Here is a 45,707-nt window from a genome sequence, read left to right as displayed (position 1 = left end):
GTTTTTATAACAACCTCATTACCCAAAGTTTACATAAAGGAAAAAGGATAGCGATTGTAGCAGCATCCTTATACAACTTTAATATAGGGTTGTATAAGATATCGCGAAAAGCGCGGTTGAGACCTGTTCAAGGTATCAAATCCCTATTATTCCAAAGAAAATTTAGCTTTATTTAATTAATACATTAAATATATACTATTGTGTTGTATGGGTTTTATTATCGTATTATCTTTGCGTCTTTAATTTAGAAAAAAATGATCAAGATTACATTACCCGATAGTTCGGTGAGAGAGTACAATAGCGGTGTGACTGCTATGGATGTTGCCAAAGATATAAGTGAAGGTTTTGCCAGAAATGTGATTTCTGCAAAATTTAATGGTACAACCATAGAAACAGCGACCCCATTAACCACCGATGGTAATCTTGTATTATTTACTTGGAAGGATGATGAAGGAAAAACAGCTTTTAGACATTCTTCTTCTCACGTTTTAGCACAAGCTCTAGAACAATTATATCCTGGAGTTAAATTATCTATTGGTCCTGCAATTGAAAATGGTTTTTATTATGATGTTGATTTAGGAGACCAAACTATTTCTGAAAAAGATTTCAAGAAAATTGAAGATAAAATGCTGGAAATAGCCAGAGGAAAGCATGATTTTAAAATGCGTTCTGTGTCTAAGGCTGATGCATTACATAAATATAAGGAAGAAGGAAACGAATATAAACTAGAGTTAATCGAAAATCTGGAAGACGGAACGATTACATTTTGCGATCATGATACATTTACTGATTTATGTCGCGGAGGACACATCCCTAACACAGGGATTATAAAAGCGGTTAAAATCATGAGTGTTGCTGGGGCCTATTGGCGAGGTGACGAAAACAACAAACAACTTACTAGAGTATATGGAACTTCTTTTCCTAAACAGAAAGAATTAAAAGAATACCTAGAATTACTTGAAGAAGCTAAAAAGAGAGATCACCGTAAACTAGGAAAAGAATTAGGTCTTTTCACATTCTCTCAAAGAGTAGGACAGGGATTACCATTATGGCTTCCTAAAGGCGCTGCTTTACGCGAACGTCTGGAACAATTCCTTAAAAAAGCACAGAAAAAAGCAGGTTACGAGATGGTTGCCTCTCCACATATTGGACAAAAAGAGCTTTACGTTACTTCTGGACATTATGCTAAATATGGAGAAGACAGTTTTCAACCTATTAACACCCCGGCAGAAGGAGAAGAATTCTTATTGAAACCTATGAACTGCCCTCATCATTGTGAGATTTATAACAGTAGTCCTTGGTCTTATAAAGATTTACCTATACGATATGCAGAGTTTGGAACAGTATACAGATATGAGCAGAGTGGTGAGCTGCATGGACTAACTCGTGTTAGAGGTTTTACTCAAGATGACGCTCATATTTTTTGTACTCCTGATCAATTGGATGAGGAATTCAAAAATGTAATAGATTTAGTATTATATGTTTTTGGATCTCTTGGTTTTGAAAATTTCACAGCTCAAGTTTCACTTCGTGATCCTGAAAACCCTGATAAATATATTGGAAAAGAAGAAAATTGGGAAAAAGCTGAAAATGCTATTTTAAATGCCACTAAAGAAAAAGGTCTTAATTATGTCGTAGAAACAGGGGAAGCTGCTTTTTATGGTCCTAAATTAGACTTTATGGTTAAGGACGCCCTAGGCAGAAGTTGGCAATTAGGAACTATACAGGTTGACTATAATTTACCCGAGCGTTTTGACCTTACCTACAAAGGAAGCGACAATGAACTTCATCAACCTATTATGATTCATAGAGCACCTTTTGGAAGTATGGAAAGATTTATCGCTATATTGCTGGAACATACTGGAGGAAACTTCCCTATTTGGTTAATGCCAGAGCAAGCTATCGTACTCTCTATCAGCGAGAAATATGAAAAATACTCTGAAAAAGTTTTAAATTTGTTAGAAAATGTCGAAATTCGCGCCCTTGCAGATGATAGAAATGAAACGATTGGAAAAAAGATTAGAGAGGCTGAAATAAATAAATTTCCTTATATTATTATTGTAGGGGAACAGGAAGAAAAAGATCAGACCATATCTGTTCGAAAGCATGGAGGTGAAGATTTAGGCGCCATAACAATTGAAGAGTTTTCTAAGATTGTGAACAAAGAAATAGAAAATACACTAAAACCGTTTAACGGATAACAATAGAGAAAAACTAAGTTTAATTTAAAATTTTTAAGTCATAGCAATAAGAAGAAGAAGGTCTCAAAAACCAGCAAGAATAATTAAAGAAGATGCTCACAGAATCAACAATAAGATTCGTGTTGATGAAGTGCGTCTCGTAGGTGACAATGTCGAAGTAGGGGTCTACCCTACTCGCAAAGCGTTAGCAATTGCCGAAGAACAAGGATTAGATCTCGTTGAGATATCTCCTAAAGCCGTTCCTCCTGTTTGTAAGGTAATGGATTACAAGAAATTTCTTTATGAACAAAAGAAAAGAGATAAAGCCTTAAAAGCAAAGGCCACTAAAGTTGTTATTAAAGAAATTCGATTTGGACCGAATACTGATGAACACGATTATGAGTTTAAGAAAAAACACGCAATTAAGTTCTTAAGTGAAGGTGCAAAACTAAAAGCTTATGTTTTCTTCAAAGGGCGTTCGATAATATATAAAGATCAAGGGCAAATCTTACTTCTTAGATTGGCACAGGAACTTGAGGAGTATGGTAAAGTTGAACAAATGCCAAAACTTGAAGGTAAACGTATGATTATGTTTATTGCTCCTAAAAAATAAAAAACGACTTCTCTATTGGAAGTATTACGATAATAAGTGAGATTATAAAAACGAGGATACAATGCCTAAAATGAAAACAAAATCCAGTGCTAAAAAGCGTTTTAAGCTTACCGGTACTGGTAAAATCAAAAGAAAGCACGCTTTTAAGAGTCATATATTGACAAAAAAATCTAAAAAGCGTAAGCTTGCTTTAACGCACTCTACTTTGGTGCACAAAAGCGATGAAAATAGTATTAAAGAGCAGTTACGTTTAAAGTAATCACTTTTTAATAAGGTTAAAATTAGTATAAACCCAGGAGTTAGGCCATTATAAAGTATTCAAAAAATTAAGAGTTGAATCGCCTGCTACTAAAAAATTTAAAATTATGCCAAGATCAGTAAATTCTGTTGCTAAAAGAGCTAGAAGAAAAAAGGTTCTTAAGCAAGCAAAAGGTTACTTCGGACGTCGTAAAAACGTTTGGACAGTTGCAAAAAACGCGGTTGATAAAGCGATGCAATACTCGTACAGAGACCGTAGAAATAAAAAGAGAACTTTCCGTGCTTTATGGATCACACGTATTAATGCGGGTGCACGTTTACACGGTATGTCTTATTCTCAATTTATGGGAAAAGTTAAAGCTAATGACATCGAGCTTAACCGTAAGGTTCTTGCCGATTTAGCTATGAATCACCCAGAAGCTTTTAAAGCTATTGTAGAAAAAGTAAAGTAATCTTTTATTAAAAACAAAACAATCTCACTTATATAAGAAAAGCTCACCTAATGGTGGGCTTTTTTATTTTCAATTTCAAGAACAAATACACTTTATCGATAAAAAATGCATTTTATCTATAAAAAATACATTTTTTTCATTATTTTTAGCAAAACCCTTCTAACTATGAAAATATATTACTTCTTATCTACACTAGGTATATTTTTGTTACCCCAAAGCGCTTTTGCACAAGATCACAATACACATTCTACCGCCGGATTGAATGCCGAACAAATTTTTGGATTATTGGAAATGCCTTTTCTAGCGATAGCCTTAATTTTTAGTTTTCTTACCGCCACTAAACTCAAAGGAGGAAAATTTGGTTCTGGAATGACTTTATTAGCATGGGGGTTCGTGGTAATGGCCCTAGGTCACTTACATATGCAAATTGCTCATATTTTTAATTACAACATATTCAAAAACCTTTTTGGTGAAACTCCAGGCAATTACATTTGGTTTGTTGCTTTAATTCTCACTTGGGGATTATCTGCATTAGGCTTTTATAAAATTTATAAAGCAAGTAAAATATAGCCATTAATGATTAATTGGCTTAAAAACATATTATCTAAAAGAAAAAGTGATCTACCTGCAAAACCAGAAGAGCAAGAAATAGTAAATCTTGTACTATTTTTTGAAAAAAAGATTGCTCCACCAACTATTGGATCAAATCTGGAAACCAAAATCAAAATTTTCAAAGAATCTAATCTAAAAAGGAAAATCATATCGTTACCTGAGGTTTATCTTTTACTGGAAGAATACTACTTAGATCACAATAAACAAGCTACAAAAGAAAAGCTTCGGAAGAAAATTGAAGAAAAATTCCCGCTATTACAACAACACAAGGGTTTCAGATTAATATTTTATCCCTTGGAGAAACAGGAATTGATATTATGTAAAGATTTTCTTTTAGAAGTATTGAAAAAATCTTCAGAGCTTACCGGAAGTTCCAGTGACTCAAAAATTCGCAGTATTAAAACTGCTCTTGCACTCGAATATGATTTCGCTTCAATTGATATCATCAAAGAACAAAAAAGGTTATTAGAATTTTCTAATGAAATTTTTTTCAGAATAAAAAAAAGTTTGGGGATCAATGCCATCACCAATATTTATCTATTTATCTATAAAAAGCACTTTGAATCATATCATCTATTAGATTCTTTTACTGCTATCCTTAATGTTATCCCGGGAGAAATTTTAGCCAAAGACCTGATTAACTTCCCGACCAAGCAGCAAATGCTAAAAATGCTGCAAAAGCAGCTATATAGTCTTGAAAAAATCAATGAGCGTTTAACTCAAGAGATCATTGACAAAAAAAAGATCGAAGAAGACCTAAAATACAGTGAATACCTAAAATCAATCATTCTTGAAACCGCTATGGACGGAGTTATTCTTACCAATAGCAAAGGCACTGTATTGAACTGGAATAAACAAGCAGAACATATCCTCGAACTAAAAAGAGAGGAAACTATTGGAAAAAGTGTTTACCATCTTGTACCGTATAAATTAAGAAAACAACTTAAAGCGAGTTTTGCTAATTATATTAAAACGGGTGATGATGATCTTATTAATAAAAGAGTAGAAACCTCGGTAAACCGAAGAAATGGAACGGTGGTATATATCGAACTTACTATTGTTGCCATCGAAATAAAAGATGATTACTTATTCAATGCTTTTTTTAGGGATATTACCAATAGAAAAATCATCGATAACGAAATACGTGAAGCAAAAGTTTTGGCAGAAAAATCGGCTAAGGCTAAGTCTGTTTTTTTATCCAATATGAGTCATGAAATTCGTACCCCACTAAATGTAATATTGGGACTTACCGGAATTTTGCAAAAAAGTAATTTTAGCAATCCTACAGTTGACAAAAAAAACCTTGATGGGATTCAATTTTCTGCAGAAAACTTATTAGTACTCATTAATGATATTCTGGATTTTTCTAAAATCGAAGCGGGAAAACTTACATTACACAAAGAGGATTTTAATCTTCATGAACTTCTAAACAACTTATCTCGAGGTTTTAAAATTAAAGCCGACGAAAAAGGATTGACCTACAAAGTCTTTATAGACACCACCGTTCCAAAATTTATTGTTGGTGATCAATTGCGATTGAATCAAATATTGATTAATTTATTAGGAAACGCTATAAAATTCACCCAAAAAGGAGAAGTTATTATTCAAGTTACTACCCACGAGATCCTCGATGATCATATAACGTTGAACTTTTTGGTGAAAGATACAGGAGTGGGAATACCAGAAGACAAACTAAAAAACATATTTGAAAGCTTTTATCAAGTTCACAAACCTGGAAAAAATAAAATTGAAGGAACCGGCTTAGGGCTTTCTATTTCAAAACAACTTATCGAATTACAAGGAGGTATACTAAACGCAAAAAGCACACCCCAAGTTGGATCTTCATTCGATTTCTCTATACAATTTGACAAGAGTAACTTTAAGACCTCTGACCATCATAATGCTAATTCAGAAATTATAGATAATCTCGGAGAATTATCAGGAATGAAGGTGCTCGTGGTTGAAGACAACAAAATGAATCAATTTTTTATCAAACAATTATTATCCAATTGGAGTGTAGAAGTGGTAATTGCCGAAAATGGAAAAATAGCTATTGAAACTTTAGAAAAAGAAACCTTCGATCTCATTCTAATGGATATGCATATGCCTGTAATGGACGGGTCTGAAGCCACCCAAATTATTCGAAAATCAACCAATCCAAAAATCAATCAAATCCCTATAGTAGCTTGTTCTGCTGATGTTTTTCCAGAATCTAAAATGAAGGCTATGAGTTCGGGGATGAACTTTTATCTTACAAAACCATTGAGTGAAAAGGCTTTAGAGGAAATATTATATAGTCTAAAACCTAATGTAGAACATCTTAAGGAAGAGAAAAACGAGTCTACCAAAACTATTGGTAATTCTTCAGCCCAAAACAAAACACAATACTGCGATCTATCTTTTTTGAAAAAAACATTTGATCACGATAATGAAACAATAAAGAGTGTACTACAAATATTCTTAGAAGAAACTCCAAATGATTACAAAGCTTTAACCGAAGTTATCAAGAACAAAGACAGTTCTAAAGCCAAAGAGATTGCCCATAAATTAAAGTCTAGCTTTAAAACCATTGGTTTAGAAAAAGAAGCAACAATTCTAGAAAAAATCGAAAAACTTTCAGCCAATGACGATGATTTCGGCAAAATACATGAAGAATTTGAATTACTTCGTCTATCTTTCCCATTAATTCTTAAAGAAATCGAAGACACTATGCGTGACTTATCCTCTTCAAATTCATAAAAAACTACTCTCTTTTTTACATCCTATTTCTATATTTGTGATTATGCAAAAAAATCAAATCACCAGTGCTCAAAATTCGAGAATCAAACTTCTAAATCAGTTGAAGGAAAAATCTCGAGTAAGAAAAAAAGAGAAAAGTTTTTTGATCGAAGGCCAACGTGAAATTCACCTGGCTATACAAGGTGGTTATAGTATTACACAGCTATACTATTGTACTTCTATCATTTCACATGAGGAGATAGTGAACATCCTTACAGACAATGATAGCGCTACAGAACTGTTTGAAATTACTATTGAAATCTATCAAAAGTTAGCGTACAGAACTACCACTGAAGGTGTATTGGCTGTGGCAAAATCTAAGGATCTGGGTATTCACAATTTGAAATTATCATCAAAAACACCATTAATTTTGGTTGCCGAAGCACCAGAAAAACCGGGTAATATTGGAGCATTACTTAGAACGGCTGACGCCGCCCAATTGGATGCGGTATTAATAGCTAACCCAAAAACCGACATCTACAACCCGAATATTATAAGATCAAGTGTCGGTTGCTTATTTACCAATAATGTTGGTATAGGGTCGACAAAAGAAATCATCTCCTTTTTAAAGAATGAAAATATAACAATTTATGGAGCCGCGTTAGACCAATCTGAAGATTACCATATACAAGATTACACAAAATCTACAGCCATAGTCGTAGGTACAGAAGCAACTGGCCTGAGTACTGATTTTTTGAATAACGCATCCCAAAATATCAAAATACCTATGAGCGGTGTTATAGACTCTATGAATGTTTCAGTTGCAGCGGGAATTCTAATTTTTGAAGCCAAAAGACAACGAGACTTCAGAAAATAAAAGTTTAAAAAAATTGTAATATAAATAGATTTAAATCATTATCTTACCACTTCCTACAAACCCCAAAGGAAAGAACTTAATTGCTATAACCAATGACCCCAATTTCCCTGTTTTATTTATTGATTGCCATTATTGTTATTGTGTTTTTAATAGATTCACTGTTAGATATATTAAATGCAAGACATTATAATGATGATATTCCAGAGGAACTTACTGACGTTTATCCTAAAGATGAATACGAAAAATCCATCGCCTACAAGCGGGCAAATTACAGGTTTAAGTTAGTTTCTTCGGCTATTTCACTAGGTATTATGCTTGTTTTTTTCTTTTTAGACGGCTTCGCCTGGGTAGACAACATGGCAAGGAGTTATACCCATAACCCTATTGGAGTTGGTCTTATTTTTTTCGGAATTATTATGATCGGTAGTGATATACTTTCTACTCCTACCATGTACTATAAAGTTTTTGTGATAGAAGAAAAGTTTGGTTTTAACAAAATGACCAAAAAGACATTTTTTATTGATAAAATTAAAAGTATCATTATGATGATCATTGTTGGTGGTGGGCTTATAGCTTTGATCATGTGGTTTTATGAACTTACAGGCTCTTCGTTTTGGATCTATGCTTGGATCTTAGTATCTATATTTACTGTAGCGATGAACATGTTTTACGCTCGTTTAATTGTACCTATTTTTAATAAACAATCCCCACTAGAACCTGGAGACTTAAGAAATACCATAGAGGAGTACTCAAAAAAAGTTGGTTTCCAGTTAAAAGACATTTTTGTTATTGATGGCTCTAAACGAAGTACCAAAGCCAATGCCTATTTTTCTGGATTCGGAAGTGAAAAAAGAATTACCCTTTATGACACTCTAATTAAAGACCTAAGCAATGAAGAAATAGTTGCTGTTCTTGCTCATGAAGTTGGACACTACAAGAAAAGACATGTTATTATTAATCTGATCTTATCTGTTGCTCTAACCGGAATAACCTTATGGTTTTTATCATTGTTTATAGCCAACCCATTACTGTCTGAAGCGCTTAATGTTGATGTACCCTCTTTTCATATTGGTTTAATTACATTCGGAATATTATACAGTCCAATTTCTGAGGTCACCGGTCTGATCATGAACATAGTATCTCGAGCTTTTGAATATCAAGCGGATGATTATGCCAAAGACACCTACAACAGCGAAGCTCTTATCAATAGTTTAAAAAAATTATCTAAAAATAACTTTAGTAACCTCACACCTCATCCGGCAATGGTATTTATACATTACTCCCACCCTACTCTTCTACAAAGAATAAAAAACTTAAGAAAATAAATCCTTGGTAGAAGTGCTTGGTGTTTACAATTCTTAATTGTACATTTAATTATTATATGACAAAATTTTATGACCAATTGTCCCTAAAAATATGAGGCATAATTTTTGTCATTATTTTATTACTTAGGGACAGAGCACACAAGACATTAAATAGGGCTTTCTAAGAAAACTTTTAGTTATGACCGAAGCTGCTATAGAAGAAGAAAACAAACAAATTGCAAAGCAATACAAGGAGCTATTGCGTATTAGCTATCGAGATCTTTCTAAAGAAGATAAAAAGTTAATACGACAAGCTTTCGATGTTGCTGTAGACGCACACAAAGATCAGCGTCGTAAAAGTGGTGAAGCTTATATTTTTCACCCAATTGCTGTTGCCAAAATTGTTGCTAGCGAAATTGGGTTGGATGCCACTTCTATAGCGGCAGCATTACTTCATGATGTTGTAGAGGACACAGAATATACTTTGGTAGATATTGAACAAATGTTTGGTGACACTGTCGCCAGAATTGTCGATGGGTTAACCAAAATTTCATCCCTAAAGAAAGATAAGGATATATCGCTGCAAGCAGAAAATTTTAGAAAAATGCTACTCACTCTTAATGATGATGTAAGGGTGATTATTATTAAGATTGCAGATCGATTACACAATATGCAAACAATGGATGCTATGCGTCCAGACAAACAAGTTAAAATAGCCTCTGAAACTCTATATATATACGCTCCTCTAGCACATCGAATTGGGTTGTACAATATTAAAACAGAACTCGAAGACCTTGGACTTAAATATACCGAACCCGAAGTATACAAGGATATTTTTGAAAAAATTAAGGAAAGTAAGGAAGAGCAAGATGCATATATCAAAAGATTTTCAGATAAAATTCGAGAAGGTTTAGATAGAGAACGGTTGAATTATGAAATAAAAGGAAGACCAAAATCTATTTTCTCTATACGTCGTAAAATGGTAAAACAAAATGTATCATTTGACGAGGTATACGATAAATTCGCCATAAGGATCATTTACAAATCTGATCTTGAAAATGAGAAATTCATTGCCTGGAAAATTTACTCTGTAGTAACAGATTATTATAGACCCAATCCAATTAGACTAAGAGATTGGATTAATCATCCTAAAACAACTGGTTACGAGGCCCTACATATTACGGTAATTGGTCCCGACAGTAGATGGGTAGAGGTTCAAATACGTAGTGAACGTATGCACGAAATAGCCGAAAAAGGGTATGCCGCTCATTATAAATATAAGAATACCGAAGAAAATCAAGATCAGGGTCTAGAAGGATGGTTAAATCGATTACAAGAAGCTCTAGAAAATTCTGAGACAAATGCTGTAGACTTTGTAGAAGAATTCAAACTAAATCTATACGCAAAAGAAATATTTGTTTTCACACCTGAAGGAGATTTAAAATCGCTTCCAAAAGGTGCTACTGCACTCGATTTTGGTTTTAGTATTCATACCGAAGTTGGTTTAAGAACGCGAGGTGCCAGAGTGAACGGAAAACTTGTTCCCTTAAGCCATGAGCTTAAAAGTGGAGATCAAGTCGAAATTATTACTTCAACAAAATCAAAGCCCTCTTCAAACTGGTTAGATTATGCAACTACTGCTAGAGCTCGATCAAAAATTAAATCAGCTCTACGTGATGAAAGAAAACAAATCGCAGAAGAAGGTAAAGTTATTCTAAAACGTAAACTTCGCTCACAAAAAATTACTATGAGTGAAAAAGTGGTGAATGAACTTGTTTTGTATTTCAAACTCAAAACCAGTTTGGATCTTTTTTACAGAGTTGGTATTGGTACCATTGATAATCAAAAGATCAAAGAGTTTGCCACCACCAAGAGCAATGTCTTTATGAATTTCATAAAAAATAGAATTCGTAGAGGTAATGTAAAAGATGTAAATAAAGAGGAAATTACATCTAAATATGACTTAATTGTTTTTGGTAAAGATTCTGAAAAACTCGAATATAAATTATCTAATTGTTGTAATCCTATTCCCGGAGATGATGTTTTTGGTTTTATCACGGTTAATGAAGGAATAAAAGTTCATAAAAACAACTGTCCTAATGCATTACAACTTCAAAGTAATTATGCTTATCGCATCATGCCTGCAAAATGGATAGATTCTTCCCAAGAAGAATTTAAGGCGGTCATTAAACTTAATGGTATTGATAATATTGGTGTAGTTAACGAAGTGACACAAATCATATCGAATAACATGCATCTTGCCATTTACAATATGAATTTTGATACCAACGACGGCGTATTTACCGGTAAAATAACGGTTGGAGTTAAAAACAAAAACACCCTCAAAACCGTTATGAAAAATCTCGCAAAAATAAGTGGTATAGATAAAGTAGTTAGAGAATAAAAAATAATGTAACTTTGCGTTTTTAGACGTATGAGTACTAGAGCAACTACACAAAGTGACCAAAACATCGTTAAGAACGTGTTTACCAGCTTCTTAGAAGAAAACGGGCATAGAAAAACACCTGAACGCTATGCAATACTTCAAGAAATTTATGAAAGTGACGAACATTTTGATATTGAATCTTTATATATCAAAATGAAAAACAAGAATTATAGAGTGAGTCGTGCGACACTTTATAATACTATTGAACTTCTATTAGAGTGTAAATTGGTGCGAAAACACCAATTTGGTCAAAACCAAGCACAATATGAAAAGTCATATTTCGACAGACAACATGATCACCTTATTTTAACAGATTCTGGAGATGTATTGGAGTTTTGTGATCCTAGAATTCAATCAATAAAAAAAACAATAGAAGAAATTTTTGATGTAGATATTACAAACCATTCATTGTATTTCTACGGGACAAAAAAGAAACCAACTAATCAAGACAATAACTAATGGCAGTTAACTTATTGCTCGGTCTTCAATGGGGAGACGAAGGAAAAGGAAAAATAGTAGACGTTCTTACAAAAGATTATGATATTATAGCACGATTTCAAGGAGGTCCAAACGCTGGACACACCTTAGAATTTGACGGAATCAAACATGTTCTACACACAATACCTAGTGGTATCTTTCATGATAAAGCAATTAATTTGGTGGGGAATGGAGTTGTTATCGATCCTGTAATTTTTAAAAAAGAGCTAGACAACCTCAACAAATTTGATCTAGATTACAGATCAAAATTACTTATTTCGAGAAAAGCACACTTAATTTTACCAACGCATAGAATCCTCGATGCTGCCTCTGAAGCGGCTAAAGGAAAAGCAAAAATTGGTTCTACACTTAAGGGAATTGGACCAACCTATATGGATAAAACCGGCCGAAATGGTATTCGCGTTGGTGATCTAGAACTTGAAGACTGGAAAGAAAGATATCGTAACCTGGCGAATAAGCACGAAGCTATGATAGATTTCTACGATGCTAAAATTGAATACGATCTAAAAGAACTAGAAAGTGAGTTTTTTGAAGCCGTTGAAACATTAAAAACGCTGACTTTTATTGATAGTGAAGAATATTTACATCAGGCACAAAAAGAAGGTAAAACTATTCTAGCAGAAGGAGCACAAGGCTCTCTTTTAGATATAGACTTTGGAACTTACCCTTTTGTAACATCTTCTAATACTACCGCAGCAGGAGCATGTACAGGACTGGGTATTGCACCAAATAAAATAAAAGATGTTTTCGGAATTTTTAAGGCTTATACAACTCGTGTAGGTAGCGGGCCATTCCCAACAGAACTGTTCGATGAGGATGGAGAAACCATGGGAAGAGTTGGTCATGAATTTGGTGCCACTACTGGAAGACCAAGACGATGCGGCTGGCTTGATCTTGTTGCTCTTAAATATGCAGTGCATGTTAATGGTGTAACTAAATTAATGATGATGAAAGGTGATGTCTTAAGCGGATTTAAAACACTTAAAGTATGTACCGCATATAAATATAAAGGAGAAACAATCAACCATTTGCCTTATAATATAGAACCAGAAAACGTAACACCTATCTATACAGAAATGAAAGGGTGGTCAGAAGACTTAACACAAATGACCGAAGCTTCACAGTTACCGAAGGAATTAAACGAATATATCGCTTTCCTAGAAAAAGAACTGGAAACACCAATCACCATTGTTTCAGTTGGACCCGATAGAAAACAAACTATTCATAGATAATATTAATTATCGATATAATTAAAAAAAGCTATTGCGTTAAAAACACAATAGCTTTTTTTATGACTTAAACTTTTTTACCAAGAGGTTATCTCTTCATCATTAGGTTTCAAATTCATAATTCTTTCCATTTTTTTCAGAGTCTTAGGCTTGGGAAGAGATGTTTCATTAAATGGAACCAATTGCTTAAACCCATATATATCGTCTCCACCTTTACCTCCTAAACGATTACTAGAAAAATAACCCAATTTATGTTGTTCATTCACCACGAAGGTAAAATCATCTTTATCACTATTAATTGGTTTTCCAAGATTGTAAACCTGCACACCTTTATTTTTAGTATACTGCATCATAAATATATCGAGACCTCCATACCCCAAATGACCATCACTCGTAAAAAACAAATTTCCTTTATCACTTACATAAGGAAAAGTTTCTCTTCCAGGGGTATTAATTTGCTCTCCGAGGTTTAGCGGAATTCCAAAATCACCATCTTCCTTTATTTCAACAACATATAAGTCAGATTTACCAACACTCCCAGGCATATCACTGGCAAAATATAAATATTTTCCATCTGGAGAAAGCGCTGGATGTGCATTAGAATATTCATCACTATTAAAAGGCAACTCTTCTACATTATCCCATTTATCATTAACAAAATGTGCTCTATATATTTTCAACAACACTGTTCCATTTTCACTTGATGCCGATTTTTTATTCGAGTAATTATTTCTTGTGAAATAAACCGTTTTTCCATCTTTACTAAATGATGGGGAAGATTCATGAAACTTTGTGTTTACATCACCTTTTAGTTTTTTTATTTTATCCTTAGTAGATTTTTTTTCGGTTATATAAAGATCTAAAAAAGGTTGATTACTCTGTTTATCTATGGCTTTTGACATACTTCTCATATTTCGTGAAGAAGCAAAGACCAATTCTCCATTGTAATAACATGGAGCATAGTCTGAATATTCAGAATTTATTTTTAAAACATGTAAATTAAATCTTTGGGATTTTTTTTCTTCTACTGTTAGTGTTTGTAGCAACACATTATGAGAGTCTAATAATTTTCCAGACCCTTCTTCCTTATCTAACATATCATTATTATCTCCCCCTATAACAGAACGATAAAACGCCATATCTTCGTCTTGCACAAGATCGACAAAACTAGCATTTACTATTTCTAATTCATCCCCCTGAGAAAGCACAGTACCCCAAAACAGAAAGAAAAACAGCCCCCATAAGCTTTTCCTTAAAACCATGTATTACTTTTTTAGTTGATCTGTGTAGTGATCTAGTTCCAAACTTAGCGACACCACAACATCTCTAATCACATAATCAATTATTATTGAAAAGAGTTAATGGTCTGTTCTGATAAAGATTTGGAAGATGCTATCCCCATAGCATCAATCACTTTTGTTTGTTTTCCAATTGCAATTTACTGATGCTTAAACACATAAAGTGTTAAAAAACTCGAAAATTTCATTTTATTTATTCAAAATCAGTTATTAAACCCTTTTTCTTATAGGCATATCCCCTTTCTTTATGGGATAACTATTTCTTGTGTTTGGTCGCAATAACTTTTTAAACTTTCAAAATATTTTATGTAAGAAGATGATAATTAGCCTTTCATCTGCAACAAAACACATGATGATAAGTATTTACTATTTGTACAATCATTAGACACAATTTTCGTTATTTTGCATACAAATTTGAGATACTTGAAAAACACGTTTTTTTATATTGTTTTTGGTTTACTTTTCTGTTTTACTACTACTGCACAAGAAGGAAAACAAATTAAAGTACAGTCTGATCGAACTATAAAAGATCAGACCAGATTCCCTGGAGCGACAATTCTTGCTAAAGTTGACAAACAAGTATATATGCAGCATGAAGGAATAGAGATATGGTGCGATCAGGCGATTCACTACAGCGAGGATAAATTTGTGAAAGCTCTGGGAAATGTGAAGATGAAACAAGGAGATACCATAACTATGACCAGTAAGTATGCTGAGTATAATGGTGATACCAAATTTGCTTACGCTAGCGATGATGTGTTTATGGAAACACCAGACAATACGCTACGAACAGATACCTTATTTTTTGATCGTTTACGACAACAAGCCTATTACCGAAACGGCGGAACGCTAAGAGATTCTACCAATACATTGACTAGTAAGATTGGTAGATACTTTATGGAACGTAAACAATACTCATTTAATACCGATGTAAAAATCGTAAATCCAGAAAATACGGTTGATTCAGACAGACTTGATTACTATACCGAGAATGGACATGCTTATCTATATGGTCCTTCTACAGTGAAAGGAAAAGAAAGTACTCTCTATTGTGAAAGAGGATTTTATGACACCAAAGTGAAAACCGGATATGCGATCAAAAATGCGCGAATAGACTACGATAAACGTACCGTTTTTGGGGATAGTATATTCTATAATAGTGCAATACAATTTGCTTCTGCTACTAACAATATTAAGGTGCTAGATACCGCTAATAATTCTGTTATCACTGGGCATTATGCCGAAGTATTTAAAGATAAAGATTCCGTATTTATAACCAAAAGAGCCCTGGCCGCTACATTACAGGAAAAAGATTCCATTTTTATTCATAGTGACACCCTAATGATTACCGGAAAACCTGAACGTAGAATCATGAATGGATTTTATGATGTAAGGATTTACAAAAGTAACATGAGCGGAAAAAGTGACTCTATAAATGTAGATCAAACTACCGGATACACAAAAATGATAGGCAAACCTATCATCTGGTCACAAAAAAATCAAATGACAGGAGACACCATAAAAATCATTTCTAATACCGAAACCGAAAAACTAGATTCTCTAGTTGTATACCAAAATGCTTTTTTGGCACAAGAAGACACGTTAAAAGCAGGTTTTAACCAGATTAAAGGACAAATCTTATATGGTTTATTTGAAGATAATGAAATTTATCAGGTAGATATTGATAAAAATACCGAGACTATATTTTATCAAAGAGAAAGTGAAGGAGATTTAAAGTTAATTGGTATCAACAAGGTATTATCAAGTTCTATTCGATTATTAATGGCCGATAGAGAAATTGAAGACGTATATTACTATCAAAATGTAGATGGTACTTTATATCGTGAAATCGATTTACCTCAAAATGCCAGAGAACTATCGGGATTCCATTGGAGGGGAGATGAAAAGATTAATAGCAAAATGGATCTGTTTAGAGGAGAATCTCCCCCTAAATTAACCAAAATACAAGGGATTCCTTTGCCCAAAGACGAAGCCGATTTCTTTGATGAGGAAACCATTAAAAGATTAGAAGAAAGTAAATCTGAAGGCTCTCGTTTATTAGAACAGGAATTAAAAGATGCTGAATTAAAAGAGACTAATGAAGAATTAGACTCTATACCTATTCCAAAAAAGAAAATTCAAACCAATCTAAAGGAAGAGACTAAAAGCGCTCAAAAAAAGTCTTCATACATAGATATGGACCTTAAACGTACCGCTCGCCAAAGGGATAGTATTACCGTAACTACTCTAAAGCAACAAAAACTATCAAAAGACGAAACCAGTAAAAGTATATCAGAGAATTAATCAATTCTATAGAACATTATCATAACTTAAAAATGCTACTATCCAAATTTGGAAAAAGATTTTTATACATATCAAGCACAGACCACCCCTCACCCTTTGGCGATGGAAATATCTCATGCAGAAGGAAGTTATATATATGACAATCAAGGCAACAAGCATCTAGATTTTGTAGCAGGAGTTTCTGCTTGTAGTTTAGGACACAGACATCCAAAAGTTGTACAAGCTATCAAAAAACAACTTGATAAGTATTTGCATGTCATGGTTTATGGAGAGTATATTCAAGAACCAGCGGTACAACTTACAAAACTGCTCGCTCATCATTTACCAGCTCCTTTAGAAAAAACATATCTTACAAATTCTGGAACAGAAGCAATTGAAGGCGCATTAAAGTTGGCAAGAAGAGTTACAGGTCGCAGCCAAATAGTAGCAGCAAAACTTGCATACCATGGCAATACCATGGGTTCTATGAGTGTCATGGGGTATGAAGAACGTAAACAAGCCTTCAGACCATTAATTCCAGATGTTAGTTTTATAAATTTTAATAAAGAAAAAGAACTCAACCAAATAACTGAAAAAACCGCAGGAGTAATTTTAGAAACAATACAAGGTGGTGCTGGTTTTATTCTCCCAGAAAACAACTATCTCAAAAAAGTACGAGACCGATGCAACGAAGTAGGCACTGTATTAATTCTAGATGAGATTCAACCTGGTTTTGGAAGAACCGGTACTTTGTTTGGCTTCCAAAACTATGATATTGTTCCAGATATTGTAGTCATGGGAAAAGGTATGGGAGGAGGCCTTCCTATAGGAGCATTCACCGCCTCAACAAAAATGATGGACTCCTTACAGGATAACCCTAAATTGGGTCATATTACCACCTTTGGAGGCAATCCAGTAATTGCTGCTGCTGCTTTGGCAACATTACAAGAAATTACCAAAAGTGACGTAATGGCAGAAAGCTTACAAAAAGAACAATTAATACGATCGCTACTGGCACATCCTTTAATTAAAGAAATTAGAGGAATAGGTCTGATGTTGGCAATAATTACAACTACTCCCGAAATAGCTAATCATATTGTACTAGAATGTAAAGAAAAAGGACTTATCTTGTTTTGGCTACTTTTTGAGCCAAGAGCAGTGCGCATTACCCCTCCTCTCACGATATCTATGAGTGAAATAAAAGAAGGGTGTGCTATCATTCTTAATGTTTTAGATACTCTCATGAAGTAACAAAACATACCATATTTTAGGAATTCTCTTAAAAAAATAGTATCTTAAAATACTCTTCTACAAAATATTACAATTCATCTGTTTTTAAGGTTTACTGTGATGCTCTGACAAACTAACTACATTTTCACTATGGTATACATTTTGTTAATTAGTTTGTTAAAAACAATTGTTTTTTGAAGTTCAAACATTCAATTTCATTTGTAATTTTAATACTGAGGAAATCAATAATGCGAAAATAAATGAAGAAGAAGAATGTAATTATTCTTTCTTGTTGGGGAAAACAAAAAGAGGGTTATTGTACTTTTCATAATTTATTGAGCATCTTTAATCAACGTGTATGAAATTTAACCACGAAGAAGAACAAAATTTCTCAATTACTCGATATGAGTCTATGCTGAGATCTAATGATGTTAAATTTTTTGATTCTGATGAATTTGAATCTATCATTCATCATTATCTTGAAAATGGAAAGATCGCTAAGGCAAAAAAGGCCATTTCTCTAGGGCTTTCTCAACATCCTTCCTCTGTCAATCTTAAACTTCTGCATGTAGAAGTATTGGTTTTTGAAGACCGATTAGATAAAGCAGATCACTTATTAGCTCAGCTTCATGCTCTGGAGCCAGAAAATGAAGAAATTTATATTCAAAAGGCTAATATCCTTTCTAAACAAAATAACCACCTTAAAGCTATAAAACTTCTTACTACAGCTTTGGGATATACCGATGATCCAGCAGATGTTTACTCCCTTATTGGAATGGAATATTTGTTTATGGATGATTTTGAAAACGCCAAAGTAAATTTCATGAGGTGTCTAGAGGCAGATGACGAAGATTATTCTGCACTATACAATGTTATTTATTGCTTTGATTTTCTAGAACAACATGAAGAAGCAATAGAATATCTTAATCTATTCCTTAACAAAAACCCGTATTGTGAAGTAGCTTGGCATCAGGTAGGAAAACAATATTTTGATCTTAAAGAATATGAAAAAGCACTAGCTGCATTTGATTTTGCCATTATAAGTGATGAATATTTTATTGGTGCCTATCTTGAAAAAGGAAAAGTACTGGAGAAACTAAAGCGGTACAATGAAGCTATAGAAAATTATAGGATTACACTTGAGTTGGATGACCCTACTTCTTTTGCTTTGCTAAGAATTGGAAAATGCTTTGAAAAATTAGGTAACGATGATCTTGCTATTCAACATTATTCCAAAACGGTACATGAAGATCCGTTACTAGATAAAGGGTGGATCGCCATTACAGATTTCTATATGCGCAACAGCAATTACCAAAAAGCATTGTACTACATCAACAAAGCGATCAATATTGATGGTGAAAATGTGTTGTACTGGAAGAGATACGCAAAAATAAATAATAAGCTTGCCTTTTTTGAAGAAGCAGAACGAGGTTATAGAAAAGCTCTGGAATTAGGTAATTATGAATTAGAGACCTGGTTAAACAGATCGGATATCTTACGATTCTTGGGAGAATCCAAAGCTGCTATTCAAAGTTTACACCAAGCCATAGAGTTCTATCCTGAAAATGCCGAGGTTCGTTACCGTCTTGCAGGTCTTTATTATGAAAATCAAAACTTTGAAAAAGGGGAATATCATATTAGAAAGGCGTTGGATCTAGACTACGAATATCATATTGTGCTTGAAGAACTTTTCGAAAAGGTTTTTAACTTAACCATGGTGAAAAACATAATTCTGGAGTATAAATAATACAAAAAGACGCTTTATTTTCTTCTTTAATTCACCCTAAAAATGCATACATTTGTTTTTGTACATAAACAGCAAAAACAATAGGAATGGGAAGAAGTCTTAAAGACTACCTAATTATTTCAACAAAGGGACTTGCTATGGGTGCTGCAGATGTGGTACCGGGAGTATCAGGTGGTACTATAGCATTTATTTCAGGAATTTACGAAGAACTTATTGCAACGATAAATGGATTGAACTTCTCTTTTTTCTCAATTTGGAAAAAGGAAGGTTTTTTAAATGCCTGGAAAAGCTATAACCTATCATTTTTGATGTCGTTATTCGCTGGAATCGCTATCAGTATTTTATCATTATCTAAAGTACTGAAATGGTTACTACATCATGAACCTTTATTACTTTGGGCATTTTTCTTTGGTTTGGTTTTAGCCAGTATACTCTATATCGGAAAGCAGATAACTTCATGGAAACCAAAAGTTTGGATAGGTATTGTTGTTGCAGCTATTATTTCATATTTTATAACTATTACAGAGCCTCTTGCTTCTCCAGAAAGTAATTGGTATCTTGTTTTTTGTGGTTTTGTGGCTATTATAGCTATGATACTCCCTGGAGTTTCAGGAGCTTTTATACTGCTTATATTAGGAGCCTATCAAACCTTCATTGATATTCTAAATAAGCTCAGAGAAGGGTTATTGAATTTAGACTTTGATATCCTGTATGAAGTAATTATCAAATTAATTCTAATCGCAATCGGGGCTATAACCGGTCTAAAATTATTTTCTAAAGCTTTAAACTGGATGTTTGAGAATCATAAAAACACTACTCTTGCTATCCTAACCGGTTTTATGATTGGCTCACTCAATAAATTATGGCCCTGGAAAAAAGTATTGTCGTGGAGGACTAATTCTGAAGGACTTCAAGTGCCCTTTATTGAAAAAAGTATTTTGCCTTCTCAATTTGAAGGAGATCCTAATATCTTAATGGTTCTTCTTTTTATTACTATTGGATTTTTATTAATTCTTATCTTAGAACGCCTAGCAACACAAAAAGCAAATTAATTGATGCAACAAAGTACTCGAACGTTTACCGATAGAATGTTTCTTGTCATTAAAGGACTGGCTATGGGTGCAGCGAATAAAGTACCAGGGGTATCAGGTGGTGTTGTTGCCTTTGTAGCAGGTTTTTACGAAGAGTTTATTTACTCTCTACAAAAGGTAAATTTAAAGGCTTTCAAACTTTTTATAAATTTTCGATTTAGTAGTTTCTGGAGATACATCAATGGTAGGTTCTTAGGGTTACTTATTTTAGGAATGCTCATTAGCTATTTTAGCGTTTCCAAAATTCTAGACTACCTAATCATACACTACGAATTATATGTATGGGCATGTTTCTTTGGTATGATTGTGGGTTCTATCTATTATATCGTAAAAGACTTTGATGATTGGAGCCGAAGAAATATCATCTTCATTACTTTGGGAACTATTGCAGGAATAAGTATTAGTCTATTAGATCCTGCTCGAGAAAATGACAATTTAATTTTTGTGTTTTTTTGTGGGATTGTAGGAGTATCAGGTATGACTTTACCTGGCTTATCTGGTTCTTTTATACTAATTCTTCTTGGTAATTATGTATTATTATTGGTCGATTCGGTAAATGCCCTTTATGATACTATTGCAGATATTATACAATGGGATTTCTCTTTCATGGACAATCCCAAGAGAATACGATTATTAAAAGTTCTAGTGGTTTTTAGTATAGGTTCCCTAACTGGTTTGGTAACATTATCACATTTTCTTGGATACGTTTTAAAACGATATAAGACAGCAACTTTTGCGTCGATCATAGGATTCATTACTGGATCATTAGGAGTTGTATGGCCTTGGAAACATAAGATTTATAAGGTTGATGCTATCGGAAATACTTTAATGGATGCTGCAGGAAATCCTATCTTAGATAATTATGATCGCTATATACCAGATACTACTCTTATTGAAACCTATATTGGTGTTTTCTTCATACTTATAGGTATTGGTATCGTTTTATGGTTAGAGTGGTATGGCAAAAAGACATTAAAAGTTTCAAAATGAAAAAAATATACGGCCTTTTAGGGAGAGACATAGGATATTCATTTTCAAGAGGGTATTTTTCTGAAAAATTTAAAAACGAAGACCTAGATTGTTTCTATGATAATTTTGATATTAAACACATCGATAGTTTTACATCAATTATTGAAACTCCACAAATTGCTGGTTTAAATGTCACTATTCCCTATAAAGAAGAAGTCATTTCTTATTTAGACGACTTAAATCCAATCGCAAAAGAAATTGGAGCTGTAAATGTGATTAAATTTGAAAACGGTCGTTTAATTGGTTACAATAGTGACTATTATGGGTTTACAGAATCTCTTAAACCTTTGCTTTCGCCATTAATAAAAAAGGCGTTGATCTTGGGTACGGGAGGTGCCTCAAAAGCTATTGGGTATTCTTTGCAACAACTTGGGATCTCTTATACTTTTATATCTAGAAATCCTGATTTTAATGAATTGAGTTATGGGGACCTAGACGAAGATATTATTAGATCTTACAAACTTATCATTAATTGTACACCTCTAGGTACTCACCCCAATGTCGATAATTACCCAGATATTCCTTATGAATATATCACAGAAAATCATGTGCTTTACGATTTAATCTATAATCCTGAAGAAACTGTATTTCTAAAAAAAGGAAGGGAAAAAGGAGCGAGCATAGCAAATGGTTCACAAATGTTAATTCTACAGGCTGAAAAGGCTTGGGAGATTTGGAACAGCTAGTAAAAAATACCTTTACAGCCAAAGTAACTCTAGATTTTCCTATTTGACAAAATCCTAAAACCCTTGAATCCCTTTGAGGTTTTCTAATATGTTAGTATCTTAGTGATAGCATAAGCTCAGACAAACAAAAACGTTCGCACAATGTCAACACAGGATAACCTGCCAAAAGCAGATGGAGATCAGGAAAATAAAGTAGAGATTTTAGATACAAAATCTGAAGATTCTACAGTAGAAAAACAGGAAACTACTACAGAACCTACACCAGAACATGTGGTAGAAGATACTCCGGAAGAGGTAACCAATGAAACGGAAACCACAGATCAAAATCCCATTACAGCTGAAGATACTTCAGAAGAAGAAACTGTAGATGAAAATGATCAGGTCCAAAATCAAATGGACGAAGCTGTTGCAGAACATAGTGAAGACGAAACTACCATCGAACGCCATGATATCGAGAAAAAAGATTATCATGCTATGACCAAAGAGGAGCTTATAAAAGAATTACGTTATTTGGTTAAAAGTAAAAAAGTACAAGCAATCAAAGAGCATGTCGAAGAGATAAAAACTGAGTTTAATGAAAAGTTCAATGAAGAAGTTGAGCAAAAGAAAGAAGAGTTTCTAGCAGACGGAGGAGATATTATAGATTTCTACTACTCTACTCCCGTAAAGAAGGAATTTAATTCGGTTTATTTTGATTATAAAGAAAAGCGTAATGCTTATTATCAAAATTTAAAAAAGGATCTACAAGAAAATCTAAACCGAAGACTTGAATTGATAGAAGAATTGAAAGGGTTGCTTAATGTAGATGAAAATATCAATTCGACTTATAATCATTTCAAAAGCATACAGGAAAGATGGCGTAATGCTGGCCCCATCCCAAGAGACAAATACAATACAGTTTGGAACACGTACCATCATCATACCGAGAATTTCTACGATTTTTTACATTTAAACAGAGAATTCAGAGATCTTGATTTCAAGCATAATCTTGAACAAAAGCTAAAGATTATTGAAAGAGCAACTGAGTTAGCACAAGAAACTGATGTAAATCGTGCTTTTAGAGAATTGCAACTGTTGCATAAAATGTGGAAAGAAGATTTAGGTCCTGTCGCAAAAGAATATAGAGAACCTATCTGGGAGAAATTTAGTACACTCACAAGGCAAATTCACGAAAATCGTCAAAAGCACTTCAAAGAACTTGATAAAGTTTACGAAGTCAACCTTGAAAATAAACGCCAGATTATTGAAAAAATAATCGAAGTGGGATCTAATCACCCAAGTAACCATAGCGGTTGGCAACAAAAAATCAAAGAAATAGAAGCTTTGAGAGAAGAATTTTTTAAGGCCGGTAAAGTTCCTTCTAATGTAAATGAACAAACTTGGAGTGAATTCAAAGAAGCTGTGCGAGATTTTAACAGGAGCAAAAACGCATTCTATAAAAATCTCAAGAAAGAGCAGTTTGAGAATTTGAACAAAAAAATGGAGCTTATCAAAATAGCAGAAGATAATAAAGACAATGAAGACTTGTCTACAACTACTCCATTGATGAAAAAAATACAGTCTGATTGGAAAAAAATCGGACATGTACCCAGAAAAGATAGTGATCGCATTTGGAAAAGATTTAAAGATGCCTGTAATTTTTATTTCGATAGATTACACGCCGAAAGAAATGAGGCCAATAAAGAAGAAGTATTATCTTTAGAAAAGAAACAGGCACATATTGAGGCTCTACAAACTCTAGCTCTTTCTGGAGACCCTGAAGCAGATTTAAATACGATTAAAGAAAATATCGCAGTTTGGAAAACGCTAGGAAGGGTTCCTTATCGCAAAAAAAATATCGAATCTGAGTACAATAAATTATTAGATGGTCTTTTTCAACAACTTAATCTTAGCCGAAAAGAGACAGAGTTAATTAAATATGAAAATAAACTCAGTTCTTTATCTAACCAAAGTGACGATAGAGCGTTAAAAAGTGAGCAAAGTTTTATTCGTAAGAAAATCGAAGACGTGCATGGAGAAATTCGACAACTAGAAAACAATCTTCAATTTTTCAAAAACGCTAAAGATGATAACCCTTTGGTTATAGAAGTACAAAAGAATATTGAAAAACATAGAGAAACCCTAGAAGTTTGGAAAGCTAAGCTTAAAAAAATTAGGCAACTCTAATCTATGCAATGCACACTTTGTGAATCAAAAACTGTAGAATTTTCTGAAATAAATAACAAGAAGTATTTTAGGTGTGTTACTTGTGATGGAATTTTGTTAGATCGTAAACACTTTCTATCTCCCGAAGATGAAAAAAGGAGATATTTATTACACCAAAACGATGTTAATGACCCAGGGTATCAGGAGTTTGTTCTACCTCTAGTTCAATCGATAATTGAAAATTTTGACAGTACTAGTGAAGGATTAGATTTTGGTTCAGGAAGCGGCCCGGTTATTACTACAATGCTAAGAGAAAAAGAATACACGATCTCTACTTATGATCCTTTTTTTGATCTCCAACCCAAAGTTCTTGAAAGAAAGTATGATTATATAATTTGTTGCGAAGTAATAGAACATTTCTACAATCCCAAAAAGGAATTTGATTTATTGTACAACTTATTAAAACCTGGTGGCTCTTTATATTGCAAAACCAAAATATATTATTCTTCTATTAACTTCGGGAAATGGTGGTATAAAAATGACCCTACCCACGTGTTTTTTTATTCAGAAGATACCATGAATTGGATTGCTAAGAATTATTCTTATCAATCCTTAGAGATTCATCAAAACATTAGTATTTTCAAAAAATAAGATAATTTATAGAATACTTTTTATAAGTCAACTCATCTTTTACCCTCTATTTTATACTTGTAGAAAATCGCATCACACAAGTGACTTATCAACACGAAATCGATTTCGTTACTACTCTAAATAATTCACTTACAATTATTTAATCAAATTAGCATATCTTCATATTAGATATCAAATAATTATATGATCCCTATTTATATAGTTATTTTTTTCACAAATCATTAACACAAGCACAACACTAATGAAAAAATTATTACTCAAGTCAATAGCAGTAATCTGCTATTGCATTGCATCATTTGCTCCGTCCTTTCTTCAAGGTCAAACAGATTTCAGAGAAGAAACCATTTACTTTTTAATGACAACCCGTTTCTTCGATGGTGACCAAAGTAACAATGCTCCAACAGAATGGTCCTCTTATAACCCGGACCCTACAATTAACCCTTCAATTACAGATCCTAACGATGTTACTTGGCGAGGTGATTTTAAGGGATTAATTCAAAAACTTGATTACATTAAAGATCTCGGATTTACGGCTATTTGGATTACACCAATTGTGCATAATCGAAGTCCTTTGGATTACCATGGGTATCATGCTTGGGACTTTACCAAAGTCGACCCCAGGCTCGAATCTCCTGGTGCCACTTTTCAAGACCTTATCAATGAAATTCATGCAAGAGATATGAAAATTGTCCTTGATATCGTAACTAATCATGCTGGTAGATTTGGAATCAAAGATGTTGCCGAAATAAAATACAATACAGACCCTACAGCTCCTTGGTATGCCGATGATAATCCCATTTGGGAGTATGATGGCTTAACTCCTAATCCAGAAGATGGTTTAATTTGGAGTAGAGCAAACCTTGCCCAAATGCCTCCTCCTTATAATCAAAACTTAGCTGCATTCAATTTTCCCAGTAAAGAAAATTATGTAGACACTTCAGATCCAGATTGGTATCATCATTCAGGAAATGGTTTTGCACAAGGTTTTGACGATATTGAAAATTTACAAAACAGGGCACTTGCAGGAGATACCCCAGATTTAAACACAGGAAGTCAGGTAGTACGAGATTACCTCGTAGAAGCTTATACTACATATATTAATATGGGCGTAGACGCTTTTAGGTGGGATACCGTAAAACATATGAGTAAAGAAGATATTCTATATTTCTACGATGCATTTAAGGCGGTAAATCCGGACCTATTTATATTTGGAGAAGTTGCCCAAAAAAGACATGAATTGCATCCGGTAGATGAAATTAATCCTCACTACTACACTTGGCGAGGAGCTGTAAACAACTCTGCTCCTATAGATCTTGCTGTTCTTGATTTTTTTGCTGAGGCTACCTTTCATGGAACCTTCGAAGAAGGGCAATCCTTCCCTACGGTTAAGGCTGCCGCACGGTATGATCATTTATACAGTGACCCCTCGACTCTTGTAACATGGTTAGATAATCATGATTTTGGTCCTAACAACGACTGGAACAGAAGATATGGAGGAAGTGACGAAAACTTGGCTGCATGTATGAATTTTATGTTTACCTGGAGAGGTATCCCCTCTGTTTATTATGGTACAGAGATGCGGTTTAAAGCCGGAGAATTTGCCGATATACATGATGCCTCGGGTATCGAACGTTCTATAAACGAAACGGGTAGAGCATATTATGGAGATGTTATTGATCAGGCATCTAGCCATAGTATGTACCAACATATTAAAAAGTTGAATGCTATTAGAAAAGCAGTTCCTGCCTTGCAAAAAGGAAGCTGGAACTGGAAAGACGCCCCCGGTAATGCAGTAGCCTACAGAAGGGTGTATCAAAATAGTGAAGTTGCTGTTGGACTTGCAAAAGATGGTGGGGCTTCTTTTTCTATCTCAGGAATGACCAATGGAGTTTACAGAGATGCAGTTACCGGTAGAGAAATTGTAGTTTCAAACGGAGTCTTAAATTTCAGTGTCACCTCTGGCTCTGCAGGAATATACGTACTTAACGGCCCTGGACTCATAGGAAGTTGTGGTGGTGGTTTTTTTGAAAACTGCGTTAACGGACCTTCTAAACCCGTTGCAGTAATTAATCCGGCAAATACTACTTCTGAAGACCCTATACAAATTACCATGGAAGGAATAGGAGGATCTGGGGGGTCATATGATATATTTTATACTACAAATGGAAATATTCCCAATACTTCAAGCAATAGATATACAGGAGCTTTCACCATAACGGAATCTACCACGATCAAAGTAATCGTTTATGATAATAGTGGCACTCCATCAGATGTTGTTACTCAGAACTATCGTATTGGCCCTATAGAAGGGTTGAAATTATATTTTAAAAAGCCATCGAATTGGTCACAAGTAAATGTACACTATTGGAATGAAACTCCAGATATTCTACCCAACAGCAACTGGCCTGGCCCATTAATGAATCAGATGGGCAATGCTGACTGGTATGAGTATATTTTTGAAGGGGTAACAACTATCAATCTCCTATTTAGTGATAATGGAGCCAACAAAACTCCAGACTTATCTCGAGATAGAGATGGGTGGTATGAGGATGGTACATGGTACGATAATCAACCAGGAGTTACTGTTAATACTCCCCCAACCTTATCTATATCTCCTAATGGAGGAACTTTTTCTCTCGGAGAAACCATCTCGGTTACACTTACGGCCAGTGATAATGAACCGAACGGAATAAGTATTTATTACACCGATAATGGAGATGACCCCACAACCGCATCAAACTTGTACACAAATCCTATTAACTTAAACCAGACTACAATCATCAAAGCTATTGCCTATGACAACGAAGGTTTAACTTCTGGAATTGTAAGCAATACGTTTACATTTCAAGATTCCAACAGTTCTCAAACTATTTATTATAAAGGAAGTTTAAATGCTCCGGAAATATATTTCTGGAATACTAGTCCAGGTTCACAAACAACCAACTGGCCGGGAGAATCAATGGAAGATATTGGTAATGGATGGTTTAAGTATACACTAAATGGAGTTAACTGTTCAAGCATTATATTTAACGATAACGGTAGTAACCAAACCCCAGATTTAAATAGATGTAGCGATGGTTGGTATTATAACGGAATCTGGTACGATTCGAACCCAGAACAATCGCAAGATTTTACGGTATATTTTAAATCTGATTCTTTTAGTTCTCCTACTATTTATTTCTGGAATGCCATTCCTTCGGGATTAACCACAACTTGGCCTGGAGAAAATATGACCTTAGGAGCAGACGGATGGTATAGTTATACATTTAATAATACCAATTGCACAAACCTTATCTTTAGCAACAACGGAGCTTCACAAACTACAGATCTTAATCGTTGCTCAGATGGATGGTACTATAACGGGCAGTGGTCCGACACAAGACCTGCAACAGCTCGTTTTAATGACGAAACTAATATTTTCGGTCATACATCTGACATCGTAATTTCACCTAATCCTATTACTAAAAATTCGGTTCTATCACTAAATACCTATAACGATAAGAATGTTGTTTCTGTGGAAATAACTAATCTCTATGGTGCTAGTGAAACTATATTTAGTGAAGTTATACCCAAAGGTAAACATACTCTAAATCTTTACGACAAACTGAGTACAAAATCTACTGGCATTTATTTCTTTAGAATTACCATAAATGGAGATACTCAAATACAAAAAATCTTAAAACAGTAACCTTTTATATAGCCCCCTTTATATATTCCCAGTTCCCCATCTATATACTTTTGTATAGATGGGGAACTCATTATAAAAATGGGCCACCCTATATGGGCAGCCCAGGTGCTATTTAATCTTAGCAGAACTAAATAACCTCAACAAAACAGTATCTTAATATCCCGGATTTTGTGGCAAGCCATCTGGGTTCACATCCCTCTCTCTTTGCGGAATAGGCATTACTAAAAAATTATCATCATAATTTAAAGTACCTACCATACCTTGTAAACGTTTTATATCATGTAAAGCAAACCCTTCAAAAGCAAGTTCCCGTTTTCGTTCATCGATAATATCTTGTAATGTAATAGTTGTCAATGCTACAGCCTCAGACCTAGCTCTCAGAGCATTGATCTCATCTATTGGGGCAAGCCCTACAGAAGTCCCTAATCTAAAATTTGCCTCTGCCCGTATTAAGTGCATTTCTGCAATTCTTAGAAAAGGAATATTTGCAAATTGAGATTGCCACTTTGTTGTTGCCATTCCTCCAGAATTGTCATAAAAGAATTGACTTCTCACATCATTGGTATCATCAAAAATTGTAAAAAAAGAAGCGTTTATAGAGACATCAGGATTACCAGAACGTCCTCCAAAACCTTGTCCCGCCCAAAATGTATTCATTTCATTCGTCCCTTCTAGGCCTCCAGGTGTTTCTGAGGGATCCTGACTAGTAATTTGCCAGGCAAAAATATCTTCTACAGAATCTTGATCATTATTAAAGGCTGCTTCGTATGTAGGTGCTAATGTATGACCGCTATTTTGTAACACATCGTCGGCAGCATCTCTTGCTGCTTGATAATTCCCTTGTTGAAGATATATTCGGGCCAAAAGCGCTTGAGCCGAAAATCTATCGGCAAAAACATCATTGGTAGTAGGTAATAGACTATAAGCATCCATCAAATCAGAAATGGCTCGTTCATATACCTGTTCTACAGTATTTCTGGATGGAAAAGTAATATCACTGGGATCTATGACCGCTTCAAGAACGATGGGAACCCCTAATTGAGTATTTCCTCCTCCAACCTCGTAGGTTTGCCCAAATAATCTGGCTAAATCAAAATATATGAGCCCTCGAAGAAATTTCGCTTCCCCTTCTACTCTATTGCGATCTGTTTCATTTTCAAAGACATCTAGATTGGCTAATACAATGTTTGCCTGATTATTTACTTCATAACCGTTCAACCAATAATCTCTAACAAATGTATTGTCTGGAACCAACTGTTTTTCGACAAGTTGCGCAGGTTGTTCAAAAGTACCATTCCAGGAAAGATCTCCGCTATTGGCTAAAAGTTCTGAGGCCAAATTTATTCTTCCGCCATAAGATAAGGTTTGCCCAGCTTCATCATAAACTCCAGTTAATATATTTTGAACATTTGCGGGATTAGAAGTAGCTATTTCGGGTAATAAACTCTGCTCTGGTTCCAGCTCCAAATTATCTTCGCAGCTAAAAACTAAAATAAGCAGTATTACAAAAAATTGTGATTTGATATATCTTAATGTTTTCATAGTCGTACTGTTTAAAAATCAATATTTATTCCTACCGTGTAGGTTTTGGCTGGAGGTGCAGAATAAAAGGTCTCACCAACTTGTATGTTAGAATCTCCATTAAAATCGGCAGTAGATTCAGGATCATACCCATCATAATCGGTAAATGTTAACAGATTAAATCCCGTAAAATAAATTCTAACCCTATCCATTTGGAATTTCCGAGTAATATCACCGGGGATTGTATATCCCAGTGTCAAATTTCTTAATCTGATAAAATCTGAATCCTGTAAATATCGTGTAGATGCTTGCTGACCATTGGTAGTAAACAATCTGGCCTGTGGTACATTTGTAACATCACCAGGCTGTTGCCATCTATCTAACTGATCTACAGTTTGATTATCGAAAAACCTGGCATTTCCAGATTGAAACCTTCCTCCGTTATTATAAATAGAAGCTCCCCATTCTCCCTGAAAAGTAAAAGAAAAATCTACTCCCCTGAAGGAAATATTATTGGTAAGTCCAGCAATAAAATCGGGATATGGGCTTCCTGCTATAATTCGATCGGCTTCGTTAAAATTATTTGTAGTGGTTCTATTAATACTCCCGTCGGGATTGACAGTATTACGTATAAAAAGAGCATCTCCGTTTGCAGGATCTGCCCCAGCAAATTCAACCAAATAAAAAGAAGAAACTGTCTCTCCTTCTCTCACAATATTTCTACCAACGATAATATCACCGCCCGGTAGATTGGTTACCTCATTGTCTATTGTTGAAAAATTCAAAGAAGTTCCCCAAGTAAAGTCATTGCTAACAATATTTTTGGTATTAATTACAAACTCAAATCCTCTATTCTTCATTTCTCCTACGTTACGGGTAATATTCGGAAAACCTGAAGTTCCCGGAACCGGTTCATTCAACAATAAGTCCTCGGTATCTTTCACATAATAATCTATCTCTCCTGAAATCCTATTATTCAAAAAACCAAAATCCAGCCCCACATCAACCTGTGTTGTTCTTTCCCATTTTAAACCGGGATTTCCCAGTTGAGTAGCAGCCAAACCAGCTCTTTGATTATAAGGGGCACCTTGAAACAGACTTAAACTTGCAAAATTTCCGATTCCCGCATTACCAGTAATTCCCCAACTTCCTCGTATCTTGAGTAAGGACAACACATTTGAATTTTGCAGGAATTTCTCTTCAGAAATTATCCAGCCAACAGAAGCCGCTGGAAACCATCCAAAACGATTATCCTCGCCAAATCTGGATGAACCATCGTACCTAAGACTCCCATTAAAAAGGTATTTATTGGCTATTGTTAATGAAGCTCTCCCAAAATAGGATAAAAAGTTAAATCTCGTCCTACTAGATCCTCCTGCAGTAATTTCTGCAGCACTATTGAGCGTTTGCAAATCATCTGAAGGAAATCCTTGTCCCTGAATAAATTGTAACCTCCTAGTGCTATCTTCAAAACTCATCCCTAGGGTTCCTTCAAAATCGAAAATATCGTTAAAAAGCTTATTATAAGTAAAGTAATTATTCAGATTATACTTTTCTGTTTGTACAGCATTTGCGGTTCCAAAACCACCTACAGATGCAGACTCTGTTAGACTTCCAGAAAAGCGTTCAGCTACCTGAGATAAAAAATCGTACCCTAATTCTGTTCGAAAATTTAATTCGGGTAAGATTTGATATTGCATGTAGGTGTTTGCCAGAACCCTCCAAATATTTGTTCTAAAATTGCCATTAAATTCCTCTGTTAAGAAATTATAGTACTCGGTGGTATCGTTATTTGGAGTAAATCCATCTGCCTGATATGCTGGAGAAATAGGTACTTGTGCAATAGCTTGTAACGGCGTTGCAAATGCATTGTCATTTGAGATTCTATCAATAATCGATTTAGACACGGTTGCATTTGCTCCAACTCTAAATTTTTCAGAAATTTTATGATCCAAATTTGTTCTAAAAGAATAACGTTCCAATTCATTTCCTCTTACAATACCTTCTGTATTATTATAAGATGTAGAAATAAAATATTTGGTCTTCTCGCTCCCTCCAGATACTGAAACTCCTAGGTCTTGTACAGAACCATCTACCAAAGCCAATTCTTGCCAATCTGTATCTACCTGACCATTTCTCCAATCGAGGCCATTAGCATAAAAATCAAACTGACCTTCTATAAAACCTAAACTAAAGCCACTATTTAAAGCAGATTCTGTCAATAATTCTACATATTGATCTGCATTTAACCAATCTCTGGTATTGGTTGCTGTACTAACTCCATAAGAAGAGTTTATAGACACCTTAGTTTTACCTTGTTTACCTTGTTTTGTAGTTATAATAACAACTCCATTTGTTCCTCGAGCTCCATAAATAGCAGCTGATGAAGCATCTTTCAGTATATCTATAGACTCTATATCATTAGGGTTTAAAGCAATTAAAGGGTTAATTGGCGAATCATTTATAGATTCATCTGCATTGGTAATAGGAATACCATCTACCACATAAAGTGGTTCCTGAGAAGAAGATATTGTCGAAATTCCTCGAACTCTTACTTTAATTCCTCCTTCAACCTTACCGTTTAACTGTGTGACCTGCACCCCGGCAGCTTTACCTGTTAATGTACTCTGTAAACTGGGAGTAGGAATCTCATTAATCTCTTCAGAGGATATGGAAGCAATATTTGCGGTTATTTTTCTTCTTGATTGTGTCCCGAAACCAACTACCACTACCTCTTCTAATGTACTAATATCTGCCGCCAGAGTGATATTGATTTCATTTTGATCGGCTACTGCAATTTCGCTAGTGACAAAACCGACATAAGAAAAAGAAATTATCTCCCCATTTTGAGTTTCTATGGCATAATTACCATCAAAATCTGACTGCGTTCCTCTATTGGTGTCCTTTATAATAATATTCACCCCTGGCAATGGCAAACCATCTTCATCTGTTACCGTTCCAGTAACGGTTTTCATTTGTGCCAAAACTGTACTTGATATCAAGCAAAGCAGTATCAGCAATCTACTAGGATGTACTTTCATAAACAAAAATTTTAAAAATTATACTCCAATTATCATTTGAATCATGAAAGAAGGCAAGAGTATTATCGAAGGCTAACTCAATAATTACATCATCAAACCGTATACACTTTATGGTGATCTCTTGCCTGGTTCTTTCTAGATTGTATTATAAAGTACGTGCAGTAGGTACAATAGGAGGATAATCCTTATCATAGTTTACTTGTACCGAAGAATGCTTACCGGTTTACTATGGAAAAGAGTTTTATTTATAAATCACGTTAGGAAAGACTTTATATATTCTGAAGGTGTTATTTGATTATATTTTTTGAAAGATTTATTGAACGTTACTTTATTATTGAAACCAACCTCATAGGCAACATTAATTATCGTAAAGTTTTTATCTTTTTCTCTTCGTAATAATTCTTTGGCTTCATCAATGCGATACTTATTAATAAGCTCAAAAAAATTCAATCCAAAATGTTCATTAATAATTTGAGATGCATTATGCCTTGTTGTATCGAGCAATTCGGCTATATTTTGAAGTGTAATATCATTTTGCTTATAAATCTTTTCAGTATCTAGAAGGTATAGTAATTTTTCTTTTAATTCTAATGAAAGACTTTGCGTGAGTCCAGACTTTTTGTATTTGTCCAATTCATGTATAGATGTATCCGCTTCCATTTTTAATTTACCAAAAATGCTAGGTTGCACAAACGCAGTATAACTTACATACAGCACCAACAAAGCCATTGAGACTACTTGTAGATAAAATAAAAAACCATTATGCATATACTGTATAATTAAAATGGAATAAATAGCATATGAAATAATATAAACAGAACAAAAAATAACAATATTCCTTTGCCAAATAGAAACAATCCTAGGAAAGAATGTATTTCTTCTAACTGATGAAACATACATTTTAAATACCAACACACCGTAAACCAATAATGAAATAAGTTTAGAGATAGAAATTAGCGCCATATATGGTCGCTCTTTGTGAAGCATCATTCTTAACTTTTCTTCGGGAGACAAGGTATAAATCGGATACAATAACACTACCAACAAAACTGTAGGCACAAGATGTAAAAGATCAGAAAGCTTAAAAATATAGTTTGTAGTTACTCTTTTAAAATAAAAATATATAAGAGGGCCATATAAAAATGAAAAAGAAGTAGACATATATAACGTATGCGGCAGGTAATATTCATAATTCATAAAATACAACCCTAAATGGATAATAAAGAAAGAATGCAACAAAACAAATAAACTCATTAGTAAGTTGGCTATCTTATTTGATCTTTTTCCCAAATTAAGTACTAAGGCTATAAATCCTCCTATAAATCCAACGTAAAAACAAAATATGGACCATAAATCGACTTTACGCATGTATTTTTTTAGAAGCTTTTGGTAAGATTCTGAGTTACTGATTTGCTCAAAGTAACTATGCCCTATGAAGCTCAGATCTAAGCTAGACATGATATACTTTTCGATATATAAACTTGCTTGATCTGCATCATCAATTTCTGCGTAAGAAAATGCAAGTTCTCTAAATACATATACCGAATCTACAAGTTGATGCTCAAGGATTTTTTGGTAGGTATCAATGGCTTGTACAAATTTCTTGTCTTCATATTGCTTTTTGGCCGAAAACAATAGGTAATGAGAATTTATATCCTTATTTACAATACCTTCTATATCATTTTTTGAAAACAAACTAGAAGAGGTACATAAAATAAAGAGGGCCAATACGTAAATAGACAATTTTTTTTTTTGAGTTAGCCACATAATTATCTTCGAAATAATTATACTCTCTAATTTACGATTTGTTTTTCTTAAAACCTTAATACCGAAGGGTTTCCCGATAATATTTTACCTCTAAAATGAGGAATAACGGGCGATCAAGGCATTAAAATAAAATTAAAACATTACTTAAAAACCACAAAAAAACAGGAGAAAAACATCATTTTTGTTAATTTTTGGTGCTCAAAAATGCAAGGTTAAATCGAGTAAGCGTTATATTTTTTTGGCTTCTTCCCAAAAAATATCCATTTCTGCCAAAGTCATATCTTTCAAACTTTTGTTATTCTCTTTGGCCTTATTTTCTAAATATTGAAACCTTTTGATAAATTTTTTATTCGTGCGTTCCAATGCATTTTCTGGATTTACATTTAAAAATCTGGCATAATTGATCATAGAAAATAAAACATCTCCAAACTCAGATTCTATCTTATCTTCATCCTGAACATTAACTTCATGCTGCAGTTCTTCAAGTTCCTCTTTAAGTTTTTCAAATACTTGATTTGGTTCTTCCCAGTCAAATCCTACTCCTGCAACTTTGTCTTGTATTCTATTTGCTTTTACCATTGCAGGGAGGGATCTAGGAACTCCTTCCAGGACACTTTTTTTACCTTCTTTTAACTTTAGATTTTCCCAATTTCTTTTTACATCTTCTTCATTAGCTACTTTTACATCTCCATATATATGCGGATGCCTGTTTATTAATTTTTCGCATATTTCATTAGCAACATCGGCAATATCAAAATCGTTGGTCTCACTACCAATCTTAGCATAAAAAACAATATGTAACATAAGATCCCCAAGTTCTTTTTTCACTTCCTCGAGATCATTATCTAAAATAGCATCTCCCAATTCGTAGGTTTCTTCAATCGTTAAATGCCTAAGAGATTGTAGGGTTTGCTTTTTATCCCATGGACATTGTTCTCTCAATTCATCCATGATTGTTAGTAATCTATCAAACGCTTTTAACTGCTCTGCTCTCGAATTCATAAATAGATATGTTAAATAGAAAGTTTTTCCATTTCTTTTCTCGTACTGTTAAATTCGGCAATCATATCTGTAACAATATCTGCCGCCGGTTTAATATCATCTATTAACCCAGATACTTGTCCAATTTCAAGTTCTCCTTCTACCAAATCCCCCTCGAACATTCCCCGTTTTGCTCGGGCTCTACCCAATAGCTCTTTTAATTCTTCAACAGAAGGACCTTTAACATATAGATCAGCGACGTCTTGGTAAAATTTGTTTTTCAGCATTCTAACTGGAGCCAGTTCCTTAAGGGTAAGCTGAGTATCACCCTCTTTGGCCTCTACCACCATATTCTTGAAATCGATATGTGATGAAGCCTCATCACTAGCAACAAAACGACTTCCTACTTGAACACCATTTGCCCCAAGAGCCATAACTGCATACATTGCAGCTCCAGTTGCAATACCCCCAGCTGCTATTAAAGGGATTTCTATTTCTTTACTTATCATAGGTATCAACGCCAAAGTCGTAGTTTCATCTCTACCATTGTGTCCACCGGCTTCAAAACCTTCGGCAACAATAGCATCAACACCTGCCGCTTGTGCTTTCAAAGCGAACTTCAAACTACTAACAACATGAACCACGGTAATACCTTTCTCCTTTAAATAGCTAGTATATGTTTTTGGATTTCCAGCCGAAGTAAAAACTATTTTTACCCCTTCCTCGATAATAATCTCAATAATTTCTTCAAGATTCGGGTACAGCATAGGAACATTTACTCCAAAAGGTTTATCAGTAGCTTTTTTACATTTCTGAATATGTTCTCGCAGCACTTCTGGATACATAGATCCAGCACCTATAAGCCCTAAACCACCTGCATTACTTACTGCACTCGCTAATCTCCAACCGCTTGCCCAAATCATTCCTCCTTGCACAATAGGGTATTTTATACCAAATAACTCTTTGATTGTGTTCATTTATTTTGCGTTTAAAAACCCCAAAGATTACATAACCTTTGGGGTTTTATACTATATTATTTTTTAGTGATCACAAGTTACGAAATTACTCCAGATCCAACTAATTCATCTTCTAAATACCAGGCTACAAACTGACCTTCAGTAATTGCACTTTGATTATTTTCAAAAACCACATACATACCAGAGTCTACCATATATAATTTGGCCTTCTCTAAAGGTTGACGATATCTAATTCTGGCTAATACTTCTAACTCTTCATCAACGGTCAATCGTAAGTCGTCTCTTACCCAATGTAGTTCATCATTGGTAATAAATAATGCTTTTCTATAAAGACCTGGATGATTCTTTCCCTGACCCGTATAAATCACATTCGTTTCTACATCGGTTTCAATTACAAATAAAGGTTCTGGAGTGCCTCCTACTCCTAATCCTTTTCGTTGACCTTTGGTATAATAATGGGCCCCTTGATGTTGGCCTACGACCTTACCTTCACCGGCAGAATAACTATATTTTGCAGACAAAAACTCTAGCTCCTCTTTCTTTGATGTGAACTGAGGTATCTCTTTCTGATATTTTCCTTCAGAAGAAGGAATCTCAACAATATCCCCTTGTTTGGGTTGTAATTTTTGTTGCAGAAATTCTGGTAAACGAACTTTCCCAATAAAACATAACCCTTGAGAATCTTTTTTATCTGCTGTTACCAAATCTTGTTTTGCTGCTATTTCTCTAACCTCTGGCTTAAGAAGCTCTCCTACCGGAAACAATGTTTTGGATAGTTGCTCCTGTGATAACTGGCATAAAAAATAAGATTGATCTTTGTTAAGATCTTTTCCTGCCAATAAGCGATGTACCTCCTTACCGTTTTCTACTATAGTTTCTTTTCTACAATAGTGACCGGTAGCTACATAATCTGCCCCTAGAGACAACGCTATCTTAAGAAAAACATCAAATTTAATTTCTCTGTTACATAATACATCTGGGTTCGGCGTTCTACCCTTTTCATACTCATTAAACATGTAATCTACAATGCGTTCTTTATACTGCTCACTTAAATCTACTGTTTGAAATGGGATACCCAATTTTTCGGCCACTAATAGTGCATCATTACTATCGTCTAACCAAGGGCACTCATCTGAAATAGTTACAGAATCATCGTGCCAATTTTTCATAAATAATCCTATGACCTCATACCCTTGCTCTTTTAACAGGTATGCTGCAACACTAGAATCAACTCCTCCTGAAAGTCCTACGATTACTCTTTTCATCAAAAAACTCCTTTTCTTTTACCTCAATTTGGTTTTTAAACTATTATTATTTCCGCAAAAATACTAAATAAAAAAAGCAATACTTTGTATTGCTTTATGGTTTTGTCTATATCTATATTTTATAAATCAATACCAATATCAGCCCCTTTTTTCTAAAGGAAAAAGCTTTCGTTCGGTAATCTTACCGTTGGTATAATAGTTCCAGATGCTATCTTTGCGATCTCGTTTATATTTTCCTTCTATGATAAGATTCCCTTCAGTATCATAGTATTTGGTTAGTCCATGCAGTTGACCATTTTCATAGGTATATTCTTTCAGCATGATCCCTTTTTCTGAATAAATGACTCTTTTTCCATGTCTTTTTCCTGCCAGATATTGAGTTTTTTCTGTTAATTGACCATTGTCAAAATAAGTCAATTGCTCACCATCTAGCTTACCATCAACATACTTCTCGGTCATCATTATTTTATCTGATCCATTATGAAAATATTTCCAAAGGCCTATACGAGCTTTAAGAACCATTTTTCCTTCACTTATCACTTTTCCTTTCACACTAAGATATCGCACTAAGACTGTGTCACTTTCTTTAGAAAAGATTTTAATAGCTGTAGGTGACTTTCCTCCACTTGGTTTATAAAACTTAAATTTACCTACCTCCTTACCGTGATCAAAAGTACCTTCATATCTAATTTGATCACTGTTATCGTATCTTTTTCTCCATTTTCCATGTCTCTTGCCATCAGCATCAAATTGATTATATTCTTGAGCCGAAAGAGCAATACTTGTACAGATAAAAACACAAAGTAAAAATATGTTTCGCATAATTACATTATTTGGGACTTTATTTCAACGAAGATAAATTCCAAAAAGTATACCAATTTTATTAATACCTAAAATTATTAAAACAACTCTAAAATACAAAAAAAGCTCCTTTAGAGGAGCTTTTTGCTTTTCTAAGGCATGTATATGCTACTTCTTTTTAGTTTTTTGCTTTTGTTGTTGCTTTTGTTGTTGTTCTGCCTGCTCCATAAGTTCCTTCATCTTTTGCTGAAATCTACCTTTTTTCTTAGGCTTCTTCTTATTTTCCTGGATCTTTGCATGAATCTTGTCTTCATCAATAATCACATTCTTAATAACCAACATAATACCAATAGTAATTAAGTTAGAAATAAAATAATACAGTGATAATCCACTAGCATAGTTGTTAAAGAAAAATAACATCATCAGCGGAGATAAATACATGATGAATTTCATGTTAGGCATTCCTGGCTGCTGAGTTTGCATAGTTTGCCCTGTTGTCATTGTCATATATATGAATATAGCAACCGATGCTAAAATCGGGAATAAACTAATATGATCTCCATAGAATGGTATTTCAAAAGGTAGCTGAGCTATTGTATCATAACTTGATAGATCGCTTGCCCATAAGAAACTCTTTTGTCTCAATTGAAATGCACTTGGGAAAAAGTTGAACAGTGCATAAAATACAGGAATTTGCATTAAAGCCGGCAAACAACCACTCATAGGATTTACCCCAGCTTTGCTATATAACGCCATAGTTTCCTGCTGTTTTTTCATGGCATTATCTTTATACTTCTCATTAATTTCTGTAATCTCTGGGCGTAATACTTTCATTTTTGCCTGAGATAAGTACGACTTATAAGTTACAGGAGAAAGAATAATACGTACAATTATGGTCATAACTATAATTGCAATACCATATGGTAAGAAACCACTTAAAAACCCAAAGAAAGGAATAAACAAATACTTATTTATTATACCAAATATTCCCCATCCTAATGGCACTATTTCGTCTAGATTACGATCATAAGAATTCAATATTTTATAATCAGTAGGTCCATAGTACCAATTCATAGCATAATTAAGTTCCCCTCCTTTTAGATCCAAAGGTACAGAAGCTGCGAATTCTCTTGTTACCTTAATATCTTTATCTGCTTCTTCGGTATTTCCAGCTATATTCTTTGACTCAAAAGAAGCTGTTTTAAAAGGAGTATCTGTAAGTAATACAGATGTAAAGAAATGTTGTTTAAAAGCTATCCAGGAAACATTCTCTTCTTCTTCTTCGGCAAACTCTCCTTGACCAACATAATCGTCTTTGTCACCATCATACTCATATATAATTTCGGTATATCGGTTTTCATATGCAGCACTTTTGGCCTGTCTTGCTGCCTGCAATTTCCAATCTAGATTGATCGATTGACTGCTATTGAATACTTGTTGTAGTCCTTGAGAACGTATGGTAAAATCTAACATATATTCGTTAGGCTTTAACTCATAGCGGTATTCTAGAAATTTGGTTTCAGACACTTTTAATCGCATAGAAAGCACCGTATTTTCACCATTCTTGGTCACCGTTGGCTCAAAAAACAGGTCTTTAGTATTTAAAATTCTATTACCTGTAGTCCCAAAATTGATATTGAAAGAAGCATTCTTACCATCTTTGATTAAATATACCGGAACCGAATCATATCGTTTAAATTGCTTCAGTAAAGCTTCAGAAATATACCCTCCTCTATTGTTAACTTTTAACCTTAACAATTCATTTTCTATAGTTGTAAATGTATCCGACGCCGAAGGCAAACTTGCCGAATACGCAAACGCTCCTAATTGTGACTTTGCGCTAGCGAGTGCGACAGAATCCTGTGGGTTAGCCACTATTGCTTCGCTTTCTGTAACAAAATCTGTAGTAGTTTCTGTTTTGGTATCAGCTTTTTTTTCTTTTTCCAGTTGTTCTTGCTTGGCTTTTTCTGCTTCGATTTCCTCTGGAGTTGGCTGATTTAGATAGAACATCCATATTATGATTCCAAAAATAAGGGTGAATCCAATAATCGAATTAAGGTCAAATTTCTTTTCTTCCATCAATTTATGTATAAAAAGCCTTTATCCCACATTGTGGAAAAGGCTTTAGAGATTTATGTTAATCTTTTAATGTCAATTATCTCGCCAATTATTACCCCTGTGACACTTTGGCACCTTTGGCACTATTTGAATATGCTACGGCTGCTTTTATAAAAGCTATAAACAAAGGATGCGGATTGGCAACAGTACTTTTATATTCTGGGTGATACTGCACACCAACGAACCAAGGATGCTCTGGAATTTCAATAATTTCTACCAAACCAGTTTTAGGATTAATCCCTGTTGTTTGTAATCCTGCGTTTTCTAATTGTTCCTTATATGAATTATTATATTCATAACGATGGCGGTGACGTTCTGTTATTAGTTCTTTTCCATACGCTTCAAAGACTTTACTCCCCTCAGCCAATTGGCAATCCCAAGCTCCTAAACGCATTGTGCCTCCCATATCGGTAATATTCTTTTGCTCCTCCATTAAATCTATTACCGGGTTAGGGGTATTTTCATCTACCTCAACAGAGCAGGCATCTTTTAATCCTAAAACATTGCGTGAATATTCTATTACGGCCATTTGCATTCCTAAACAAATTCCAAAGAAAGGAACTTTGTTTTCCCTTGCATACTGTACCGCTTTTATTTTTCCTTCTATACCTCGCTCTCCAAATCCAGGAGCAACCAAAATACCATCAAGGTGTGCTATCTTTTTAGCAATTGTAGCATCATCAATATATTCAGAATGTATACTAACCACATTTACTTTTACCTCATTCTCTGCTCCTGCATGTATAAAAGCCTCTAAAATAGACTTATATGAATCCTGTAGTTCAACATATTTTCCTATTAACCCAATAGTCACTTCATGTTTTGGATTCTTATGCCTTTGTAGAAATTTATTCCAATTTTCTAAATTTGGAGTATTATCGTCACGTAAAACCAGTTGTTTTAGTACTACCGCATCTAGACCTTCCTCCAGCATAAGATTTGGCACATCATAAATGGTAGATGCATCAATAGATTGAATAACCGCTTCTGGTTTTACATTACAGAAAAGAGCCAGCTTACGACGTAAATCATCAGATAGTTCATGTTCGGTTCTGCACACCAATACATCAGCTTTTATTCCACTCTCCATCAGTGTTTTCACACTATGTTGGGTCGGTTTAGTTTTTAATTCTCCTGCTGCAGATAAATATGGAATTAATGTTAGATGAATCACTATTGCATTTGTGTCTCCTAATTCCCATTTTAATTGACGTACAGCTTCTATATATGGTAAAGACTCTATATCTCCTACAGTCCCTCCTATTTCGGTAATTACAATATCATAATCGCCGCTCTTACCCAGAATTTGGATTCTTTCTTTGATCTCATTAGTAATGTGAGGAACTACCTGAACTGTTTTTCCTAAAAATTCTCCACGTCTTTCTTTTTCTATAACGCTTTGATAAATTCTACCTGTAGTTACATTATTGGCTTGCGAAGTAGGAGTATTTAAAAAACGCTCGTAATGTCCTAAATCTAAATCTGTTTCTGCACCATCGTCAGTTACATAGCACTCACCATGCTCATAAGGGTTTAAAGTACCTGGATCTACATTAATATATGGATCCAATTTTTGAATAGTAACCCTGTACCCTCTTGCTTGAAGCAATTTAGCCAATGAAGCTGCAATAATTCCTTTTCCTAAAGAAGAGGAAACACCTCCGGTTACAAAAACATATTTGGTGTTAGCCATGTAAACTAAAATTTTATCTGTTGCGTTTGAATTCTGCGCAAAAATACAAAGAAGTAGTGAAACGCTGCATTGAATATTAAGCAATATTTCAGGAACTTATCCATACTTCATTAACAACTGAAATTCAAACAATTAAGTGTTTAAAAAATCAAATCCTGTCTAATGACAGGATTTATTATATATGATGATCTATACGTTTATTCTTCCTCTTCAGACGAATTGGTTTCAGAATCTGAAAAATCTGTAATTCCTTTTGATTGGAGAATATTATACCATTGTATAACTTTTTTCATATCACTTGCATATACTCGATCTTCGTCATAATCTGGTAAAACTTCACTGAAATACGCTATCAATTTATCTTTCGATTCTTTGTGACTTATAGCTTGTTCTCCATTCTCTTTTTCCTGTATTTTCTGAAAAATCTCCCTTAGCGGAACCTCTTCAGAAAAGGTATAGATAGCTATTTCGCTAAGCACACTTACATTATGTCGTATACTTACTGATAGCTTTTTCCCATCGATTAGAGATTCTGCCAAGAAACCACTTCTGGTTTGTGTTTTTAATTCATAAAGCCCTGGCTTTCCTGAAATCGCCAATATTTTATCTAAACTCATATGTTTTGTTTTCGAAGGTGGCAAATATCTGTAGATCGTTTTAAATAATCAAACATTGCTCACCTTAAAATTAATTATCTTCCTTTTTTTGCTAACGGAAAACGCATGCGATAATCTGCGTTTACTTTCCCCTTAGAGATATTGGTAAGTTTTCCTTTGATTAAACGTTTTTTGAGGCTAGAAAGTTTATCTGTAAATAATATTCCTTCGATATGATCGTATTCATGTTGAATAACTCGCGCTGCCAAACCTCCATACGTTTCTGTATGTTCTACAAAATTTTCATCAAAATAATTGATTTTGATTGTTTCGTTTCTAAATACATCTTCTCTTATATCTGGTATGCTTAAACATCCTTCAGTAAACGCCCATTCTTCACCTGTTTCCTCAAGAATAGTAGCATTAATAAAAACTTTCTTAAATCCTTTTAAATGTTCTCGCTCTTCTTCAGACAATTCTTCATCCTCAGAAAACGGTTCTGTATCCACTAGAAAAATTCGAATAGGAAGACCTATTTGAGGAGCTGCTAAACCTACGCCATGTGCAGCGTACATGGTTTCAAACATATTTTCAAGAAGCTCATCAAGTTTAGGATATTCTTTTTCGATATCCTTAGCTTTTTTCTTTAGAACGGGGTCTCCATATGCAACAATTGGAAGTATCATATATCTTAATGTATTTCTATTCGTTATCGATTATACAAATAATCCTGTAGTATAATCGTCGCACTTATTTGATCAACAAGAGCTTTATCTCTTCTTTTCTTTTTAGAAATTCCACTCGCTATCATAGTATCAAAAGCTATCTTAGAAGTAAATCGCTCATCTATTCTTTTTACAGGAATATTTGGTAACAACTTATTTAATTTTTCTAAAAAAGGCTGAATTAACTTTTCACTTTCTGAAGGTTCTCCATGTAACCTTTTTGGTTCTCCCACAACGAAAAGTTCGATTTCTTCCTTAGAAACATACTCCTTTAACCAAGGCAATAGTTCATGAGTATCTACGGTGGTTAACCCCGAAGCTATGATTTGGGATTCATCTGTTACAGCTATACCACAACGTTTCCCTCCATAATCTATTGCCAAAATACGAGCCATCTAATTTTTTTTGCAAAAGTATGATTTTATTATAAAAAGACCTTATTTATTAATGGTTTCCTAAAATATGGTTTATCCGTACTTTTTTCCACCGAAGCTATTATCTTTACCAAAATTTTTAATCAATGAACCAACTAAAAGAAACTATAGAAAAAGCTTGGGATAATAGAGAGCTTTTGAAAGAACCTTCAACACAAGAAGCTATTCGAGAAGTCGTTAACCTACTAGACAAAGGTGAGTTAAGAGTTGCCGAACCTGTAGAAGGTGGATGGCAAGTTAATGAATGGGTAAAAAAAGGAGTTGTTTTATACTTCCCTATTCAGAAAATGGAAACTCTTGAGGCTGGTATTTTCGAATATCATGATAAAATTCCTTTAAAGAGAGGATACGAAGCCAAAGGTATTCGCGTTGTACCTAATGCAGTTGCTAGACATGGAGCTTTTATTTCTCCTGGCACTATTTTAATGCCAAGTTATGTTAATATTGGAGCTTACGTAGATCAGGGCACTATGGTGGACACGTGGGCTACAGTAGGTAGTTGTGCACAAATAGGTAAAAATGTTCATCTCAGTGGCGGAGTTGGTATTGGAGGCGTACTAGAGCCTTTACAAGCGGCCCCCGTAATCATTGAAGATAATGCCTTTATAGGATCTAGGTGTATTGTTGTAGAAGGTGTTCGGGTAGAAAAAGAAGCGGTATTAGGTGCTAATGTAGTATTGACTGCCTCGACAAAAATTATTGACGTTACTGGAGATACCCCTGTAGAAAGAAAAGGTGTTGTTCCTGCTGGGT

General features: G+C 34.3%; 34 protein-coding genes (1 of these 34 only partly in view). 21 read left to right on the top strand and 13 right to left on the bottom strand.

Annotated features, from left to right (window positions below):
• The first annotated feature begins 254 nt into the window (after nt 1-254).
• From thrS to M0D21_RS11180, 11 genes are all read left to right on the top strand, one after another.
• Nucleotides 255-2,201: a threonine--tRNA ligase gene (thrS, locus tag M0D21_RS11230; RefSeq protein ID WP_248329465.1), complete on the top strand. Its 1,947-nt coding sequence runs from the start codon at nt 255-257 to the stop codon at nt 2,199-2,201.
• 82 nt (nt 2,202-2,283) lie between these two features.
• Nucleotides 2,284-2,793 (top strand): translation initiation factor IF-3, encoded by a 510-nt coding sequence (gene infC / locus M0D21_RS11225; RefSeq protein WP_317250141.1) that lies wholly within the window; start codon nt 2,284-2,286, stop codon nt 2,791-2,793.
• Between the two features lie 61 nt (nt 2,794-2,854).
• Nucleotides 2,855-3,052, top strand: coding sequence for a 50S ribosomal protein L35 (gene rpmI / locus M0D21_RS11220; RefSeq protein WP_027394180.1), 198 nt, complete (start codon nt 2,855-2,857; stop codon nt 3,050-3,052).
• A 106-nt stretch (nt 3,053-3,158) separates the two neighbouring features.
• Nucleotides 3,159-3,503 carry a 50S ribosomal protein L20 gene (rplT, locus tag M0D21_RS11215; RefSeq protein WP_248329463.1) on the top strand — a complete coding sequence of 115 codons (345 nt, stop codon included), beginning with the start codon at nt 3,159-3,161 and terminating at the stop codon, nt 3,501-3,503.
• Nucleotides 3,504-3,668: 165 nt separating this feature from the next.
• Nucleotides 3,669-4,073 (top strand): hypothetical protein, encoded by a 405-nt coding sequence (locus M0D21_RS11210; protein WP_248329461.1) that lies wholly within the window; start codon nt 3,669-3,671, stop codon nt 4,071-4,073.
• Nucleotides 4,074-4,079: 6 nt separating this feature from the next.
• Nucleotides 4,080-6,854, top strand: coding sequence for a hybrid sensor histidine kinase/response regulator (locus tag M0D21_RS11205; protein ID WP_248329459.1), 2,775 nt, complete (start codon nt 4,080-4,082; stop codon nt 6,852-6,854).
• A gap of 43 nt (nt 6,855-6,897) precedes the next feature.
• Nucleotides 6,898-7,710, top strand: coding sequence for a TrmH family RNA methyltransferase (locus tag M0D21_RS11200; RefSeq protein WP_248329457.1), 813 nt, complete (start codon nt 6,898-6,900; stop codon nt 7,708-7,710).
• A 92-nt stretch (nt 7,711-7,802) separates the two neighbouring features.
• Nucleotides 7,803-9,035, top strand: coding sequence for a M48 family metallopeptidase (locus M0D21_RS11195; RefSeq protein WP_248329455.1), 1,233 nt, complete (start codon nt 7,803-7,805; stop codon nt 9,033-9,035).
• A gap of 178 nt (nt 9,036-9,213) precedes the next feature.
• Entirely contained in the window at nt 9,214-11,418 is a 2,205-nt protein-coding gene (locus M0D21_RS11190) for a RelA/SpoT family protein (RefSeq protein WP_248329453.1), read from the top strand.
• 30 nt (nt 11,419-11,448) lie between these two features.
• Nucleotides 11,449-11,919 carry a Fur family transcriptional regulator gene (locus M0D21_RS11185; RefSeq protein ID WP_248329451.1) on the top strand — a complete coding sequence of 157 codons (471 nt, stop codon included), beginning with the start codon at nt 11,449-11,451 and terminating at the stop codon, nt 11,917-11,919.
• Nucleotides 11,919-13,190, top strand: a complete 1,272-nt coding sequence (locus M0D21_RS11180; RefSeq protein ID WP_248329449.1) for an adenylosuccinate synthase — start codon at nt 11,919-11,921, stop codon at nt 13,188-13,190. The genes M0D21_RS11185 and M0D21_RS11180 overlap by 1 nt, the downstream gene beginning before the upstream one ends.
• Nucleotides 13,191-13,264: 74 nt before the next feature.
• Here the strand turns inward: M0D21_RS11180 and M0D21_RS11175 are convergent, their stop codons facing one another.
• Nucleotides 13,265-14,449, bottom strand: a complete 1,185-nt coding sequence (locus M0D21_RS11175; protein WP_248329447.1) for a TolB family protein — start codon at nt 14,447-14,449, stop codon at nt 13,265-13,267.
• 459 nt (nt 14,450-14,908) lie between these two features.
• On the opposite strand from M0D21_RS11175, the gene M0D21_RS11170 reads away from it, so the two are divergent.
• The 9 genes from M0D21_RS11170 (at nt 14,909) to M0D21_RS11130 (ending at nt 29,035) form a co-directional block, all read left to right on the top strand.
• Nucleotides 14,909-16,789, top strand: coding sequence for an OstA-like protein (locus tag M0D21_RS11170; RefSeq protein WP_248329445.1), 1,881 nt, complete (start codon nt 14,909-14,911; stop codon nt 16,787-16,789).
• Nucleotides 16,790-16,837: 48 nt separating this feature from the next.
• Nucleotides 16,838-18,019 carry an aspartate aminotransferase family protein gene (locus M0D21_RS11165; RefSeq protein ID WP_248329443.1) on the top strand — a complete coding sequence of 394 codons (1,182 nt, stop codon included), beginning with the start codon at nt 16,838-16,840 and terminating at the stop codon, nt 18,017-18,019.
• A 337-nt stretch (nt 18,020-18,356) separates the two neighbouring features.
• A complete protein-coding gene (locus M0D21_RS11160; RefSeq protein WP_248329441.1) occupies nt 18,357-19,745 on the top strand; it encodes a tetratricopeptide repeat protein in 1,389 nt (462 codons plus the stop codon).
• Between the two features lie 86 nt (nt 19,746-19,831).
• Nucleotides 19,832-20,797, top strand: coding sequence for a DUF368 domain-containing protein (locus M0D21_RS11155; RefSeq protein WP_248329439.1), 966 nt, complete (start codon nt 19,832-19,834; stop codon nt 20,795-20,797).
• A gap of 3 nt (nt 20,798-20,800) precedes the next feature.
• The gene (locus M0D21_RS11150; RefSeq protein WP_248329437.1) at nt 20,801-21,826 is read left to right on the top strand and encodes a DUF368 domain-containing protein; all 1,026 of its coding nucleotides are present in this window, start codon (nt 20,801-20,803) and stop codon (nt 21,824-21,826) included.
• Nucleotides 21,823-22,551, top strand: a complete 729-nt coding sequence (locus tag M0D21_RS11145) for a shikimate dehydrogenase family protein (RefSeq protein WP_248329435.1) — start codon at nt 21,823-21,825, stop codon at nt 22,549-22,551. The genes M0D21_RS11150 and M0D21_RS11145 overlap by 4 nt, the downstream gene beginning before the upstream one ends.
• 141 nt (nt 22,552-22,692) lie before the next feature.
• On the top strand, nt 22,693-24,717 hold the full coding sequence (locus tag M0D21_RS11140; protein WP_248329433.1) for a DUF349 domain-containing protein: 2,025 nt from the start codon (nt 22,693-22,695) through the stop codon (nt 24,715-24,717).
• Nucleotides 24,718-24,720: 3 nt separating this feature from the next.
• Complete coding sequence (locus M0D21_RS11135; RefSeq protein WP_248329431.1) at nt 24,721-25,347, top strand: class I SAM-dependent methyltransferase; 627 nt, start codon at nt 24,721-24,723, stop codon at nt 25,345-25,347.
• A gap of 241 nt (nt 25,348-25,588) precedes the next feature.
• On the top strand, nt 25,589-29,035 hold the full coding sequence (locus M0D21_RS11130) for a starch-binding protein (protein WP_248329429.1): 3,447 nt from the start codon (nt 25,589-25,591) through the stop codon (nt 29,033-29,035).
• Between the two features lie 153 nt (nt 29,036-29,188).
• Here M0D21_RS11130 and M0D21_RS11125 read toward each other — a convergent pair whose 3' ends face one another.
• The 12 genes from M0D21_RS11125 to ruvX form a co-directional block, all read right to left on the bottom strand.
• Entirely contained in the window at nt 29,189-30,577 is a 1,389-nt protein-coding gene (locus M0D21_RS11125; RefSeq protein ID WP_248329427.1) for a RagB/SusD family nutrient uptake outer membrane protein, read from the bottom strand.
• 11 nt (nt 30,578-30,588) lie between these two features.
• Entirely contained in the window at nt 30,589-33,597 is a 3,009-nt protein-coding gene (locus tag M0D21_RS11120) for a SusC/RagA family TonB-linked outer membrane protein (protein ID WP_248329425.1), read from the bottom strand.
• A 252-nt stretch (nt 33,598-33,849) separates the two neighbouring features.
• Nucleotides 33,850-35,340: a helix-turn-helix domain-containing protein gene (locus M0D21_RS11115; RefSeq protein ID WP_248329423.1), complete on the bottom strand. Its 1,491-nt coding sequence runs from the start codon at nt 35,338-35,340 to the stop codon at nt 33,850-33,852.
• A gap of 252 nt (nt 35,341-35,592) precedes the next feature.
• Complete coding sequence (mazG, locus tag M0D21_RS11110) at nt 35,593-36,366, bottom strand: nucleoside triphosphate pyrophosphohydrolase (RefSeq protein ID WP_248329421.1); 774 nt, start codon at nt 36,364-36,366, stop codon at nt 35,593-35,595.
• Nucleotides 36,367-36,377: 11 nt separating this feature from the next.
• Nucleotides 36,378-37,322, bottom strand: coding sequence for an NAD(P)H-dependent flavin oxidoreductase (locus M0D21_RS11105; RefSeq protein ID WP_248329419.1), 945 nt, complete (start codon nt 37,320-37,322; stop codon nt 36,378-36,380).
• A 77-nt stretch (nt 37,323-37,399) separates the two neighbouring features.
• Nucleotides 37,400-38,587 (bottom strand): tRNA 2-thiouridine(34) synthase MnmA, encoded by a 1,188-nt coding sequence (gene mnmA / locus M0D21_RS11100; protein WP_248329417.1) that lies wholly within the window; start codon nt 38,585-38,587, stop codon nt 37,400-37,402.
• Between the two features lie 138 nt (nt 38,588-38,725).
• The gene (locus M0D21_RS11095; RefSeq protein WP_248329415.1) at nt 38,726-39,409 is read right to left on the bottom strand and encodes a toxin-antitoxin system YwqK family antitoxin; all 684 of its coding nucleotides are present in this window, start codon (nt 39,407-39,409) and stop codon (nt 38,726-38,728) included.
• Between the two features lie 147 nt (nt 39,410-39,556).
• Nucleotides 39,557-41,467, bottom strand: coding sequence for a membrane protein insertase YidC (yidC, locus tag M0D21_RS11090; protein WP_248329413.1), 1,911 nt, complete (start codon nt 41,465-41,467; stop codon nt 39,557-39,559).
• A 91-nt stretch (nt 41,468-41,558) separates the two neighbouring features.
• Nucleotides 41,559-43,199 carry a CTP synthase gene (locus M0D21_RS11085; protein ID WP_248329411.1) on the bottom strand — a complete coding sequence of 547 codons (1,641 nt, stop codon included), beginning with the start codon at nt 43,197-43,199 and terminating at the stop codon, nt 41,559-41,561.
• Nucleotides 43,200-43,396: 197 nt separating this feature from the next.
• Nucleotides 43,397-43,816 carry a DUF5606 family protein gene (locus M0D21_RS11080; protein WP_248329409.1) on the bottom strand — a complete coding sequence of 140 codons (420 nt, stop codon included), beginning with the start codon at nt 43,814-43,816 and terminating at the stop codon, nt 43,397-43,399.
• Between the two features lie 74 nt (nt 43,817-43,890).
• Nucleotides 43,891-44,481 (bottom strand): peptide deformylase, encoded by a 591-nt coding sequence (def, locus tag M0D21_RS11075; protein WP_248329407.1) that lies wholly within the window; start codon nt 44,479-44,481, stop codon nt 43,891-43,893.
• Nucleotides 44,482-44,504: 23 nt separating this feature from the next.
• Nucleotides 44,505-44,915, bottom strand: coding sequence for a Holliday junction resolvase RuvX (gene ruvX / locus M0D21_RS11070; protein ID WP_248329405.1), 411 nt, complete (start codon nt 44,913-44,915; stop codon nt 44,505-44,507).
• A gap of 125 nt (nt 44,916-45,040) precedes the next feature.
• Between ruvX and M0D21_RS11065 the strand changes: the two genes are divergently transcribed.
• A protein-coding gene (locus M0D21_RS11065; protein ID WP_248329403.1) for a 2,3,4,5-tetrahydropyridine-2,6-dicarboxylate N-succinyltransferase crosses the window boundary here: on the top strand, nt 45,041-45,707 show its 5' portion. It continues 149 nt past the right edge of the window; only the first 667 of its 816 coding nucleotides appear in the window; its start codon is at nt 45,041-45,043; the stop codon falls past the right edge of the window.

The sequence above is a fragment of the Aquimarina acroporae genome, from assembly GCF_023195925.1.
Classification (GTDB): Bacteria; Bacteroidota; Bacteroidia; order Flavobacteriales; family Flavobacteriaceae; genus Aquimarina; species Aquimarina acroporae.
Note: the sequence above shows the minus strand (reverse complement) of the source record. Positions and strands in the feature narration are given on the sequence as shown.

Excerpts from the sequence above, each read along its gene's own strand:
- M0D21_RS11145 (WP_248329435.1), top strand. The coding sequence starts at position 21,823 with ATGAAAAAAATATACGGCCTTTTAGGGAGAGACATAGGATATTCATTT.
- M0D21_RS11095 (WP_248329415.1), bottom strand. The coding sequence starts at position 39,409 with ATGCGAAACATATTTTTACTTTGTGTTTTTATCTGTACAAGTATTGCT.
- M0D21_RS11085 (WP_248329411.1), bottom strand. The coding sequence starts at position 43,199 with ATGGCTAACACCAAATATGTTTTTGTAACCGGAGGTGTTTCCTCTTCT.
- M0D21_RS11125 (WP_248329427.1), bottom strand. The coding sequence starts at position 30,577 with ATGAAAACATTAAGATATATCAAATCACAATTTTTTGTAATACTGCTT.
- M0D21_RS11205 (WP_248329459.1), top strand. The coding sequence starts at position 4,080 with ATGATTAATTGGCTTAAAAACATATTATCTAAAAGAAAAAGTGATCTA.
- rpmI (WP_027394180.1), top strand. The coding sequence starts at position 2,855 with ATGCCTAAAATGAAAACAAAATCCAGTGCTAAAAAGCGTTTTAAGCTT.
- yidC (WP_248329413.1), bottom strand. The coding sequence starts at position 41,467 with ATGGAAGAAAAGAAATTTGACCTTAATTCGATTATTGGATTCACCCTT.
- M0D21_RS11135 (WP_248329431.1), top strand. The coding sequence starts at position 24,721 with ATGCAATGCACACTTTGTGAATCAAAAACTGTAGAATTTTCTGAAATA.
- M0D21_RS11180 (WP_248329449.1), top strand. The coding sequence starts at position 11,919 with ATGGCAGTTAACTTATTGCTCGGTCTTCAATGGGGAGACGAAGGAAAA.
- M0D21_RS11155 (WP_248329439.1), top strand. The coding sequence starts at position 19,832 with ATGGGAAGAAGTCTTAAAGACTACCTAATTATTTCAACAAAGGGACTT.
- M0D21_RS11175 (WP_248329447.1), bottom strand. The coding sequence starts at position 14,449 with ATGGTTTTAAGGAAAAGCTTATGGGGGCTGTTTTTCTTTCTGTTTTGG.
- ruvX (WP_248329405.1), bottom strand. The coding sequence starts at position 44,915 with ATGGCTCGTATTTTGGCAATAGATTATGGAGGGAAACGTTGTGGTATA.
- thrS (WP_248329465.1), top strand. The coding sequence starts at position 255 with ATGATCAAGATTACATTACCCGATAGTTCGGTGAGAGAGTACAATAGC.
- M0D21_RS11120 (WP_248329425.1), bottom strand. The coding sequence starts at position 33,597 with ATGAAAGTACATCCTAGTAGATTGCTGATACTGCTTTGCTTGATATCA.
- mazG (WP_248329421.1), bottom strand. The coding sequence starts at position 36,366 with ATGAATTCGAGAGCAGAGCAGTTAAAAGCGTTTGATAGATTACTAACA.
- M0D21_RS11140 (WP_248329433.1), top strand. The coding sequence starts at position 22,693 with ATGTCAACACAGGATAACCTGCCAAAAGCAGATGGAGATCAGGAAAAT.
- M0D21_RS11210 (WP_248329461.1), top strand. The coding sequence starts at position 3,669 with ATGAAAATATATTACTTCTTATCTACACTAGGTATATTTTTGTTACCC.
- M0D21_RS11200 (WP_248329457.1), top strand. The coding sequence starts at position 6,898 with ATGCAAAAAAATCAAATCACCAGTGCTCAAAATTCGAGAATCAAACTT.
- M0D21_RS11190 (WP_248329453.1), top strand. The coding sequence starts at position 9,214 with ATGACCGAAGCTGCTATAGAAGAAGAAAACAAACAAATTGCAAAGCAA.
- M0D21_RS11160 (WP_248329441.1), top strand. The coding sequence starts at position 18,357 with ATGAAATTTAACCACGAAGAAGAACAAAATTTCTCAATTACTCGATAT.
- M0D21_RS11105 (WP_248329419.1), bottom strand. The coding sequence starts at position 37,322 with ATGAACACAATCAAAGAGTTATTTGGTATAAAATACCCTATTGTGCAA.
- M0D21_RS11080 (WP_248329409.1), bottom strand. The coding sequence starts at position 43,816 with ATGAGTTTAGATAAAATATTGGCGATTTCAGGAAAGCCAGGGCTTTAT.
- M0D21_RS11150 (WP_248329437.1), top strand. The coding sequence starts at position 20,801 with ATGCAACAAAGTACTCGAACGTTTACCGATAGAATGTTTCTTGTCATT.
- M0D21_RS11130 (WP_248329429.1), top strand. The coding sequence starts at position 25,589 with ATGAAAAAATTATTACTCAAGTCAATAGCAGTAATCTGCTATTGCATT.
- M0D21_RS11185 (WP_248329451.1), top strand. The coding sequence starts at position 11,449 with ATGAGTACTAGAGCAACTACACAAAGTGACCAAAACATCGTTAAGAAC.
- def (WP_248329407.1), bottom strand. The coding sequence starts at position 44,481 with ATGATACTTCCAATTGTTGCATATGGAGACCCCGTTCTAAAGAAAAAA.
- mnmA (WP_248329417.1), bottom strand. The coding sequence starts at position 38,587 with ATGAAAAGAGTAATCGTAGGACTTTCAGGAGGAGTTGATTCTAGTGTT.
- M0D21_RS11195 (WP_248329455.1), top strand. The coding sequence starts at position 7,803 with ATGACCCCAATTTCCCTGTTTTATTTATTGATTGCCATTATTGTTATT.
- rplT (WP_248329463.1), top strand. The coding sequence starts at position 3,159 with ATGCCAAGATCAGTAAATTCTGTTGCTAAAAGAGCTAGAAGAAAAAAG.